The following is a 57,671-nucleotide window of genomic DNA, read 5'->3' on the forward strand; positions in this document are numbered from 1 at the left end:
CAGCACGCAGAAACTCCATGCCCGGGGACCGATGGGACTGGAAGCGCTGGTCAGCTATAAATATCTGATCCACGGTAAGGGACAGATCCGCCAATGATGCGATGCCTGCGCGGATACGTGCGGACGCTGCGTCAGTATGCGTCCTCGCCGAAGACGCAATATGAGTATAAACATTACGCCATTTTTTTGCTATTATATATAATAGTAGTGGCTATTATCTGGGGAGGTATGTATATCTATTATGGAAATCACTAGATTGGGTGTTATGGGCGGAACTTTCAATCCGATCCACCTGGGACACCTGATGATAGCCGAAGAAGCACGGGAAGCGTATTCGCTGGACCGCGTCCTCTTTATTCCTTCATACATTACCCCTCATAAAGAAGTACACGGCGCTACGGCACAACAGCGGCTGGAAATGACGCGCCTGGCGACGGCCGATAATCCTTATTTTACGGTCAGCGACATGGAAATACGCCGGGGAGGACCGTCGTATACGTTGGATACACTGCGTTTTTTAAAGAAATTGTACGGCCCCAGTCATGAATTGTATTTCATTTCCGGTACGGACACCATACAGGACCTTCCGAACTGGAATCATCCGGAAGATATATTACGTCTGTGCCATTTCATCGGCGCAACCCGTCCGGACGGTACAGAAGCCATTATGCCCGTCATCCGGCATTTCGGCAGTCTGGGACATCACATCCTGAAGCTGTCCGTACCGACCATGGAACTCTCTTCGACGGAACTGCGCCGGCGCATCCGGGAAGGCCGCAGCATCCGCTATATGATTCCCCGGGCCGTTGCAGACTATATCAGGAAGAATGGGATATATCAATGTACAGCACAACGTTAAAAGAAGAAATAAAAAGTGATTTAAAAAGCATATTATCTGCCCACCGGTATAAGCATGTCCTGGGCGTAGCCAAAGCAGCCCGTCAGCTGGCTTTGCGCAATGACTATGATCCCGATAAAGCTGAAACGGCTGGTCTTCTGCACGATGCGGCCAAGCAGCTGCCTCTGGAGGAAATGCAGGAACTGGCCCGGCAGTCTTTCGGCGACCGTCTCGATGATGCCATCATGACAAACGGCGGCCTGCTCCATGGGTATGCGGCCGTTACCGTTGCCCGTACGAAGTATCACCTGACAGACGAGGAATTTCTTGCAGCCCTGGCCCATCATACGACTGGGGCAGAAGTTATGGGGACACTGGAAAAGATTATCTTTGTTGCCGATTACATCGAAGAAAACCGTGATTTCGACGGCGTAGAACACCTTCGCGAATTGGCCGCTGCAGACCTGGACCAGGCGGTCCTTGCCGGATACGATTCGACCATTTCCCATCTGCTGGAACAGGACAAGCTTATTTTTGCCGGCACGGTCATCAACCGCAATGCCCAGATTCTGGCGATGCAGAAGAAGGGGAGACAGAAAAATGGGTGAAACGCAAAAGAAAGGGAAGACGCGGAACAAGCGTCGCCGGACCGTCAGCCCGGATGAACGGAAACGCCGGTTCTGGCACAGATTGGGAATGGCAATCCTCATCGGGCTGGCTATCATTGCCGGTGTACTGGCCTGGTTTCATTTCCGTCCGTCACCGGCAAACGAAGAATTTGCCCAACAGAGTCCGGATATACCTCTCTATGTGCTGGTTATCGGTGTCGATGAAGAAGCGGCGCCTAGGACGAATTTCGTCGGACTGGCAGCCGTCAATAAAGAAAAGAAGACCGTTGATTTCATCATGCTGCCCAATAACACCAAGATTGAAGGACGGAAGGGAAAAGGAGTACAGGCACTGCAGGATATTTACACCGAAGGCGGGATGAGCCTTACCCGGGCTGTCGTAGAAGATATCTTCCACATCCGCATTCCGTATTATATTTCTTTTACGCCTGAATCGTTTGCCCGGATGATCGATATCAATGACGGCCTGCCACTGTATGTAGAAAAACCGATGTACGGGGAAACCAGCGATGGGGCGGTTGATTTTAATCTCGGCCAGGGATACCAGCTGCTTACGGGGCGGGAATCTGCCGGCTATATGAGTTATAGTGACAAGGAAGGCCCGCTTTTCCAGGCACTGCGGCAGGAACGATTCCTCAAGGCATTTTATGAAGACCGGGAAACCCATTTTGGCATAACGAATGCGGTAAACGCATACCGCGTCTGGCACGACGTAGATTCCAACATATCGGCCAAAGACATGGCACGACTTGTCTGGACATTCCGCAATGTGCCCGTGTCGGACATTCACTTTTACATGCTGCCCGGCGAAATTGCCAAGAGTGGAGAAACGAAAACGGCTACATCGGATACGTTATGGAATTTTGATCCCGTAGAAGTACAAAAGATTATCGGGACGAGCAGCCATGCCATAGCCAATGAATAGTACGGCGTGGATGGGATAAAAAAGGAGAAGATAGAAAGAAATGCCATTAGTAATGAAAGAACAGACACACGACACAAAGGAAAAGACTTGTTATGAAATCGCAGCCCAGGCTGCATATGACAAAAAAGGCTGGGATATCATCATCCTCGATATGATGACGGCATCGATCATGGCCGATTATTTTGTCATCTGTAGCGCCCGCAATACCCGTCAGGCCCAGAGTATTGCCGACAACGTGGAAGAAGAACTGGAAAAGAACGGATACACGGTCCGTCATGTCGAAGGCTACCGTTCCGGCCGCTGGATCCTCATCGATGCCGGCGATGTGGTGACCCACGTTTTTGTCGATCAGGACCGCAGCTATTATGAACTGGAAAATCTCTGGTGCGATGCACCGCGGATTCCCTTTGAAGGAGAATAAGATGAATCAACTTTTGCAGGAAAACAGTATCGCTGCCCTGAAAGTGCTCCGTCTCGGCGAGATGGGCGCCTTCCTCGATGGCGGTACGGGCAATACGAATGATGATATCCTGCTGCACAAAAATCAGCAGACTCATCCTGTTGCTGTCGGGGATACGGTGACCGTATTCCTGTATCATGACCCGTCAGGCCGGCTGACTGCCAGCATGCGCCTGCCAAAAATCAAAATCGGTCAGATTGGCTATGCCCCTATCATCAACACGACCCGTTTCGGCGCCTTTGTCGATGTCGGGACAGAGCGGGGGATTTTCATGCCCTTTGCCGAAATGAAGGGACGGCCGAAAGAAGGGGAATATGTATGGGTCCGTCTCTATGAGGATAAATCCCATCGTCTGGCCGTTTCAATGGAAGTAGAAGACGAAATGCGCCGCGCTTCCCGGCCGGCGACCGATGCCAGGATTGGCGACTGGGTAGAAGGTGCCGTCTATAATATGAACGACCAGGGTGCCTATATCATGACCCGGGAACGGTGGATTGCGTTCCTGCACCGCAGCGAGTTCCATGGCCCTATCCTGATTGGCCAGATGATCAAAGGGCGCATTACCTACCTGCGGGAAGATGGCCGTATCAATATTTCTCTGCGACCGGTCAAGGAAAAGGCGATGGATGAAGACTGTGCCCAGATTGTAACATTTCTGCAGAGCCGTAAGGGGAAGATGCCCTACAGTGATTCGACGGCACCGGCTGTCATCAAGGCAAAATTTGGCCTGAGCAAATCGGCGTTCAAGCGTGCGCTGGGGCATCTCATGAAAGAAGGGAAAGTCCATCAGGAAGATGGCTGGACCTATCTCGATGAGCAACAGTCCTGAGTGCCATGTGATTTCTTTGCAAAAAATGCATATATGAGGCGATTTAACTTTTAAAGTGCTTTTCTGATGAGCAACAGAGTTTGTCCGATGGACAAACTCTGTTTTTTTATGTGGTATGTCCCGGGGAGCAGGAAAATCCTTGTGTATGGTTCATACATATTGTATACAAAATTCAATTCATACTAAAAATATAGATTAAATAGGCAATTTTATAAAAATATAATCATTTATTTTAAAAATTTAAATTGTTTTTCCAAAATACCCTTGAAAAAAAATTAATAAATGTTCTATACTTTAATCATTCAGCGAACTGAATTCTTCAGGAAATAAAAAATAAAATGAATATTTTAATTTTGCAAAAGAATATTCATGCGAACTATGTCCTGAAGGAATACCAACTGGAAAGGAGAGAGGTATATGCGAGTATTGATTACAGCCATACCATTCATCTGGTCCATCTTCTGTCTTCCCTTTGTCAATGTGGCTCATCCTTACGTGCTGGGGCTTCCCTTTGTCGCCTTCTGGGAACTGGCAGGAATCATCATTTCCGTAATCGCATTGCAGCTTTTGTGGAATGTGGACCACAAACCTGGCGGTATTGCCTCAAAGGATCATTTGTACATGGATCCGAACGTCAGTCGTGATGACATCAAATAAGTGCAAGAGGGGATGTGAACTGGATGGATAATTTCGGTGCATTAATCATTTTATTTGCTTTTATTATCGGTATCTCTATTCTCGGTGCTATTCCGGGCCTGAAGGATAGAAAAATGAGTGCTGAAAACTGGGCTGTCGGCGGCCGTAATTTCGGGCGCTGGCTGAATTGGTTCATTATGTGCGGGGAAGTATACACCGCCTTTGCTTTCTTAGGTGCCAGTGGCTGGGCATATGCCCGTGGGGGCCCTACCTTCTATATCCTGGCTTATGGCGGTCTGGCATATCTCGTCGGTTACCACGTATTGCCCCGTGTCTGTGCGCTCGGCCATCGTCATAAATTAGTTACCCAGGCAGACATGGTAGAATATCTCTACAGCAGCCGTCCCCTTGGGATTTTCATTTCCTGTGTCGGCGTCGCTTTCCTCCTGCCGTATCTGCAGCTGCAGCTTACTGCTCTGGGTCTTATCGTGGAAGTCGCTTCTCTCGGAGCCATCGGCCGCGTCCAGGCCATGCTCATCGCCTTCGTCATGGTTGCGGCATTCGTCTTCCTGAGCGGCCTGAAAGGTGTTGCTTCTACGGCAGTATTTAAGGACGTCAGCATGATCGCTGCTATGCTGATTTTTGGTATTTATCTTCCGTATCATTACTGCGGCGGTTTCTCTGAAATGTTTACAGCCGTAGAATCGATTAAACCCGATTTCCTGACTTTCCCTGGCGGCACGAAGAACCTCGATGTGACCTGGGGGATGTCTACCATCGCACTGACTGCCCTGGGTTTTTATATGTGGCCCCATTTTTCAACCAATACGTTCAGTGCCAAAGACCCGGACGTACCGCGTCATAATGCCATTTATCTGCCCTTTGCCCAGCTAGCACTGATTTTCCCAATGCTCGTCGGCTTTACGGCAGTCATCGTCTACGCCAGCAATCCGCTGCCGCGGACCGATATGGCATTCCTGTTCCTCGTAAAGGATACATTCCCGACATGGGTACTGGGAATCCTCGGCGGTGCCGGCGCTCTGGCCTGCATGATTCCCGCAGCGGATCTGCTCCTTTCTACGTCGCTGCTCATTTCCCGCAACATTTATGTACGCGGCTTCCGTCATAACGATGAACACGTTACACCGGAACACATGAAGAACGTAGCCCGGTATCTCATCCTCATCCTGACGGCTGTTGCTCTTTACCTTTCCATTTTCCATGCCAACCTGCTGGTCAATCTGCTGCTCACGGGCTATGCCGGCGTTACTCAGTTCTTCCCGATTATCGTACTCGGCCTGTTCTGGAAAAAAGCCAGCAAGCTCGGCGCCGTCTGTGGCCTTATTGTCGGAGAATTCCTGGTATTCTTCCTCATCCTGAGCAAAATGGATCCCGTTGCCCTCGGTTCGGTCCATATCAATGCCGGATTCTTTGCCCTGTGCATCAACACGCTTGTCTTCGTCATCGTCAGCATGATTACTTCGTCGGGCAAGACGAAGATGATTTAACGGTCTCTATCCTCATGATTGACAACTCCCACAAGATTTGCTATGATTAGTGGCATGAAAGCCGATGAAAGAAAGTAGTATGCAGTCCGCCACAGCGAGGCAGGGAAGGTGTGAGCCTGCCAGAAGGAGTGCAGAAGGCATTCTGAAGGCGGCAGCCGGAAGCCGTTACGGTGTGTATGGCTGCATAAAGTGAGCGGGTCAATCGACCAATCAGGGTGGAACCGCGGGTGTTAACTCGTCCCTGTAACATCAAGAGATGTTACAGGGACTTTTTTTGTACAGGAGGGAAAAGCAACATGAACTTTCAGGAAATGAGCTTCGCTTTGAAGAAATTTTGGTCCTCCCAAGGCTGCATCATCCAGGAACCGTATGATGTAGAAAAAGGGGCAGGTACAATGAATCCGGCGACGTTCCTGCGTACGCTGGGACCGGAACCGTGGCACGTCGCATACGTCGAACCGTCCCGCCGTCCGGCTGATGGCCGTTATGGCGATAATCCGAACCGGCTGTATCAGCATCATCAGTTCCAGGTCATCTGCAAACCGAGCCCGGACAATATCCAGGAACTGTATCTGCAGAGTCTGGAAGTACTGGGCATCAACCCGAGAGAACACGATATCCGCTTTGTCGAAGACAACTGGGAATCGCCGACACTGGGTGCCTGGGGTCTCGGCTGGGAAGTCTGGCTCGACGGCATGGAAGTCACACAGTTTACTTATTTCCAGCAGGTGGGCGGCATAGACGTTCATCCTGTATCATCGGAAATCACATATGGCATGGAACGACTGGCCATGTACATTCAGGGTGTAGACAACGTATACGACCTGGAATGGACGGACGGCGTGACTTATGGGGATATTTTCCATCAGAACGAATTCGAACAGTCGTCCTATGCCTTTGAAGTCAGCGATGCCAAGCTGCTGTTCCATCTCTTTGACCTCTATGAAGCCGAAGCCATGCGGACCATCGAAGCCGGCTTTGTCCTGCCTGCCTATGACTATGCGCTGAAATGCTCTCATACGTTCAACCTGCTCGATGCGCGGGGCGCTATCAGCGTCAGTGAACGGGCTGCTTTTATCGGCCGTGTCCGCAACTTGTCCCGGGCCTGCGCCAAAGCCTATCTCGAACAGCGTAAAAAACTGGGGTTCCCTATGTTGAAGGAGGAAAAATAAATGAGCAAAGATTTACTGCTTGAAATTGGTACGGAAGAAATCCCGGCTCATTATATGCCGAGTATCCTCAGTCAGATTAAGGATCTGGCCCATAAAAAACTGGATGAAGCTAACATATCCTATGAATCCATCCGCTCGCTGGGCACGCCGCGCCGTGTAGCTCTTCTGATCGCTGGTGTGGCAGAAAAGCAGTCCGATGTATCGGCCAAGAACAAAGGGCCGTCCGTCAAGATTGCCTATGACAGTGAAGGCAAACCGACGAAAGCTGCTATGGGGTTTGCCCGGGGCCAGAAGATAGCCGTAGAAGACCTGGTCGTAGAAGACGGGTATGTCTATGCCAACGTTACGACAATCGGCAAGGATACAGCCAGTCTGCTGCCGGATATCCTGAAAGATATCATCCTGTCCCTGAGTTTCCCCAAGAGCATGATCTGGGGTGACCAGACGGTTCATTTCGTACGGCCTCTGCGCTGGTTCGTAGCGCTCTTTGGCACGGATGTCGTTCCCTTTGAAATTGCCAAAGTAAAATCCGGGCGCATCAGCCGCGGCCACCGTTTCCTCGGTACGGGCGATTTTGAAATCCCGTCTATGAAAGACTATGAAGCCGTAACGAGAGAACATTTCCTCATCGTCGATCCGGAAGAACGCAAACAGATGATTCTCCAGGGCATGCAGAAACTGGCGGACGAAAAGGGCGGTACGATCATCATGGATGAAGACCTCCTGGAAGAAGTCGTATTCCTCGTCGAATATCCTACGGCCCTGTGCGGCGAATTCGATACGGAATTCCTCCAGCTCCCGGAAGCGGCCATCATTACGCCGATGAAAGACCATCAGCGGTATTTCCCCATGCGCGATAAAGACGGCAAGCTCATGAACCTGTTCCTCACCGTCCGCAATGGCGATGACTATCATCTGGAAACGGTCCAGCACGGCAATGAACGGGTACTGCGCGCCCGCCTGGATGATGCCAAGTTCTTCTTTGAAGAAGATAAGAAAAAGAAACTTATCGACCGCGTCGATGACCTGCAGCGCATCGTATTCCAGGACGGCCTGGGTACACTCAAAGATAAGGCACAGCGTCTGGAACAGATTACGACATTCCTCAATCACAAACTGGATCTGGGCCTCGATGATGGCGACCTTACCCGCCTGTCCGACTTGGCCAAGACTGACCTCCTGACCCAGATGGTAGCTGAATTTACGGAACTTCAGGGCGTCATGGGACGAGAATATGCCATGATTGACGGCGAAAAGCAGGAAATTGCCGATGCCATCAACGAACAGTATCTGCCGCGTTTTGCCGGCGACGAACTGCCTCAGACTACGATGGGTAAAGTCCTCGGCATTGCCGATAAATTCGATACCATTACCGGCTCGTTCAGTTTGGGCCTCATTCCGACAGGGTCGCAGGATCCCTTTGCCCTGCGCCGCCAGACTATCGGTATCCTGAATATCCTCATGGATGCCGGTTGGAACCTCAACTGTGACGAAGTCTTTGCTTTCATTCTCAATCTTCTTCACGTGGAAGAAGATAAGCAGGCCGAAGTCATGAGCCAGCTCAATGAATACTTCACCCTGCGTCTGAAAAATATCTTCCAGGATAAAGGGATGGATTATCATATCATCGACTGCGTACTGGCATCGGATACGCTCAATGCATCGGAAGCGGCCAGGAGAGCCGATGCGCTCATCCGGGCCGACCTCATGAGCCAGACCGAACTGCTCCAGGCTTATACCCGTGTAGGGAACATGGTCAAAGACGCTGACGATACTCAGGTTAATCCGGACCTCTTTGAAACAGAAGAAGAACGGGCCCTTTATGGAGCCGTCGTAGCCATGCAGGCCAATCTGCCGCAAAAATACGCCGTATACGACTATGCCGGCGCTGCCGAAGTCCTGGCGGAAGGCATCGGGGCCATCAATGCCTTCCTCGACAACGTCCTGGTCATGCATAAAGACGAAGCGGTCAAACAGAACCGTCTCAATCTCCTGACGCTGACCTTCAGCCTGATCCAGCCTATCGGCGATATCAAGAAATTGAGCTGATACAGCAGATGGGTGTGTCACAATCTTCTTACAGTCTGTAGTATTCGGCTGACGATATGACAAATTCATGATATAATAGAAGCAAAAATAGATGTGGATCCGCTCCACATCTATTTTTAAATGATGTATACGAAGGGAATGATATGGATGAAAGGAAAGAAAATCGCGCTGCTTCTGGCTGGTCTGGCTCTCGTTTCCTCCACAGCCCTGGCAGCTAATACACCGTATGGACTGCTGGACAGCTCCGATAAAGACAGCTATGCCAAAATCATGGTCTATCAGGCTAACGATATGAATTATTACCGCTACATCAACAGCAACTATCATTATGCGCTGGATATTCCGACAGAAGTCAATAAAGCCGACGAAAATGAAGGGGGAGATGGCTGCTATTTCCAGGACCTCAAAAATAAAGTCGTCGTCACGACCTATGCCGTTAAGAATCAGATGAATTTTTCCCTGGATGAATTGTACAACATGGATATCGGCATGAATGGATCTCCAAAACTGACGACAGACAATAAGACGGTCAATCACTATGCCATCGCCTGGACGAAAGACGGCAGGAATTTCTATAAAGAACTGTATCTCCTGAATGATACGAATACCTATGTCTGCTTTTCCGTCGTCTATCCGACTAAGCTGGAAAAGAAATACCAGAAGTATATTTTCCACATGAGCCAGAGCTTTATGCCAAGCGGAGCCGTTATCTAAAAAAAAGCTTGCAATACTGTTTCTCCTATGGTATAATATCGCTGTTAATTTAGGCAGTCCTCTGCCCGTAAGGCGATTGTCACAGCTGGGTGATGACGCGGGCACGAATGTCTTATAGGAGGAAAATAAACATGAACATCATCAGCGTACTTGAACAAGAACAGCTTCGTAAGGACATCCCCGATTTCCGCCCTGGCGATACCGTCAAGGTACACGTAAAGGTTGTCGAAGGCAACCGCGAACGTATCCAGGTATTTGAAGGCGTCGTTATCGGCCGTCAGAACGGCGGTGTTCGTGAAACATTCACGGTTCGTCGTGTTTCCTACGGTGTCGGCGTTGAACGTACTTTCCTGGTACATTCCCCGCGTCTGGCCAAAATCGAAGTTGTACGTCATGGTATCGTTCGTCGTGCAAAGCTGAACTATCTGCGCGGTCTTACAGGCAAAGCTGCCCGTATCCGCGAACGCCGCTAATTTGCAGGCAAGAACACTGGAAAAAAGACTGTCTGATGGCAGTCTTTTTTTTATCCATATTGGTGCCCTCCTATGGCAGGGGGCCGTGACGTATGGTATAATAAACAACAGGATTAATTAAATTACAAGTATTTAATGAGGTGATTTATTGTGGCAAAACCAATTTTTGTTACAGGGCATAAAAGCCCCGATACAGATTCTATCTGTTCCTCCCTTGCATTCGCGAAATTAAAACAGCTCCAGGGCATCGACGCCGTCGCTATCCGGGCTGGTGAAATGAATAAGGAAACGGCCTTTGCGCTAGATTATTTCCACGTCGAACCACAGCCGATCGTCAAAGATTTTTATATCAAAGTGGGCGATGCTGTCCATACAGAAGTTGAAGCACTGAAAATCAGCGCCAGCCTCAAAGACGCAGCCAAATGGTTTGCAGCTCATCCGTCTCCCATCGCTCCCGTTGCCGACAATGGCACATTCGTAGGTGTCATCGACCGGGCCGCCCTGGCAGAAGAATTCATCAAGACCGTTACCGGGGAAGAACTGAGCATGGTCAAAGACCTGGTACATGATCCGGACCGCTTCTTCCAGACGACGGATAAAGGTTGTGATATCCCGCAAGACGGCAAATATGTCGTCGTCGATGATGGCAAATACGTCGGCATGGTATGTGCCGAATGCGTAGCTGCTGCAGAAAAACAGCAGGTCATCCTCGTCGACCACAACGAAAAGAAACAGATCATCGACGGTTCTGAAGATGCCGACATCGTCGGTGTCGTAGACCACCACCGCATCGGCGGCACCCTTTCGACAGAAGGCCCGATTTTCATTCTCTTCCGTCCGGTAGGCTGCACGGCGACGATCGTAACCGGTCTGTACAAACAGGCAGGCATCGCTATTCCTAAGGATATAGCCGGCCTTCTCCTTTCGGCCGTAATCTCCGACACGGTCCTGTTCCGCAGCCCTACCTGCACGGAAGAAGATAAGAAGACCGCCGCTGAACTGGCTGCTATTGCCGGCGTCGATGTCGAAAAATATGGCATGGAAATGCTGAAAGCCGGCGCCAATGTATCGGATCTTACACCGGAAGAAATTGCTGCCAACGACATGAAAGAATTTTCTGACAGCGGCAAGACCTTTACGATTTCTCAGGTTCAGGTCATGGACACATCGGATCTTCTGCAGCAGAAAGACGTATTGCTCAATGCGCTGGAAAAAATGCGCGCTGCCCACAGTTACGATGCCGCATTCCTCATGATTACCAGCATCATCGACGAATCGACCAACCTGATCTTTGCCGGCAACATGGATGACGTAGTCACCAAGGCCTTTGCCAAAGACGTCGTCGATAAGGAAGTCTATCTCCCGGGCGTCATGAGCCGTAAGAAACAGATCGTTCCGCCCATCCTGACGGCTCTGAAATAAGTTTTGCTATACCTGTAATCCAACAAGGGACTGTCGTCGAGCGGCAGTCCCATTTTATACGTATGCCGTCTCATAAAGGAGTTTGAATGAATCCTATTTTTGCTACTCTTAACGAACGCCAGTTCGAAGCTGTCCAGCATACAGAAGGGCCGCTGCTCATCACGGCCGGTGCCGGCTCGGGTAAAACAAAGGTACTGACCTGCCGGATTGCCCATTTACTGGAGCTAGGCATTGCGCCATATCGCATCCTGGCCATCACCTTTACCAATAAAGCTGCCAGGGAAATGCGGGAACGTGTAGAAAATCTTGTCGGTGCCGAAGCAGAACGCATCTGGCTCAGTACGTTCCATTCCTTTTGTGCCAAACTGCTGCGTTTTGAAATCGACGGATTTCAAGGGTATACCCGGAATTTCACGATTTACGATGCGACGGACCAGCAGACACTCGTCAAGGACTGCCTGAAAGAACTGAATCTGGACGATAAGCAATTTCCCCCGCGATCCGTTCTGGGAACTATCTCCGGAGCCAAGAATGCGCTCATGGATTCCCAGGCGTTCGCTCGCCGGGCCGGTGATTTCTATGAACAAAAAGTAGCCGATGTCTACGACCTGTATGAAAAGAAACTGAAAGCCAATAATGCCCTCGACTTCGACGATTTGCTGCTCCTGGCCGTGCGCCTGCTGCAGGAAAACGAAGAGGTCCGGGAAAAATATCAGGACCGGTTCCAGTATATTCTCGTCGATGAATATCAGGATACGAACCATGCCCAGTACATGCTGACCCACATCCTGGCGGCCAAATGGAAGAACATCTGCGTCGTCGGCGATGCCGATCAGAGCATCTACGCCTGGCGTGGTGCCGATATCCGCAATATCATGGATTTCAACCGCGACTACCCTCAGGCTGCGTCCATCAAGCTGGAGCAGAATTACCGTTCTACCAAAACAATCCTCAAAGCAGCCAATGCCGTCATCGACAACAATATGGACCGGCCGCAGAAGAATCTGTGGACGGAAAATCCGGAAGGCCATAAAATCATACATTATCACGCTCAGACGGAACACGATGAAGCCGATTATGTAGCGGGTGTCATCTATAACCGTCATACCATTGAAAATGAGCCGTACGGTGATATGGCCATCCTGTTCCGCACCAATTCCCAGTCCCGTGTGCTGGAAGAAAAACTGATGCGCTATTCGATTCCCTATACCATGGTAGGCGGTACGAAATTCTATGACCGCAAGGAAATCAAGGATATTATCGCCTATCTGCGCCTTTTGTATAATCCGGAAGACAGCCTGAGCCTGATGCGCATCATCAATGTACCGAAGCGCAACCTCGGCGCTACTACGCTGGAACATCTGGCAGAATATGCCGAAAAGAAGGGCATTTCCTTATTTGAAGCCCTTTCGTCTACGGAAGAAATCCCCGTCACCAAACGGGCCAAGGCCTCACTGGAACAGTTTTCCATCATGATTTTCGATTTACTGGGCCACGTCGATGAATGGGATGTCCAGACCCTGATGGAAGAAGTCATCCGCCAGACCGGATATGGCGATATGCTCGATAAAGAAGCTGCCCATGATCCGCAGGGGGAAAGCCGGAAGGATAATGTCGGCGAATTTCTTTCCGTTGCCAAAGATTATGTCGATTCCAATCCGGAAGGGAGCCTGCAGGATTTCCTGGAAAATGTCGCTTTGGTCAGCGATGTCGATGAATTTGAAAGCAGCGATTCCAAGGTTACGCTCATGACGCTTCACGCCGCGAAAGGCCTGGAATTCCCTGTCGTATTTCTGGTCGGCATGGATGAAGGATTGTTCCCTCACAGCCGGACTCTCATGGACGAATCCCAAATAGAAGAAGAACGGCGCCTGGCCTATGTCGGCATTACCCGGGCGGAACGCCAGCTGTATGTGACCAATGCTTCGACGCGCACCATGTACGGCCGTATTTCCGCCTATCTTCCCAGCCGCTTCCTCGACGAAATCCCGGAATCGCTGGTTGAAGAGTACCACCGCCGCACGGCCATGCCCCAGAATCACGCCGGGGATGTGCCAGCACGGCAGCGCGTGTCTATCCTGACCAAGCCGGTCACGACGAGTCTGCCCAAAAAGCACGCTGTCGATCATACTTGGCAGAAGGGCGATACGGTGCGCCATAAAATATGGGGAACCGGCAAGGTTCTGGAAGTCATAGGCAGTGGTGAAAATCTGCAGTTGAAATTAGAATTTCCCACTAAGGGTGTGCGCCAGGTCATGGCAAAATTTGCACCCATAGAAAAAGTGTAGCCGCACAGGCTCACCGAGGAGGTCTGAATGGAAAAAGAAAAAGCGCGCCTGCTGGAATTGCGCAAGACGATCGATGAACTCAGCTATCAGTACTATACACTCGATAAGCCGACGATGACCGATTATGAATACGATATGCTGTACCGGGAACTGGAAACGATAGAAAAGAATCATCCGGACTGGGTGACGCCTGACTCGCCGACCCAGCGCGTCGGCTCGAAAATTTCCGGCGGCTTTGAAAAATATACCCACGACAGACCCATGCTCAGTATGGGAGATGTCTTCAACGACCAGGAACTGATGGAGTTTGATCAGCGTGTCCGCAGTGATCTGGGGGGAGAAGACCTGGAATATGTGGTCGAATTGAAAATCGACGGGCTGGCAGTCAATCTGATTTATGAAAATGGCCAGTTCATCCGTGGCGTTACCCGCGGAGACGGGCGGGTCGGTGAAGATGTCACCAATAATGTCCGTACTATCCGTACGATACCCCTTCATATCGACAGCACTTCCCCCCACATGGAAATCCGTGGCGAAGTCTATATGCCGATACAGGCCTTTGAACAGCTCAATGCCCAGCGCCGCGATGACGAGCTGGAACCTTTCGCCAATCCCCGCAATGCCGCGGCCGGATCGCTGCGGCAACTTGACCCGCAGATTACGGCCCAGCGCAAACTCGCCTTTTTCGCCTATGCCATAGGGGGAACGGTAGGCATTGACATTCCCAGCCAGGAAGCACTGCTGGAAGATCTGAAAGCATTTCACTTCCAGGTCAACAAGGAATACCGGAAGTTTAAGACGATGGCCGATGTCATTACTTTCATCCATAGCTGGGATGACCGGCGGGACAAGCTGCCATATGCGACAGACGGCATGGTCGTCAAAGTCAATTCCTTCGCCCAGCAGGCCCGTCTGGGGAACACGGTCAAGATTCCCCGCTGGGCCATCGCCTATAAATTCCCGCCGGAACAGGCCCGTACGAAGGTGCTGAATATTTCTGTCAGCCTGGGCCGGACGGGAGTCCTGACACCGGCTGCCGACCTCAAACCGGTCCGTCTCGCCGGGACCATAGTCAAACGGGCCACGTTGCACAACGAAGACTATATCCGCGAAAAGGATATCCGCATCGGCGATACGGTAATCATCCAGAAGGCAGGAGAAATCATCCCTGAGGTGGTCCGCGCTGTTACAGCTGACCGGAATGGCAGCGAACAGGTATTTTCCATGCCGGCCCGCTGCCCGAGTTGTGGCGGACCGGTCGTACGCCGCGAAGGGGAAGCGGCTACGCGCTGTATCAATCCCGACTGTCCGGCCGTCATCCTCGAACGGGTCGCCCATTTCGTTTCCCGCAATGCCATGAATATAGACGGCCTCGGTGATGCCATCGTCAGCCAGCTCCTGGATCATCATCTGATCCATACCGTAGCCGATATTTATGGCCTGAAAAAGGAAGATTTACTGGACCTCGACGGATTTGCCGATAAATCGGCAGATAATCTGCTGAAAGCTATCGAAACGAGCAAACACGTAGGCCTGGCACGGGTCTTGTTTGCCCTGGGAATCCGCTTTGTCGGTGCCAAAGCCGGTCGGATCCTGGCCGAATGTTTCGGATCCATCGATGCCATCATGGAAGCTAAGGCAGATGAGCTGACCGTCATCGACGAAATCGGACCGCGTATTGCCGAAAGTGTCGTTTCTTACTTTGCCGATGACAAAAACCGGGCCCTTATCGAAGAACTGCGCCAGTACGGTGTCGATATGACTTGCGAAAAACGGCAGCTCATCAATGCTTCCTTTGATGGAGAAGTAGTCGTCCTCACAGGAAAACTGGAATCCATGACCCGCCAGGAAGCGCAAAAAGCCGTGGAAGACCGCGGTGGCCGGTGTACTTCGTCAGTTACGAAAAAGACGACTCTCGTCATAGCCGGTGCCGATCCGGGAAGTAAGTATGTAAAAGCACAGCAGCTGGGCACACATATCATCTCAGAAGCGGAATTCCGTGAATGGCTGGAACGGGAATGATAACGCATTAGAAGAGTCATGACGCTGTCCGTGGCAGTGTCATAGTCAGGGGACTGCAGCAAAATGGGAAAACAAGGCCCGTTCTGTTACAGTCCTCTTTTTCTCTGTGACTTTAGTATGAAAAGTCTTGATTTATTTCATTAATAATGAAATAATATACATAACAAATATCCTATGTTGAAGGACTGATGCAACATGAAAAATAACAAGCTGACGATTGGACAAATGGCAAAAATGAATCATACGACAATCAGTACGCTTCGCTTGTATGATAAACTGGGCATTTTAAAGCCAATCTATGTCAATCCAAACAGCAATTACCGGTATTATGACATCCGTCAGTGCATCACTTTCCGTGCCATACAATTTCACAAAAATATCGGATTAAGCTTAAAAGAAGTTGAAAATATATCCAAAACAGATACATTTTCTTATGTCGAAGAATTATACTATCGCCGTCTTGATGAACTATCCAAACAAATCGAAGCCCTTAATGCCCAGCAGCGGGCTATCATCCGATCTCTCCATGCAATCCGCCATATCGTCGATCTGCCTCCCGTCGGGACAACCAGCCTGACGTACTTCGATACAGAATATGCGTATACCAAACCAGCAGAGCGCGATTACTTAAAAGAAGATTCCGGCAGCGTAGAACTGGGGATTTCTCATCTTTTGGAGGACATGGAAAAAAACAACTATTCTTATGAATATGCCTTCTTTATTGGCCTGACGGTCCGACGTGAAGATTTTCTTTCTAATAGTGCGAGAAGTGATATGTTATGCCTGTATGTTGACCGGTCATATGCGGACAAACGCCATATCCAGGAGCAGCCTCAGGGTCTCTACGCCTGCATATATTTTGACACGTTCAGCAGAATTGGTGAATACATGGATAAACTGTACCAGTTTTGCCAGGAAAAAAACTGTACGATTACAGGAGATGTCATTTGCCGTTGGATGGGAACGATGAATCTGCAGCGGTTCATTAATCATGAAGAATTTTTACGCCTGCAAGTGCCGGTCACCCTTCCTGAATCGCAGGACATAAACGTTTAACTATTTCTTAAAACCGGGTTTGAAATCATATGGTTTTAGATAATTTGTCTATATGCCAACGTAAAATAAGATGAAAACTATTATGCTAAATCAATATGATTTTAAAATAAAAAATATATCATCTATGAGTGGAAGTAGTCCTTATTTTTCTTCTAAAAATTAACATAATATAAAAAATAATTAAACAAATACATGATATATTCTTATTACACCATAAAAAACAATTTGTTTGACTCTCACCTCTATATATGAGTTATAATTATATATATAATTTTTAATCTTTTGTTCATCATAACATGTATCCATATAACATTTTTGAATCAGGCAGGGGAATAAACAGTCAGGGGAGAGAAATAATTATGGTGCAGTATACAGATCGATTGAAATATTTGCGAATCAGTAATAACCTTTCACAGAAAGATGTTGCCAATTTGTTGGGATGTTCTCAGGTCGCCTATGGCATGTATGAGCTGGGAAAACGCCGCATTTCTCTCGAGAAACTCATCATTCTTGCAAAATATTATAATACGACGCTGGATTACATTGCCGGTTTATCAGACAAAAAATAAGATGATTGTACGGCCACATTACCTTCTTGGGAATGTGGCATTTTTTCTTTTGTTGTTTTTGCAACAGAAAAAAACGGCTTTTCCGTCTATACTGATAACGTAATAAGAGACGCCAGAGGAGGCGGAAACGATATGGATAAAACAATTGATGATATCTGGTCTATTGTGCCGGATTATTTTAACAGAAAAGAATGTGAAGGCTGCGGCTGCTGTATCAGCATTTGCCCGGCCCATGCGATTACCATGATAGAGCGAATGGATGGCAGTGAACGGCCTGTCGTCGATATGAGCAAGTGCATCCGTTGCACCCGCTGCATGGATGCCTGTGAAATTTACAAGTGCTATCATGCCTGAACGGCGTACCGATCCGTTATTATCAGGATTGCTATTCAAAACAGGAAGAAGTTCTATGTCAAAGGGCATCTTCCTGTTTTTATTTTGTCCTCATACAGCTGAACGTTTTTTTCAAAATTATGCAATATATTTTTGAAAATTCCATCAACTTTCATTGCAATATATAATACATAAGCTTATAATAAAATCCGTCATAAGAAAAATATAATACTCCAGTGCATAGCTTAAGGGGAGGAATTAAAACATGAATGCATGGATCAATAACGTTTGTGAAAGGCGGTTTCATCTCAGCCGGTTTCATTCATCTGTCAGTACAGAAATTATAGCCGGGCTGACTACTTTTGCCACGATGGGTTACGTACTAGCTGTCGTGCCCCATATGATGGGGGAAGCCGGATTGCCTGGCGGGGCCGTTCTGACAGCTATGGTACTCATGATTTTTCTGACTACGATGGCCATGGGCCTGTATACAAACCGGCCCTTTGTCCTGGCTCCGGGAATGGGCAGCGTTGCCATATTTTCTATTACCTTGGTGCAGTTACAGCATGTATCGGTCAGTATTGCCAGTGCTATCGTATTTTTAAGCGGTATTTTATTCATTCTCGTCACGGTTCTCGGTATCCGCAAAGCCATCGTTATGGTCATTCCTAAGGGCATCAAGATTTCCATCAGTGCCGGTGTCGGCATGTTCCTTGCCGTAATTGGCCTGCGCAATGCTAAATTACTGGCAGCTAATGCCAAGAAAGTTGCCCTGTCTTTCGGTGACCTGACACAGCCTGTCGTCATTCTGGCTATGATTACCTTCATCATTCTGCTGGCACTGCAGGCGCGCCGTGTCAAAGGGGCAGCTCTGATCAGTATCATTGCCGGTACTATCATTGGTATCCCCATGGGTATTACCAAAATCCCGGCTACGCTGTTTACCATGCCGGACAGCTTGGCACCGGTATTTTTTAATTTTGACCTGTTCGGGGCACTGGACGTCAAATACTTGCCGTATTTATTCGTATTTTTCCTGCCGGATTTCTTTTCTAGTTTTGGAACAGCTATTGGTATCGGCGGCAAAGCGGGATTCCTCGATAAAAACGGGGATCTTCCTGACATAGATAAAGTGTTCCAGGTCGATTCGGTAGCAGCTACGCTGGGTTCCTTCTTTACCATTCCTGTACTCATTACCTATCTGGAATCGGGTGCCGGTGTCGAAGCCGGTGGCCGTACGGGGCTGACTGCAATTACTACGGCTATTATGTTTCTCCTTATCCTGGCCGTGACTCCACTGGCTCTCATGATTCCGGCAGCGGCTACAGCTCCTGTCCTGGTCTATGTCGGTGTGAGTATGATGGGAGGCATGAGAAATCTGGATTACACTGATATGTGTGAATATATACCGGCTTTCCTTTGTATTGCCTTTACGGCTTTTACTTTTAATATTGCTAACGGTATCTCCGTTGCGTTCATTGCCTATGTCATCATGAAAGTCGCTTCCGGCAGAGCATCGGAACTTAATAAAGGACATTTTCTGCTGGCACTGCTTCTGGCGTATTATTTCTATGCCATTGCCGGCGTTAAATAAGGGAGTGATGGATGGTGAAAATCGATTGGCTGTTAAAAAATGGGAATATCTATAATGTCTATCTGAAAAAATTTATTCCCTGTAATCTGGCTATCAGTGGGAAACGATTTTGTTATATGGGAAATGACCCTCTGCCCATCAAGCCGGAACATGTGCGGAATCTTGATGGCCAGTACGTAATCCCCGGCTTCATCGATTGCCACATGCATATTGAAAGTACGATGGCAGCACCGCGTACCTTCATGAAAGGAGCTGTCCGCAATGGTGTAACGACACTCATTGCCGAACCTCATGAAATTGCCAACGTATTCGGCCTTGCAGGCATACAGGCCATGGCTAAAACAATGCAAGAGGGGCCATGTGACGTTTATATCGCCATTCCCAGTTCGGTCCCATCGACAAATGAAGAACTGGAAACGACCGGTGGCGTCATCGATAATGATGATGTAGAATCTCTGATGCATATGGACCACGTCATCTGTCTGGGCGAAGTCATGAACTGCCGCGACGTCATACGGGACAGCCATTCCAAGACCAGCCGCCTGATCCGGCAGATCCGGGCTGGCCGGCCCGATTTCTCTCTGGAAGGCCATTGCCCCCGGTTCAGTGGCTGGGAGCTGGCCCAGATTTTGATGAGCGGCGTGAATTCCGACCATACGGATCAGTCGCTGGAAGGCCTGAAGGAACGGCTCATGAATGGCATGTTCGTACAGTTGCAGGAAAAATCACTGAAACCGGAATTTATCTCTTATATTAAAGAAAATAATCTGTTGGAACACATGGCCATCGTAACGGACGATACCATGCCCGACGCCTTCATGGAACGGGGCCATCTCAATTATCTGGTAAAAAAGGCCATGCACAATGGCCTGACACCGGAAGAAGCTATCTATACAGCGACGTATACACCTGCCCGGCGCATGGGCTTGCGCGATAAAGGGAGCATTGCACCTGGCAAAATCGCTGATTTCGTCATTTTGTCTGACCTGGCTGACCTGACCGTTGAAAGTACCTGGTGTGCCGGGCAGGAAGTCTATACAAAAGGAGATTCCTGGCAGGAAGCAGAACGGGATACGTCTTTCCCGAAAGCCTTTTATCATAGTGTCCACGTCGCGCCGCGCACGTCCGCTGATTTTACTTTGAAAGCTCCTATAGAAGAAGGGGAGGTTACCTGCCGCATCCTGGAGGTGCAGGAACATACGACCTTTGTCAAAGAAGGACGGGCCGTGCTGCCAGTCCATCATGGAGAAGTTGATTGGGAACATAGTCCTTATAATCTGGCAATCGTCTGGGAACGCCATGGAAAGAACGGTGGTCATGGGACAGCTCTCGTCGGGGGAACGGCCATGACCAGGGGTGCTGCAGCTACGACCTATGCCCATGACCATCATAATCTCCTTGTCATAGGTCAGACAAAAGAAGATATGATGGCGGCTGCTAATACGGTCATCGCCAATCAGGGAGGCTATGCCGTAGCTTGTGACGGCGTCACAAAAGCCTTTGCACCGCTTCCCATTGCCGGGATTTTGTCCGACCGGCCGCTACCTGTATTGGGAAAACAAATACAAGAGGTGCATCGCGTCCTGACAGATTGTGGATATCGCCATGATAATGTCATCATGTCCCTCAGTACCTTGTCACTTCCCGTAAGCCCATTCTTTAAATTGACCGATAAGGGGATCATTGATGTCCGTAATGCGAAAATCGTCCCACTTATTACGGAAGCACGGGAAAAGCCGTAGAATACGAATAAGTAAATAGATAAACGAAACAGACGTGCTGTCTGGAGCTCTATACACCAGACGGCACGTCTGTTTTACTACATCCGGACGTTAAAAGGATTGAAGTGGAACGGAGATTGGGTATAATGAATGTAAAAGGAAGTGATACGTGTGAATATAGCCATTGTAACAGGAGCTTCCAGTGGTCTCGGCAGGGAATATGTACGGCTTCTTGATGAACAGTCTGTCGATGAAATCTGGCTCATCAGCCGCCGTCAGGAAAAACTGGAAGGGACGGCACATGCATTGAAAACAAAATCCCGCATTTTACCGCTGGACTTGCAAGATCCGGCATCGTATACGTCTTTTGCTACAGCTCTCAGGCAGGAAAAGCCCGTCGTTTCGTATTTCATCCATGCTGCCGGATATGGCCGTATGGGCCGGGCTGCTGCTATGACAGAAGCAGATACATCCGGTATGATTGCCGTACACTGCCAGGCCGCTGTCTCCCTGACGAAGGCGGTCATTCCCTATTGCCATCAGGGCAGTCACATTGTTGAAATCTGTTCCTGTGCCGCTTTCCAGCCATTTCCATATCTGGCCGTATACGCTGCCTGCAAGGCCTTTCTTCTCCGGTACAGCCGGGCATTGGCAGAAGAACTGAAACCATCGGGGATTCTGGTCTCGGCAGTCTGCCCATACTGGGTCAAAGATACGGCTTTTATTGCGACGGCAAAGAAGACCGACCAAGAAAACCGGTTTACGCACTACCTATTTGCCGGAGACAAGAAGACTATCGCCCGCCGTTCTTTCCGTCAAATCCGTCAGGGACGTGTCGTCATTACTCCTGACCTGATTTCTACACTTCATCGCATCAGCTCCGGTATCCTGCCGCAATCCTTTTTCATCTGGATCAGCCGCTTTTTCCGCTGAAAATAGATATCCTGTGTGTCTGTAAAGCCGGATATTGTCAGGTTTTATTGCGTATGGCAGAGGGGATGATGCCAATGGCGCAGAGAATGGTAAAAATCAAAAATGCCAGCTGGATATGGGCTGTAAGCCATGATACCGTACCATTCTGGTTCTGCGAAAGAATCAGTGTAATAATGGCAACACTCAGGACCTGCCCGATGAGCCGGACCGTTCCGACGACGGATGAGGCAGCACCGTAATACTGGGGTGTAACGGAACCCATGATGGCATTGTTATTGGGGGCCGTGAAGAGGGAAAAACCGATACCGATGATAACCAGGGCGGCAATAATACAGATAAACAACGGATGGGTGACAGTATAGGTCAGTGTGGCAAGACCAGCTGTGATGAACACCATGCCGGATGAAGCCAGAACAGACGGGCTGATTTTATCGGACAGCGTCCCTGTCACCGGCGATAACACCGCCATGAATACGGGCTGCATCAATAAGATGAGGCCCGTATCGCGGGCATTCATGCCCATGACACGTTGCAGGTAAATGGACAAGAGAAAACTGATGCCAAAGGTTGCACAATAATTGAGCATGGCAGCCAGGCTGGAAAAGGAAAAGACACGGTTGCCGGAAAAAATACGTACAGGCAGAACCGGGCTGGCCGTATGCCATTCACGATACAGGAATACGCCGAATGCCAATAGTCCTGCTGTCAGCAGATATTTCCCAACGTCCCAGACGGCTAGTTCAGAAAGGCCGGTCATGACGGCTACCATAGCCAGTGCATACAAAAGACTGCCTGTACCGTCCAGACTGCCACCAGCGTTGACGATCCATTCTTCTTTCATATAGCGCAGCGATAAAAGATAGACAATGGCACATACGAGGGCAATAAAATAAAAAATAGCCTGCCAGTTCAAATAATACGAAAAAAAGCCGCCCAGGACAGGGCCAAAAGACAGGCCGCTATATACAGCCGCTATGGTAAATCCCATAGCACGGCCCCGGCGCTGAGGATTGGTAACGAGTGAAATGATTGCCATATTGGTAGCAAAAATACAGGCGCTGGCCAGCCCCTGCAGGACGCGTATGACGAGCAATGCCATAATGGATGAAACGAAAAATACCGATAGAGAAGAACAGCAGAAGAGAAGGACGCCGATTAAGAATATGCGCCGTTTGCCCCACCGGTCTGCCATTTTGCTGACGGGCATAATCGTGATAGTGGAGACGATGAGAAACGTTTCAATGACCCAGCTCAGGGCCATTTCACTGGCTCCGTATGCAGTTCCAATGTCAGGGAGGGCTGTCGTAAGAGCACTGCTGGTGAACGGATTGATGAACGAAACCATCATCATGAGAATTAAAATCTTATTTTCATAGGAAATGCGTTCCATGCCATTATCCTTTCTGTATTATAGATTACACGGCTAAGCCGGTTTGTTGACGTATTTTATCATACGCTTTATTCCATATTCTGACAAGAAAATTTCCCTATGTATCACTAAATATATGAAATAATTTACCAAAGACATCGCTGGTCTTGACAAATTGTTTACATCAGCCTGATATAGTGAATGCAGATATACAGGAGGTGTAATTTCATATGAATAAAAAATGGAAACGCTGGATAGCTCTGGGATTGGCCGTGTCTTGTCTGGGAAGTGCTGCCGTGCTGGCTGAGGGAGTCCAGACTAAATCGTATATTGTACATGCCGATTCCTATCAGCTGCCCTATAAAGGCAACGAAAAAGCCTTCAAGCATCACATTAATCCAGGATACGGGTCGGCATTGGCCCTGAAGGATATCAAAACCGATGGAACCATCGAATTTTATGCAATTACAGACCGGGGCCCTAATGGAGATATCCCGACATACATAAAAAATGGTAAAAAAGTAAGTGGAAAATTCTTCCCAACCCCCGATTTTGCCCCGTCTATCGGAGTCATTACCGTACGTCCCGGACAGAATCGTGCCGATATAACAGAATCTATCCCGCTGAAGGTACAGGGGAAAGCGATTACAGGCAAACCGGTACCGAAAGGAATGACTGGTTCTACAAAGGAAATCGCCCTCAATTTCAAAATGAAGGATTTGGGAACCGATATCAACGGTCTGGATACGGAAGGACTGGCCATAGATAAAGACGGTAATTTCTGGATCAGCGACGAATACGGCCCTTTTATCGTCAAAGCCGATAAAAATGGCAATATAGTGGAAAAATTTGCTCCTGGTGCCGGGCTGCCCAGCATCCTTGCCAGCCGCGTTCCCAATAGAGGCAGTGAAGGCCTGACTATTGATGAACAAGGACATATCTTTGCTTTGATTCAAAGTCCGCTAAATGTAGATGGCAAAACGGGTAAAACATCTAAATATACACGTATTGTAGAACTCGACCCGGTAACTAAAGAAACGAAAATGTACGCTTACCCTGTCGATTCAGGCTATAAAAACACAGGAGCCGCCAAATTAGGCGATATCACCTCCATCGGCCACGGCCAATTCCTGATGATTGAACAGGGAAAACAACACGGTGTCATGCAAAATCTGATTTATAAAGTAGATCTCAATGGTGCCACGCCCGTAGCAAATAATGGCGATCTAGAATATGGACGCCTCGACGGAAAACTGATACCAGCCAGGAAAGAACTCGTTTTAGACCTGCGTGCCAACGGCTGGAATATCGAAAAAGCCGAAGGCCTGGCACTATTGCCGGACCGCAGGACCATAGCCGTCGTAAACGACAATGACTTTGGTATGGACATTGCCGTACAGGACCCCAAAGCCCCGTCAGCCGATGTATCAGACTATACCTATGACAGCGACAAAAAAGTCATGATATATAATAAAGACAAAACAGTCCATAAAGTAAAACTCAGCCTTAAGAAAAATGCACCGTCTGAACAAGAAAGCCAGATTTGGTTTTTCACATTGCCCAAATCATTATAGAGAGAAGGTATTACTTCCGATAACGTTAATTTATCGGAAGTAATGAAATGAGTAATTTCCGGGAGTATCTTTAAGGTCTCGTAAACCGCGTATTTATGCCAACTATCAGGTATTACTGTACATTGGTAATACTCTTCAACGTTTGTCGAATCTCTTAAATTAGTATCTCATAGTGGGAAGGTTTGTGGGAAGGCTGATAAATATCGCTGTAAATTTATTATTCTGTTTTTTATTCTTGTTCTTAAAATCAAACATAATACGCTTACCATTTGTACTACGTACGTGATATAATACCTGTATACAGCAAGTTATTGTGATGCCCACGAAGGAGGGTGTATTTACTATGTTAGCAAAAAAAGTAGCTAAATTGATTAATGACCAGGTTACCTTAGAATTTTATTCTGCTTACCTCTATCTGGATTTTGCAAATTATTATATTGATGAAGGACTCGATGGCTTTGCTCATTGGTTCGAAATCCAGGCCCAGGAAGAACGGGATCATGCTATGCTCATGCGTACGTATCTACAAAATAATGATGTCCGCGTCGTTTTTGGCACGATAGACAAACCGGATCAAGAATACAAGGATTTGAAAGCTCCTCTTAAGGCTGCGCTGGAACATGAACAGTTTATCACCGGCTGCATTAATAAGATTTATGGAGCTGCCTCTGATGAAAAGGATTACCGTACCATGGAATGCTTCAACTGGTTCGTCAAAGAACAAGGCGAAGAAGAAAAGAATGTCGGCGATCTGCTTAAGAAATTTAAACTCTTTGGCAATGACCCGAAGGGACTCTATGCATTGAATCAGGAACTGCTGACCCGGGTTTATGCGGCTCCGACACTAGTCCTCTAATCCAACTTTGAATTTCTTATATGATATATGACAAATCTCCTTGGCCGAGCGTACTCGTCGTCGCTAACCAGGGAGATTTTTTTTACCAATATTGATGTATAATACGGGCCGTTTCATCATGGACCAGACCATTGGTAGCAATGATATGTTCATTGTGTAATACGTCAGGAACCTGTCCATCATATGTCGTGACTCTGCCGCCCGCTTCTTCGACAAGCAAAATACCGGCGGCCATATCCCACGGCTTCAGGTTGCGTTCGAAATAGATATCCGTCCGCCCGGCTGCTACATAGGCCAGGTCAAGACAAGCGCTGCCCGTACGGCGGATATCCAGGCATTGTGAATACATGGCCTGGAATAAAGGGAAATTCTTTTCTGTGTATTGCCGGTCATACGGAGACGTTCCAATGGCAACCAGACAGTGAGATAATGCTGAATTTCCAGTCACATGGATAGGTTTGCCATTTAAAAAGGCGCCGCCACCACGGGTTGCATGAAACAGTTCATCTGTAAACGGGTTATACACGACAGCCGCCTGTAAGGTGCCTTGTGCATAATAGGCCAGCGATACGGCACTCATATCGAAATGGCGGATAAAATTCTGGGTGCCGTCAATGGGATCAAGAATCCAGTATCGGCCATCGGGATCCATAACCTGACTATTGTCCTGCTCTTCTGACAAAAGTGTGACGTCTCTGTCTATTTCCTGCAGTTGAGTGCGCATATATTCCTGTACGGCAACATCCATCTGGGTGACGAAATTAGCCCTCCCTTTGGCCGTAATTTCTAAGTTTTTTTCTTCCGTCAGCATATCGTGGGTGCTGCGAACGAGCTCTATTATTTCTTTTTCAAACATGAATCGCTGGCCCCCTTGTTTCTAGTGTGTTGAACATTCGTTTGGCGAGCAAATTCCGGCTTCCAGGAACACATGTTCGGAAGCTTTTCAAAGCGCCATGTCCGTTGGCAGTCGGGATATTTCTGGTGATCCACTTCACTCATAAACATGTCCAGAGGCCGCAGATAATGGCCATACGAGCCATAAAGCGCCTGATACACCACATAGGATTCGCCGGTCTTAGCATCCTCCGCCATGGTAATAATGCGGTACTGTTTTTCTTTGAAATGGATCCAGATCTCTCCAGCTGATGGCAGTGCTCTATTCATGATGACCTCCTTATCCGCGTATTGATTGCGTATCGATATGAAAATACTACTTCAGATAATAAACTCTGTCTGCTTTTCTCGGTGCGGCTTTGGGGAGCGCTCCTGCCGGATAGCCTATGATGCAATGGCCAATGCCTTCCCATTCATCAGAAGACAGGCCAACCTGGTCCAATATCTTCTTTCCCAGAGGCGTATCCATTTCCTCTTTCGCCCGGTGAATCCAGCAGCTGCCAAGACCCAGGGAATAAGCGGCAAGCATCATGTTTCCCATGACCAGGCTGCCATCGTATTTTTCTTTTCCTTCTCCCGTTTTGCCTAATACGAGAATGACGACAGGCGCACCATAAAACGGGTCATTGCCAGCAGGCCAGCCGCCAATCTGATTGTTGAGTTCTGACAAATCGTGACGGAGTTCGTCGTTCGTAATCACAATAATTTTCGTATTCTGCCGCCCCATACTGCTGGCCGCATAGAGGCCGGCTTCGACGATTTCATGGATCAGCTCTTCAGGTACCGGTTTATCTTCATACGTACGGATGCTGCGCCGTTTTAACATGGCTTTTATGATTTCATTCATATCAATCACCCTTTCTTTTTTTACCTTTTTCCGTCACTTTTGACCTGTGTCGCAACGAGGAGCGTAAAGACGCCCGTACCGCCGATGATATTTCCCAGGCCCGTTGGCAGGAGAAAACGGAAGAAATAATCAAACATCGTGGAACCACCCATGAGTACATCATATGCCGCTTCGCACGACCCGACGACGACATGGGCGAAGTTTCCGATAGAAATGAAATAAGTAAACATAAAAATGATAAAAAAGGCAAAGCTCCGCGACATGGGCATCATCCAGACGATAGCTGCAATCAGCATGCCTGCCGGAATCCCCCGCATGATGTTATCTACCGGACCGGGGGCCATGATATGGTGGGACACGTTGTACAGGCACTGGGTAATTTCCGGTGTCGTGAAAATCGGGCTGGACATGAAAAGAGCCGCGATCGCAGTGCCGACAATATTGGAAAGGAAAACAATCCCCCAGAGCCGCAGGAGCAGGCGGAGATTCTTCCAGCAAGGATCACGGAAAACGGGGATGACCGTAGTAATCGTGTTCTCCGTAAAAAGCTGGAGCCGGCCTAAAATAACGATGAGGAAACCCGTCGTATATCCGACACCGGTGATGGCTTCTGCCCAGGAAGCGCTCCCAATATAGACATTGATAATGGAGCGGAAATAGAAAGAAAAAGAAATCATCAATCCCGCAGCCAGTGCCGATAAGACGAGGGGCCAGGCCTTGCGTTCCAGTTCCAATTCGCCGTCATGACGGATAATTTCAAAAATCAGATTCGGTGATAATTTTTCATATTCTTCCACAATGACGCGGGTCTTCTGCTCTTCTGACTGAGGGCAGGAAAAATCGCAATCGCAGGGATATTTCGTTGTCATACATCCTCCTGATAGATACTAAAATATTACTAATAACTGGGTTATTGTACCACATACAGCTTCATTTTGGAATAGAAATTATCCGGCTAAGAAAGCTTCTAATTGTTCAAACGACGAAAGAAAGGCGACTTGTCCGGCCCAATGATTATCAACAAACCCTTCTTCTGCCATATGCCGTATGAGTGATTTCATCGGCTGGTAATAGCCATTGAAATCGAGGAATGCAAATCGTCCCTGCAATAATCCCAATTTAATCTGGCTCATGACTTCACTGATTTCTTCCAGAGTTCCTATTCCTCCGGGAAATGCCAGGAACACATCGCCCAGTTCCATCATCTTTTCTTTGCGCGATGCCATATCGTTTGTCACAATGAGCTGGGTCAATCCTTCATGCTGCAATTCGTCGTCCATAAAAAACTGCGGTTCCACGCCAATGACGCGGCCGCCGTGCTCCAGAGCTCCATCGGCCAGCTTTCCCATGAGTCCGGTCCGGCTTCCCCCATAAATGAGCGTATGACCGTGACAGGCAATCCATGCTCCCAGTTCATAGGCATATGAACGATAGACTGCACTGTGTCCCGTCCTTGCTCCCAAATACACCGTAATATTCATGATATTCCCCCGGTTAATCGTCTTTAAGTGATGCATCAATGAAATGCAGATTTACTTCCTGTGTCCCTGCTCCGTATACGGTCGTAACCCACGCTCGCAGAAAACCTGGCACATCGCCTTCTCTGTCATCCCTGGCAGGGTATCCTGGTACCCCTTCCTGCCCCAGCGCAAACTGTACCAGAGACTGTACGAGGTCCTTTCGCGTCAATACGCAGGCATAAGAAGGCAACCCGGAAGGCACATCACCGTTTGTATCATACATACAGTGGATAGTGCCTTCCAGAGCCTTGCTGCCATCAAGTTGATTCCATTGCTCCTGATAATACCGTGCCATGGCAAAGCGCCGATTAACAGCCTTTTTATATGCTTCATACCGGGCACTGATTTTAGAAATCCGGTCCCGGTCCGCCGCCGACTGCATGCACATGCGGAACAGATTCCGTTTCTCTTCCTCCGTTACGACCAGAGGATGAACAGCAAACCGTGGGAAATCTCCCAACTCCTCCTTATCAACCTGTACCAATTGCTGCCAATGCTGCAGGATTGTTTTCTTTTCATCACGCGTACTCATGGACATCCCTCCCATTTATACAATCTGGAAATCTCTCTGTTTAATACCTTATTATATATTATAGCAAAAATCAGTTTGTCATTACAGACATTGCGAACCATCGTTAGTGTCTAGGAAATCCCGGTTATTCCCCATCAACCTCATAGAAGTCATGAATTTGTTACGACATATAGCATAGTTGAATATTCAACTATGCTGCCTGCGAACCGGCCCCTGCCAGTCAGAATCATGGGAATCTGGCGACAGGGGCTTTGGTTTATATTCAATATATGGTTGGAATGTTATGTGCCTATAGCTCTTTCAAATATTCGCGAAAAGACGGGCCCAGGTCTTGTCGTCTTAGGGCATATTCTACCGTTGCTTTTAGGTAGTCCAGTTTGTTAGCTGTGTCGTATCGCTTGCCTTTTATTGGGCAGGCGTATATAGTCTGTCGGTCCAGCATGAGGCGCAGGGCATCGTGCAAGTGGATTTCTCCATCGTCCCTGGGTTCTACCCGATTCAGGATTTCAAAGATATCCGGGGTGAAAACGTATCTTCCCAGGCAATTATAGTTTTGGCTACCTTTGGGTACTTTGTGCAGCTCTTGTATATTGTGAACGCGTATGAGTCCACTATCGGCACATTGGCTTCCTTCCAGGGCATCTACGGGCATCATTTGTTCTTCCGTCATTGGCTGACAGCCCATAATCGTTGTTCCTGTCTTTTCGTAGGCTTGCAATAGTTGCTGAAGTGCAGGATTCTGATTATTATACATCATATCATCGCCGAGAAGGACAGCAAAGGGATCATTGTCAATGAATGATTTAGCACAAAGAATGGCATCTCCCAAACCGCGGATATGTTTCTGATGGATATAATGAACGTTGATTGCCGAAATATCTTGTACCAGCTTCAACATCTGGGCTTTTCCTTTTTGATACAGGTCATACTCTAGTTCTACATTGGTGTCGAAATGGTCTTCAATAGCCCGTTTTCCATGACCGGTGATAATCAAAATTTCTTCGATGCCGCTTTGCAACGCTTCTTCTACAATGTATTGAATGACTGGCTTGTCTACGATAGGAATCATTTCTTTGGGAATAGATTTGGTGGCCGGTAGAAAACGGGTGCCAAATCCAGCTGCCGGGATGACGGCCTTGCGTATCGGTTTCATCATTATATCTCCTACTCTATTCTGCCATTACTTTCTTTACCATATCCATTGCACTGGCAATGACATCATCCATATCGTAATACTTATATTCAGCCAGACGACCGCCAAAGATGACATTTTTTTGTTCTGCTGCCAGAGCGGCATATTGACAGTATAATTTCTGGTTCCGTTCATTATTTACCGGATAGTATGCTTCTTCTCCGGGCTGCCAGTCAGCCGGATATTCCTTGGTTACATACGTGACAGGCTGTGTGCCAAATTCAAAATGCTTGTGTTCGATGCTGCGCGTGTACGGCGTTTCCCGGTCGGTGTAATTCATGACGGCTACGCCCTGGTGATTGACTTCTTCCAGCCGTTCCGTTTCAAAGCGGAGTCCCCGATATTCCAGTCGTCCTAATGTATAATCAAAGTATTCATCAATAGGTCCCGTATATACTACTGTTTTTGCCAAACCTTCATATTCCTGACGGACCTGATTATAATCGACGCCAGTACGCACTTCGATACCTTTGAGAAGCGCGTCAATCAAGACATTATAACCACCAATAGGAATGCCCTGATAGCGGTCATTGAAATAATTATTATCAAACGTATAGCGTACAGGCAGACGTTTGATAATGAAAGCAGGAAGTTCTGTACAGCTACGGCCCCACTGTTTTTCCGTATAGCCTTTGATCAGTTTCGTGTAGATATCCGTACCAATGAGGGAAATGGCCTGTTCTTCCAGATTCTTCGGTTCCGTAATCCCTGCTTCCTGACGCTGCTGGGCAATCTTGGCAGCAGCGTCTGCCGGTGTTACGACACCCCACATCTTGGAAAAGGTATTCATATTAAAGGGAAGATTGTACAATTCTCCCTTATAATTCGCAACAGGCGAATTGACATAATTATTGAATTCGACGAACTGATTCACATAATCCCAGACTTCTTTATTCGATGTATGAAAAATATGGGCACCATATTTATGAATATGGATACCTTCCTTTTCTTCACAATACACATTGCCGCCCACATGGTCACGGCGTTCCAGAACCAAACAATACTTACCAGCTTTCGTCATTTCATGAGCAAAGACAGAACCAAATAAACCGCTACCAACAATCAGATAATCGTATTTCATAAACAAACCCTCCATGCATAATTAAAATAATCGTCTTAATTTATTTTGCGTCTATGATATTCTTTTTTCACCAAATATAAATAAAGAATCAAACTAATACAACTTATGCTAATTCCTGGAATCAATCCAGGCAATGAGTACCTCATAGTGATTTTGTTCGTACCTTCTTGAAGTTTAATTCCCATCAGACAATCTGCAATAAGTATAGGTTTAACATTTTCTCCATTTACATAAATTTTCCACCCCTTATCAAATGGAATCGAAGTAAAAAGTGTTTGATTGTTTGTTGCATTAACATCCATCTCAACATAACCATTTCTAAATGCATGAATACGTGCTGGATTTGATTTTAATTTAGCAGTAACAGTTTCCAACGCATTTAGGTCTACATAATAAAATTGTACATTATTTTTAATTTTATTTATATCTTTTTTTAATTGAAAATCAACAGTATGATTTCTCATTCCATTCTTATGGGAAATATAAAAGACAGAAGGTGCTAACCAACGAGAATATCCTTGTTTAAATTTAGAATCAAGTGTTAAATTACCTTCTATATCTTCTTTTGTAGGTATGTTTCCATAAATCATAGTCGTTGGTAAATTATCTGTTTTTAATATGTATTTTATATGTTTTTCATTGATTTTCCTGCTTACAAATGGAATATTCTTATATATATGTACTTCATAACCAATTAAAGCCGAATACAGCTTATTTTGATATATAAAAGGATTTCCATCATAAATTAAATTTAGATTATTATTATTAACTACAAAGGCCATTGGTAAAGCATATTTATTATAATATGTATACTCCCGATTATATGAATTAATTTCAGGTACAATTTCCAAGCCATTGATAGGAATCGGGGATAGAATATATTTAACACCTAACAAAGTATCTGTTCCAATAACAGAATTTACCATAACACTTAAATTAACACTACCTTTACGATATCCCATTTTGTCCATAAAAGTAAGTTGAATATTGTCTGGGCTTGAAGTATAACTAGAAATCCCCTTGTATCCATAAGCAAGAGGCTCATTATAATTTGCTGTAATATTATTTGCACCAGTTAAAAATGGATGAACTTGGTTTACCCTATATAGTCCAGAATCCCTATGTTGAATATTTTTGATTTGTGTCTGGGCTTGTACCACATAATTATGATATTGGTTTACCCATGAATTATAATAGATGTGCATAATGTGTCCTGCATTAAATGTTAATTCACTGCAAACTATGATAAATAAAATAATGCCTCCATGACGTAACGAAACTTTCCATCCATGTCTTTTTTGATAATATAATATGCCAGTGATAATAATATAAATAAAAGCAGAAGCTATAACATATGGAAAAGATTGTAAGGGCCTGATAAATTCCAAAATCAGAAAAAAGCAAGGAATACATAACAAGATAAGCCATCTTTTTTTATGCAAATCTTCTATTTGATTAAATTGTGAAAAATAACGAGCTGCTAAAAAAATAATAGGAAAAATTGCTACAAAAGAATACCGATACCAATAACTATTGGCATTTTTTAGTAAAGAAAACAAAAAGAATAATGGTTTCCAGTAAAAGACAACAATAGGGAAAATAATCCATAGTAAAGCCCATATTTTCCTTCGTCTACTAATCCCTGGAAAAACGAAATAAGAGGCTGCGCCTATAAGAGAAAATGATCCTACAAATAAAGACACTTTTCCTTCTTGGCTAATAGTTCCCATCATTAACCCTTGAAGTAGTGCTTTTTTATCTCCAGAATAATGGAAATTTAAAAATTGCCAATCTATCCCTGCCCTTCCTGAAGCCATAGCTGAAAATGCAGGGATTAATACAACACTGCTTAATCCCATTGCTAATAAGACTGATAGAATAATTTTACATTCATACAGAATAAACGCTTGGGCTTTTAAGCCATTATCCATCCATTCATCAATATATTCCCAGGTAGCCCAGATAGTCGCAAACATGACTGCTATAAAACTCATATACCAATTGGACATAAAAGCTATGGCGGCTGTTATGATAAAAAACGTACAGCCTTTGTTTTTTTCTATTTTATATATACCTAGCAGGAGCAATGGCAATAAAAATATAGAGTCTAGCCACATTATATTTTTAGATTGTTCAAGATTATATTGCATTAAGCCAAAACTAATGGATAATAAAATGATTACTAATGAAGGTAGCCTTTTTTCAAATCTTTGATCCAGGTAAAAAGCCATTGTTCCACTGCATAATGATAATTTAATAATAACTAACAAATCATAAAAAGCATTTAGATTTTCTTGGTTAAAAAAGACTACTAATAAATTAAATGGAGACAATAAATAATAGGCAATAACAGCCCAAATATTACTCCCTAATCCTTTATTAAAAGAATATACAATATTTCCATCTCCCGACAGAATTTGTTTTAAATATGAAAAGTAATCGATATATTGTATACGAGCATCGGCATCCGACAACGCATTCGTTCCAAACGGTGCCATTTTTAAAATAATGTATAATACTGCAATAATAATGAAAGTAGTAATAAAAGCTACACAAGGATTATGCGTTTCCTCAGTAAGATAGCTCTTAATTCGTATCATGTCTCTGTATTCCTCTCTGCTCCACAACTCTTCTGCCATTGAAATCTTGAACTAAATACAAAGGTCTAAATTTACTTTCATTAAAAACTCGTCCTAAGTATTCTCCAATGACCCCTAGGAAAAAAAGCTGAACTCCTCCAATAAATAGGATAATAGAAATCAAAGATGGATACCCAGGAACATCACCCCCACAAATAAGTGTCCGCATGATAATGAACAACATATAAATAATGGCAATGAACGATAACATACACCCTACAAAAGAAGCCGCTCGCAGTGGTGCAATGGTAAAGCTGGTAATTCCTTCAATTGCAAGATTCAATAATTTCCAATAATTCCATTTTGTCTTGCCAGCTGCACGCGCATCACGATTAAAAAGAATCTCCTTCTTTTCAAAACCAATCCAACTAAATAATCCTTTAGTATACCGTTGCGATTCCCGCATCAATCGTAATGCATTAAGACATTGCTTATCGAGCAATCGGAAATCGCCAACATCGCGTTGCATAGGCACATTAGATAATTTTTGCAATATTGTATAAAATGCATGAGATGACCACTTTTTAAAAAAGGATTCTCCTGCCCGGCTCTGTCTTTTCGCACTGACATCTTGATACCCTTTTTCCCACCAAGAAATCATTTCCGGAATTAATTCTGGAGGATCTTGTAGATCAGCATCCATGATAATGGATGCATCTCCTGTTAAATAATCAATTCCCGCAATCATAGCAATCTCTTTACCGAAATTCCTCGATAAGTTGACATAAGAAACACGACTATCTTCTTTCCTCAACTCCCGCATTATATCCAATGTATGATCAGTACTGCCATCATTAACAAATATAAATTGAAAATCATATTGCGGGATATTAGTAATTACTTGAGATGTACGCTGGTAAAATTGGTTTAGTACTGCTTCTTCATTATAACAGGGAACTAGTATAGAAATTAATTGTTTGTTAGTATGTTCATATCCAGGTTTATTCATTAGTAGGACCCTTTCTATTTTTCAGTCTCTATCAAAAATATCTCTTGTATAAACTTTGTCTTGAACATCTCGTAATTCTTCATTCCATCGGTTAGCAATAATGACATCACTCTGTTGTTTGAATTCATGTAAATCACGAATGACACGGGAATGGAAAAACTGATTCTCTTTTAACGTCGGTTCATATACAATAACTTCGACACCCTTGGCTTTTACCCGTTTCATGACTCCCTGGATTGCGGAAGCCCGGAAGTTATCAGAATTACTTTTCATGGTAAGACGATATACACCAACGACCTTCGGATTTTTTTCTAAAATCATATCGGCAATATGATCTTTACGCGTTCGGTTTGCAGCAACAATAGCCGAAATAAGATTTTGTGGTACATCTTGGTAATTAGCTAACAACTGTTTTGTATCTTTCGGCAAACAATATCCCCCATAGCCAAAAGAAGGGTTATTGTAAAAGTCTCCAATCCGTGGATCTAAGCAAACACCCTCTATAATCTGATGAGCATTTAACTTTCTAATTTCAGCATAGGAATCCAGTTCATTAAAGTAAGCAACTCGTAAAGCCAAATACGTATTTGCAAAAAGTTTGATAGCTTCTGCTTCTGTTGCTCCCGTAAAGAGAATCGGAATATCCTTCTTCACAGCTCCTTCTGCTAATAAATCAGCAAAAACCTTTGCTCGTTCCGATTGTTCTCCTACAATGATTCGTGAAGGGTGCAAATTATCATATAAAGCTTTGCCTTCCCGCAAAAACTCTGGAGAAAAAATAATATTATTCGTATGGAATCGTTTCTTAACTTTTTCTGTGTACCCAACTGGCACCGTAGATTTAATCACCATAACAGCATGAGGCTCAATGGTACAAACTTCTTGAATAACAGCTTCTACAGAAGACGTATCAAAAAAATTCTTAGTCTCATCATAATTAGTAGGAGTCGATATGATAACATAATCTGCACCAGAAAAAGCATCTTTAGGATCTAAGGTAGCTCTAAAATTCAAATGTCGATCAGATAAAAACCGAGTGATTTCCTGGTCGACAATAGGAGATTCTCCCCTATTCAACATTTCTACTTTTTCTGGCACAATATCCAGTGCTACCACTTCATTATGCTGACTAAGCAGCATTCCATTAGCCAAACCAACATAGCCTGTACCTGCAATTGCAATTTTCATGATGTTCATTCCTTTTCTATTGATTCTTTTGATTCTTTCGGAAATCACCAGTTCCCATATCGATGCCAAAATGCTCGATGGTTCGTTTTATCGTATATAGCAAGCCATGATCCTGCAGACATTTCCAGCCTCCCTGGAACTTATTTGAAGAAGGTTGAGAATTTTCTTGCTTAGCACGGCCTGTCTGCAGAGATACATCGGCATCATTTAATTCTTGGACCAATGTATAGTTCCTTTCTCTGACGTTTTTCACACAATTAGTCGTAAAAAATCTGTCATCATACCCAGCTGCTAGTTGAGAAGCACAATTCCGGATTTTCTCTTTCAATTCAACAGGCGCTGATCGATAGGCAATACGCAGCTGGACAGAATAGCGGTGAGTTAAAAGAGATGCCCACTGTTCTGCCATATGGTATTTCACCATATGGTGATAAAGGCTGTCAAAAAGATACAAATAATCAATCGTATGGCAGAACGTACCCTGGGTCAGCTGATCCATCACTGAATGTGACCGTTGGATATAATGATAAAGATACCGATCCAAATAAAATCCCTTCCGGCAATGGACGAAATACATGAGGGTGAAATCATTGTCTTCAAAGTACCGGCCTTCCGTAAACCGTATGCCGAACTGGTCTAAAATTGATTTCTTCCACAGCTTATTCCATACGGTGACCGTAGAACGTTTGACAATATCATTGGTGATTGCTTTTTCACCAGTCAGTTGGATCTTATGGTACTTCTTTGCCTGGATGACACCTAAATGATCAGAAGGCAGGCCTTCTGCAATGATTTCCGCTCCCCAACATACAATATCCACTTCTCCCTTCATATGGGAAAGGGCAGTTTCTACGGTATCTGGTTCAATCCAATCATCTGAATCCACGAATAAAAGATAGTGTCCTTGGGCCATACCAAGGCCTAAGTTCCGAGCTGAAGAAATTCCCCCATTCTTTTTATGGATTACTTTAATCCGGGAATCCGCTTTTGCCCATTTTTCGAGGATTGCAGGAGAATGATCCGTAGAACCATCATCAATACATAAAATCTCAATTTCTGGAACTGTCTGTCCAACGACAGATTGCAGGCATCGATCCAGATAGTGTTCCACATTATACACAGGGATGATAATAGATACTTTGTCCATTTTCCTCCACATCACCGTATGAATGCATCTCTCAAATTCCGTGGCAGCCAAGTTAATTTTCTACCCAACCGAAACGAAAGAGATTGCTGTATAGCTGTAAAATCAGCCTTTAACATCTCCTGATGCTTTTCTAATGATTCAAGCTTCTTTTGCAGCCTCTGCTTATCCTCAGCTACCTTTTGGTATTGTTTGGCAAGGATTTCCTTTTTCTCGTTTAGGACTTTCAATTCACTTGCTTTTTTAATCATTTCAGTCCTATTTTTGACTGCCTGTTCGTTGTACCAGCAAAGATACAACATAGCTGCTCTTTCTTCTTCTGGTAAAGTTTGTATCTTCTCTTTCTCTGCTTCTGAAATATTACTATAGATTCCCTCCATATTTTTTAAGAGAGTCTGGCAGAAAATCTGAAGAGCAGAGCGGGTATCTCCTGAAATAGCGGGATAAAAAAAATACCTTTCCAGAGCCATGGCACAACGAAAGTATCCATAGGCATTAATAAAAGACTGGGGTCTTGTCATTATAGAATCTGAACGGACCCGGCGGATGTACAGAGCCTCATTTTCATGACATACCCGTCGGGCATGGAGCATGACTTCTGCCGTGAAGGCATTGTCTTCCTGGACAATGCCCGGTATAAATTTCACACCGCTTTGCAGCAGAAAGTCTCGACGGATCATTTGGAGGTTCCCATTGGGGCGGAATCCCCCGTCTTTGATCCATTCGGTAAAAAGCTGGCTGCCTGTCAGGACATCCTGATAATGATTTTCCCGGTGATAATACGTTTTATAGCTGCTTTTTTCCTTTTCCAACTGCGCTGATTCAAAAATAGCACGGGCATCATAAAAAAAAACATCCAATTGTTTTTCTTCCATTTGCTGAACAGCATACTCCAATGCCTCCGGTTCCAGCATATCATCACTGTCAAGAAATTGAATGTATTTTCCAGCAGCTGCGCCTATGCCTTCATTTCTGGCTACACTAACTCCCTGATTTTTTTGTGAAACAACTTGGATTCTGGAATCTTTTTCGGCATACGATTTTAGGATTTGCAAGCTCCCGTCCGTTGATCCATCATTAACACAGATGATCTCTATTCCTTGAACGGATTGTCGGCGTACACTGTCCAAACAATCTATAATGAATTTATCCGTATTGTAAACTGGAATAATAATTGAAACTTCAGCTCCCATATTTTATCTTCTAAAGTCCCCCGTCCCCATATCAATTCCAAGATGTTCAATAGTACGGCTTAAAGTATACTTTAAACCATGATCAATGAGACATCTAATACCACCACGGATTTTACGTGGCCCCCAAGTGAAACATCTGCCTATACGAAAAGAAACTGAATTTTGTATAGCATCTAAGTCAAAACGTAAATTTTCTGTTTGTTTAGATAATTCGACTTGATTTTTATAACGATTTATGATGTACTCCTCATATCCAAGTCGCAAGAAAACCTGTTCTGTATCCGGCAACGCCAGACTGATTTTTCTTTCTTTCCATGGGAGTGTTCTATAAATATTACGTCCATTAAAGTAAACGTTTTGAATGATTTCATATATATATGGTGTATATATGAAATCATTTCTTTTTTTTATAAAATTCATCATTTCCCAAAAACATGTATAATACCCATATGCATTATCCCAGGTTACGCCCTTAGTCATGGTCGAATTATTTCTAATTCTTCTTCTATAATACGATTTATGGGTGTATCCTACTCGTTTTGCTTTTAACATACTAATAAATGTGAATGCATTGTCTTCATGAATGATTCCCTCAGGAAAATGAAGTGTTTCCTTTTTGTAGAAAGCACGCCGTAAAACCTGTAAACAAGGAGAAACGCGATATTCACCATAACTTTGCATTAAACTCATTAATTCTATTCCAGTAAATATGCCATTGTAATTATGCTGTCGTTTATAATAATTATCATACTGATTTAATTGTATTTCATCATCATCTTGAAAGGAGTCTGCATCAAAATAAACAATATCCAGAGAATCATCATCCATTCGGGAAACTAATTCTGATAAGGCATGTGCGGAAAGAATATCATCACTATCCATAAAATAGATGTATTGTCCTTGTGCCACACTGACACCACGGTTCCGAGCTGTTCCTTGACCACAATTTTCTTGTGCATATACGGAAATTCTATGGTCCAATTCAGCATAATGACACAGTATTTCTAACGAATTATCTGTAGAACCATCGTCTATACAAATAATCTCTATATTCAACAATGATTGACTCATTATACTTTCAACACATTGCTTAATATAACTATCGGTATTAAACACAGGAATAATAACAGATACTATAGGAGAATAAACATCATTCGGAACAATGCACTTGAAATGACTATCTGCCAATTGATCTTGTTTTTTATAAAACAAGATCAATTTTTTCATAATGTCAATCTTATCACGAGCATCGATTGTATTGTGCTTACCATTTACGGCATGATATGCTCTGTAATCTTGGATAAGACAATCCAACTCTTCTAATTGAACTTGATTAAAATACTTTTTTCTCAAAAATCCATTATCTATATCTTGAGAAAATTCCTTTGCCATATGTTTCAAAAATTCTATTTTTTCCGGCATGGAAAGACGTTTGTAATTCCAAAGATATGCACCATATTTTAAACGGCAACGAATACCTTCTGCCCGTTTCTTTATTTGTGGCCGTTGGGTTTGTAGAAATCGTTCTTCCTCGTTATATTCATCTACAACACAATATACTTTCCCTCTGGAATTACTGGAAGATGCTTCATTATCGCGACGATAATGAAGCAGACATTTATCAATAAACCGAACTCGATCCGCACAGCACCAGACTTTAAAAGTAAATGCGGTATCTTGATATGAAGCTCCTGGAGTTTCAGTAAATAAAATATTTTTTTTCCGAATAAATGATGCTTTATACAGTCCTGTCCAGATAGAAGGAGACATGTTAAAAAATTGGGGAGATTCAATGAATTTACTAAATATTGGGCAGAAAACAGTTTGTGGAGCATTTACAGGAATATGGACAGGAATGTCTTTGCCACTGCCATCAAAATCCGTATAATGATTAAAGAACCCTGATTTGGCCAAATCCAAATTTTCTAATCTAGCGGCAGTGTATAGTGTTTCAAACATAGTAGGCTCTGCATAATCATCTGATTCAACAATACCAATATACTCTCCTCGGGCCGAATTAAAACCTAAGTTCATTTGAAATCCATAACTTTTTTTATTGGAATGGATGATCTTTATTCGATTGTCAACAGCTGCATATCCTTGTAATAGTTCTAGTGAACCATCAGTTGATCCGGCATCAACACAAATTATTTCAATTTCTGCCAGAGTTTGTTCGATTACACTTTCCAAACACTCCGGTAAGTACATCAACGAATTCAAGCACGGAATGACAATAGATACTTTGGGAGACTTCATTGTTTTATATTTTTCGTTTTTCTTCCATGTTTCTTCTAACAGTTCTTTTTGCTGATACTGTTGCTCATTGTAAAACTTATCTTTGTGTAAGGAATTAATTCCAAAATCATCAAACCATTCCCTGCAAAGCTTCTGGCGAAGTAAATACCGGGCTGGACTATGAAGAGTGTTGTAATGCCAAAGTGAAAACGCAAGACAATAGTTTACATAATCCTGTTCAAAACGTTCAAAAATATTTCGGGCGCACATAAAATCACGTACTTTACGCAATGCTTTGTAGAAACAATCCCATGATTTTGTGCGAGTATTTTCCAAAGAGTTACCTTCATGAATTCGATGATGTACCAAAATATTATCAATATATCCTATACGTTCAGCGACTAACACTGTTGAAACACAAAAGAACAAGTCATTGGTGGTGCGCAATGACTGAAATTCAATGCCAACATCATCCAAAAATGACTTCTTATATAATTTATCCCATGGCCACCAAACGAATACATTAAAAAAATCACGCTGGATATCTTTAGCAGAGAATACTTTTTTATCAGGCAATAACTCTTTTCTGATTGTCCAAGGAGTCTCTTTAATAGAACCAGACTGATTATCAAACTGATTTGATCTGCATACAGTTACATCCAGCTGGTTTACTAATGCAGCAGAATACATTTTCTCAAGCATATCTTTTTCAAAAACATCATCACTATCCAAAAAAATGATATACTCGCCCTTTGCTTTCTTCATGCCATTATTTCTGGCTACACCAGCAAATTGATTCGTTTGCCGAAGCACCTTTATTCTGGAATCTTTTTTGGCATAATCATATAGAATTTTTAATGAATCGTCAGTGCTACCATCATCTATACATATGATTTCAATGTCTGATAATGTCTGTTCTGTAATACTATCCAGATTTTCTTTCAAATATTTTGCAGTATTATATACAGGAACGACAATAGATATTTTACACATAAAAGTATCTCCTCCTAAAGGGCATTTATTATTTTCTATCAATTTTTTCTAAATAATTCCGGCTTTTTCTTTTTAATAATGGCTATTGCAGCTTGTAATGCAGCATCAGAATCACCTTCGTTTAATAAATCTTCTAATCGCTGCGCTTCTGTACGATTTGCTAAAGCGAGTTCTCGCTTCTTTCGGATATAGAAATTTTCTGCCAGAAGTTGAATTTCATCTATTGTATGAGGTGCTTTCTTGGTGATTAAAAATTCCTCATAAGCATCACAATATGTTTCCACTTGGTCAGAAAAGCCAATCTGATTTCCATGATCCAGCCAAAGTATCTTGTTACACATACTTCTGACTTGTGGAACAGAATGAGAAACTAAAATGCCGGTAACACCACTTTTTAGAATTTTCTGCATCCTATCTCCACTTTTGCGGGCAAAAGCTCCATCCCCTACACTCAATACTTCATCCAAAATCAGGATATCCGGATGAACCAGGCAAGCTATGGAAAAAGCTAACCGACTCTTCATACCACTAGACAATTGTTTAAACGGCCGGTCTTGGAAATCCTGTAGTTCCGCAAAATCTATGATTTCCTCGTATTTATCATTCATGAACTTTCGCGTATAGCCCAGCATAGCACCACGGAGATAGGTATTTTCTCGAACGGTCAATTCAGGATCAAAGCCACTAGCCAATTCTAAAAGGGCTGCAATGGTCCCATGGATTTCCATATGACCTTCTGTGGGAACCATGATTCCTGAAACGGCTTTCAACAAGGTGGATTTACCAGCACCATTGGTTCCTATGATACCGAGCATATCTCCCCGTTCCAAAGAAAAGTTTATATTGCGGTCGGCCCAAAACTGAGTTACATGATACTTTCCTTTTAATCTGCGCATGACGTACTCTTTGAGTCCAATATCCTTGAAGTCACCTGTCAGATAGAGGATAGACACACCTACGGCTTTGATAATACTCACTACGATTGCTCCTCTCCAAGTCAGGTTCAAATATAATATAAAAATTTATGGTTATACTTTTTATAGATAAAACCACCTATAATTAGGGCAAGCAAAGCATAAAATGCACATAATGCGTGATATTCTAAGCTAGGAATCTGGCTATCAATAACAATGTCCCTAAAATATTTAATATAAACATAAATCGGATTTCCTAAAAAAAGAGGCTGATACGGTGCAGGCAAAATATCAACACTATAAAAAATAGCCGACGCATACATCATCAACATCGTTAAAATGCTATATAAATAGCCAATATCTCTAAAAAAAACGAAAAGTGCTGATAAAATTAGTCCCATGCCAATATTAAAAATAATTAAACAGCCAATCGGATATAACAAGCATAAAAATTTTACTGTAAATGGCAAACCTTCTGCAAAAACGAATGCAAAAAAAATAATAAGTGTTAAACCGAAATTAATTAAAGATGATACATTCTTTGACAATAAAAAAATATATTTAGGCACATTCACTTTACTAAAAATTCCGGCATTTGCCATAAGGGAATTCATGCCACCATTTGTAGATTCGCTAAAGTAAGAGAAAAGGAGATTTCCGCAAAATAGATAAATCGTATAATGTGGGATACGTTGGCCAAAAAAATTAGAAAAAATGATATTCAAAACTAGTAACGTAATTAATGGTGATAAAATACTCCATGCCATTCCTAAAGAAGTACGCTTGTATTTTTGCTTAAAATCTCGTTTGACTAGCTCTTCAAATAGAAATTGATTCTTCTTTAATCTTAATATAATATTTTCTATCATGCTATTCCTCTATAATATATTTTAATATTTTATATTTTCAAATACTTTATCCAAAACGATTCACTTGTCATATCATAAAAAGTTGATTTATATTCTTTTTCCAATCGATTATAGTCAGCATTCAGTCGAAGGCTCACTTTGAGCCAACGAAGGAATAATCGAAATGCCTTTTTTCTTCGTATAGAGAGCACAATAGCACTCTCAAAATTAGAATCGCAAGCAATGACATTTTTTTTCAAAAAGTACATTTTACTATTATTTCCATACCCATATTCAGCAAATCCATTTGAATGGAAAAAAAATGAAGGAACCAGGTGTCCGTTCAAAGTTGCAAAACGAATCAATTTAGTGAGATGACTTTCTTTCGATTTATTCAAATCAACACAATACCGTTCATACAACATATCTATATCTGTTATTTCACCAATCGCTTTCATCTTGACTTGCTTAATGCTGTGTTTTTTTAAATCCTTGACAGTATCTACTGATTTAAAGAAGCCAGGCCCTTTGAGGAAACTTTCTACTCCGTCCAATAACAGTTCCGCTCCACTGTAATCATAACGAAAAATATCATGAGCAAAACGGCGTAAAAGGAATTTTAATGCCATTTTTTTATTGCCGGTGTGATGGATACAGTTGACCACAAGGTTATTACGAAACATAAAATAATTTTCCATCAAAGTAGAGTATTTTTTATCAAAAGCTTCATGCCACACGGCAATCCCATTTAGAGAAATACCTTGATGAATATTTCTGATAGAATATTCTATATCATCCATGCGAATGAAAAACGGATATGGTAGATTTTCCAATGTGGCTACGCTTTTGGGAATACAGCAATACCACCAAGCACAATAGGCATTTGTAATCGGCTCTTTTTTTTCATTAAATAGAACATTTTTATACTTATTCAAATCTAAGTTTTGTTTCAATCCAATCAAATGATTCCCCTTGAATCCAGCCAGATTTTCATGTTGTATATTCTTTTGATCCAACCGTAGCATAGCGCCACCAAGGAATTCATTTTTATAGTCATCTTTTAGCAAGGTTAAAAAATTATAAGTTTTTTCAAAAGCCTCTACTTGGACTAATACATCATCGTCCATAAATAAAATATGCGTCGAAGTATCATCATGCAATGATTCAATCATGCCACGACAAAAACCGCCAGATCCGCCAACATTGAGATTAGGAAATATCTGTACTATTCCTGGGATTTCCATTTTTTCAACGGGCAGTGTTTGTCCATTGTCCACAACTTTAATCTTGAAGTGACTGGAGCCGTTATAATTCTCAGATTTGATAAAATGATTTACAATCAAATTGATATTGCGTGCAACATATTTTTCACGCTTGAACGTGCACATGACTAAATCAATATCTACTGGATTTAATTCTTCTTCACCAATTTCGGTGGAATAATAGCTATTATATAAAACTCCAGGCCGATTAATTGCCTGTATTGTAAAGTAAATGGAATCGTTTTTAGAAATATCTACTGGAAATTGATAGTCCCTTTTTTGTTCAGTTTGGACTGTAAATCTGCCAATACATTCATGAATGGCTTTTTCATGAAACCAAGAAGCAGAATATAATTCAACGATAAATGTTCCTTGAAGAGAAAGAGTCAATGTTAAATTAGATAATTTGGTATATTCCAGCCACTTATTTAAAGAAAAAGAATTAAAATACGTAGAGAAATCACAACTAGCATATTTATCCAAATTCAAACTATCATTTTCTTGCACAACATGCCCATGTTTGCGGAAATACATCTGTTCTTCATCACAAACTTTACGATTAGAAAAAATGATATTCTGTACAATATAATTCATAAACGCTCCTTTATTACAAATGCAAGTAGTTCTCCCAAAACTGTTGAGTCTTTAAATTTTTGCAACGAAATTCTATGTATTGCTTATGTATAAGTCGATACTGCCAAAAAATTTGGGAAATAAGGATTAAATTTTTTATGAACGTCCAACAAATATTTTCATCAATATGGTATTGTTGTATTTGCTTTAATTTTTGATCTGCATCTATAGAAGTAATGTGTTCATATCCACTTTGGTAGTCTTGTAAAGCAACAGCGAACATCTGCACTCCTAGTTTATTTCGGCGCAATATATGTTTTCCGAGTCGGCCTAATGCCGTACCCAAAAAACTCCATCGCCCACAATGAAATGCATAATGATTTAATATAAGCATGTTCCGATCATTGAAGTAATTAACAACTGCATTTTCCTTTTTATTAAAAGTTTCATGCCATACTCCGATACCATTCATTGTTATAATATCCTGACGATTGCGAATGCCGTATTCCATATCATCACTTTTAATGAAAGCAGGCAAAGGATACCCATTTTTCTTAACAACAGCTATAGGGATACAGCAGAACCACCATGCAGCATATTTATTGATAACTTCAGGTATTGTATCATTCTGAAGTAAATACGCCATTCTTGTTAAATCAAATTTTTTTCCTAAAGCATGTAACCGTATTTTCCCCCAATAGGCTGTATTTTCATATTGGATAGTCGGCTCATCCATACTTATCATGGATCCGGCAATCATTTGCTGTGCATATTGATTTTTAATATGTTGGCATAAAGCATATACCCGTTCCAGGGACGATGTTTCAATAAGAATGTCATCATCCATCATCAGGACATAATTATTTGTACCCTGGTTCACTTGTTCAATCAAACCACGGGTAAATCCACCGGAACCACCATAATTACGATTGTGGATGACTTGCAATTGTTCATTGCATATCTCTGGTAATGTCTGTCCATTATCAATAACCATGACGTGGAAATGTGGGTTCTCTTGCATCAGACGCTGGAGAATTGTTAGGTTTCGTTTGACATATTCTTCTCTTTTAAACGTACAGATAATGATTCCTATATCTACATTTTGCGTATCTTCAAACTCTCCCCAATATGCACCATTCCAAACTTTTACGTCATCTTCTAATGCCTGAATCGCAAAGATAAGAAAATTACCGCTACAGTCAGAAAGAGAAATGATTTTCTCTAAATCATTCTGACACGTATCGGTAAAAAGAATCGTTTTATCAATTGGAGAGACATTGTATACTATCACCTTATATTTTCCAGATATACGTAATTGCAATTTTATCGATTGAATCGATGTGTAGGTTTTCCATTTCTTGACAGAAAACAGATTGAAATATGTGGAAAAATCTATAAACTGCCCTTTCTGTAAACAGATGTATTCAGGGTGTATGTCTACTGAATCGCCTTTTATGTATAATTCTTTTCTTGCCATGTCCATCGGCAATTTTATAGAATATAGTTTCTCAAACATGTATCTGTATCGCCCCAAAATTAAAGGAATAATGAATATATCTTCATCATTTTATCACATTCAATATTATTTGTCAGTATATAAAATATTAACATAGTGTTCTTAAATTAAGACTATAGTGCAGAATAGAAACGTGCTTATCTTCCAAATAACTTCCGCTTTAAAAACAAGCCGCCTTTTTTTATCCAGTTTTGCTTTTCTATGAATGAGACGTTTTGTTCTGCATAATTTATTTTATTATATTCCATCCATACGTCAAGTAACCGTTCTGCTACAAATCCATAGACCCGTGAATCGTAGGAATCCCAACTGCTGATATTTAATCTTTTTTCGAGTTCGAAAAGAATCGAAAAAAGCCATTCCATATAGGATTGGAAGTAATCGTTGCGCATGACGAACATGTTAAACATATGAGCCCATGTACGATTCATTACTTTTTCAAAAGCTGGCAAATATTTCGGATATGCTTCTTTAATGATTTGTTCAGTTATATCCAGGCCTTCTGAATGATGGGCATGGTTATAATGGGAACGGTTGGTTTCAATATAATAGTTCCGTTTATCTGGTACGACGACGGGGTGTTGGGCTAATAATGCAGTCCATTCAGTTTCAGTAAGAATCTGCTTCTTTTTACTCTCAATGGAGTGCACTTCTTTACGGGTAAAATAACGACGATAATGGACAAGTCCAAAATAATCAGCGTTCAGATTTTTCCAAGCCCAGTAAAGACCAGTGAGTTCACAGAAATTAGGATTTTTAATACTGATATTCTCGCCCGTATTATCCGGTGTATAGCCTATGTCCTTTTTTCCTTCTGCTCCTACATGGACTGGAAGATACACCGGATCTGATGGCATCCAGTATGGTTTATGTGCAGCTATAATGATTTTAATTGACAATGTGTCTTATCCTTTCAATGGTAGATTATGGGGTTGTAAATGGACTCATGATATGGACTCTGTTCGCGAGAAAGAACCCTTCCGCCCTAACGGGCACCTTCCCTTCGCAGGGACGGCTTCTAACGATGCAAGACGACTTCATCATTTATGCATCGCGATGCTTCTTCAAATGCGATGCTCTGACTAAGTTGGCCTATTGCTCCAGTTTCATCTCTGCTGTCCGTTTTGGCAACCAGCCTGCATCTTCCTTTGGTCGATACCTGCTGGGCCAAAAAGGCCCCTCACGGTGACGACATTTAGCAGGGCGAATCCCGATTTAATATGCACCCTTGTGCTTTAGTACGACTCCTATGGTACGCCAGATGAGTACGATGTCGAACCAGACATTCCAGTTGCGGACGTACCAGGTGTCCATCTGGACCCGTTCGTCGTAGGTAGTGTCACTGCGGCCGCTGGTCTGCCACATGCCGGTGACGCCGGGGCGGACCATATAGAAGTCTTCGATGTATTTACCGTATTTAGGAACTTCGGCCTGTATGATGGGGCGTGGGCCGACGAGGCTCATTTCTCCTTTTAGGACGTTGAATAATTGGGGCAGTTCGTCCAGGCTGGTTTTGCGCAGGAATGCACCGCTGCGGGTAATCCGCGGGTCATCTTTGAGTTTGAATTCTTTCTCCCATTCTTTACGGGCTTCCGGGTCCTTGGCCAGAAGTTCTTTGAGCCTGATATCGGCATCGACGCACATGCTGCGGAATTTATAGCAGTTGAATTCTTTTCCATGACGGCCGACGCGGCGGTGCTTGAATATGACAGGGCCAGGCGAGTTTTTGTATATCCACAGGGAAATAGCCAGGAATACGGGACTCAGACAGATAATGCCGATGCAGGTACAGACTATATCGAACAAGCGCTTGATGATACGGTTGTATCGCCGGCCCATGTTATTACGAATTTGAAAAGCTACGATATGTCCATCAATGAGGGTTTCCATATCGAGGGTGGCCAGTGGCATGGTGCCCATATCAGGAATAAAGGCGATATTTTTTACTTTGGGCTGCAACCGGTATATGATATCCTGTACTTTATCATTGCTGAGCCCCGGCGCGATGACCAGGACGTGCTGGACGCCTGTCTGGTCGATGACGGCTTCGGCATCGGCAAAGGTCCCCAGATGTGGCATGAGTCTGGCGACTTCCGGTTCTGGTTTATGATCTTCCAGGAAACCGATGAAATCATAGGCAAGACCGGAATCGTCCTTGAAATATTTCAGCACAATAGCAGCCGTCTTTCCTGCCCCCATGATGAGGACCGGAAGCTGCAGCATATGGAGACGGTTCAATAGTTTGCGGCTGACAAAGCGGAATAATACAAGAAAGAAGAAGGCAAATATCCAGATAAATCCGATGAATAACCTCGATGTATGAGATGCCGTTTCCAGGACATACATGAGAAATATCATCATCACGACGGCATACAGATTGGCTTTGAAAATACGGGAAATGATGCGCCAGAACTGCATGCGTCGTGTATACAGAGACTGGACCTGCATAAAAAGGATAAAAATAGCTGGCCCAATTACGTGAAAACTGAGCCAGGAAATATGCAGGGCCGAATTGGTAATGAGCGCATTACGCAGGAAAAAAGACAGCTGTTCTGCCAGCAGGACAGCTAGATAATCGATTACGATCCACAACAGAGGCAGCACGATAGTGCTGTATTTATTTTTTATAGAAATGGATGTTTTCATGACGTCACTATGTCCGTTCATTCCCAAAATCCTCCTAGTTTGTAGCTTGTTTCATTTTAACATACCCGTCATAGTTTGTCAGCACGAGGAAACAATATGTTTTTTTGAATAGTTATGGTACCATCAGACCTGCTCTAGTACTTCGTAAACACAGAAAAGTCCGCAAGGCGATATACAATGCACTGTGCGGACTTATAGTTATTTCATGATCAGGATCGGTACGTGGCTGCGCAGGAGGACGTAGTTGCTGACGCTGCCAAGAAGTATTTTTTTCAGGCCTGACAGGCCCCGGTTGCCAATGATGATGAGGTCCACCGGGTGTTCTTCACTGTATGTTACGATGTTTTGTGCCGGGTCTCCTATCTGGACGACGGCTTCGGCATGGATAGTATCGGGAATGAGAGGCATAAGTTTCAAAAGCAGTTTGTATCCTTTTTCTTTCAGTTCTCCCGGTATATATCCGCCAGTGCTGACTTGTTCAAAAGAATTGATTTCTTTATTCATATCTACTACGGTCAGCAGTGTCAGGCTGCTGCTGCATTTTTGTGCCAGATAGACGGCTTTTTCCAGAGCCCGCCTCGATGGTTCGGATCCATCGACCGGTACCAGTATATGCTGTAATTCTTCGTTCATAACAATTCCTCCTTCTGATGTGCCAATTTCTTCTGTTTCGTTCCGTAAAAGACCAGGCAGAAGACGATGAGGATGCAGGCGAAATAAATCAGGAATCCTCCAAATTCCGGGGCAATATCCCAGAATCCGGCACCGCGGATTGTAATGTCTCTCGTAAATTCATACTCCCAGGTCAGGGGAAAGAAATGAGCAAAGTAGCGTACCCACAGACTTTGTTGCATAATCGGGCTGGTGGCACCGCCAAGAATAAATCCCATAGGTATAAAGAGTATCATGCGGCTGGCAGCTACGCCGGGATTGGCGGCATTCCATCCAAAGAGCAGACTCATCATTCCGACGGCCGGGATATAGAAGCACTGGGTCAGGAAAAACAGGAGCAGGCTGCCTGTGAAAGCCATGTCATTCAGGAAATGAAGGATGACCATGCCGACGGTAAGGGCCGTCATGAGGCAGATACAATACGGGATGAGACGGACGAGTATGGCAAACGGCGTTCCCTCCTGCTGTGTACGGGCTAGTTCCCCGGTCATGCGCAGCCTGGGTATCATACCGATGGTAGCAAAGGTAAAAAACATGGAAGAAAAGAAAAAGAGGAATCCCTGGACTTCCCCATTGTTGGCTGCGGAACCCTGTGGATTGAACAGGAGCCGGTCTCGCAGGGTAATGCCCCGTTCTGCCCGGGATGTTGTGGGAGCCGCCAGTTTTTCATTTTCTACCGCTACGATAGCATTGAGACCTTCTATGATATCTGCGTTCTGGGCAATGCTCGTATTGTCATAAAATACACCAATGGTTCCGGCAGCATCACTGTAGCGGTTCTTTTCCAGATCTTTTGGGAAATAGACGACGGCAGCAAACCGGTCCCGATAAAAAAGCGATTTCGGATTGACTGCTGTATGAAGGACCGTATCGATGCGGATATACGGGGAGGCATCCATCTCGTCGATGACCTGATGGCTGTATTTGGAGTTATCCAGATCGATGACGGCGACCGGGGCATCCTGTATATAGTTATTCCCCAGGAGCACTGTAAATAATACGGCGCAGACCACCGCTACGATCATCGCCACTTTTTCATAAGGCATGCCCATACCGGAAAATAGAAAAGCCAGCTCACGTTTCAGAGAGTTCATGATCGGTCACCTCGATTGTCTGACCCGGCAGGACTTTTTCTTCCGGATTGGTGTAGACGCGGATTTGGAAAGCCGTAAGGTCAGCCTGCCCTTTTTCTCTCGTACCCTTCAGGTCGGCAAAGCCCGGTGCCTGCGTGATAAACCGTATCGTACCACCTACGCGATGGCCATCCGTTATGGCCGTACCGGACAGATTCTGCCCTTCGTGAAGGCGGACAGCCTGTTTTTCACTGACATAGATATCATAATATTTCCGTTTGCTTTCCAGGAGGATGACCGGCGTGTCAGCCTGAATCATTTCTCCTTTCTTGGCCAGCAGTTTCAGTATTTTACCATCTTCCGGCGCTCTCAGAATCAGGCGGTCTTTTTGTACTTCCAGCTGCTGCAGTTGTACACGGAGCTGGTTGCGCTGCTGGACCAGGGATTCTCTGTCATGTCCCTTGTTGGCTACAGTCTGGCGCTGTTCTTCAATTTGTGGCAGTACCATGGTGTTCGTATTACCCGTATCCATGGCTCCACCCAGTAATTTAGCCAGGCCTTCCTGCTGCTGGTTCATAGCGGCCTGGGCTACAGAAAGAGCCGCTTCTGAGTCGTCCATATCGGATTTTGCGATGGCTCCCTGACTGTACAGGGCCATTTTACGGTCGTAATCCCTCTGGGCATTGACCAGTGTGGCAGCGGCCGAATCGATAGCTGCACGCTGCTGATCTATCTGGCGCCGGCTTTCCTGTTCTGTCGTATTGGTCTGGGCAAAGCCAATCTGTATAGAACCTTCCATCGATTGTATCTGTGCATCGAGCTGGGCAATCTGGGCCTGGGTTTTAGCAATATCGAGGTCTACATCGGTACTGTCCAGTTCCATCAGGATGTCGCCGGCTTTTACTTCCTGCGATTCCTGCACGGCTTCCCGGATCAGTTTGCCACTGACTGATTGAAAGGATACTTTTACCTGCTCTGCCGTGACGATACCATCTTTTTTAATAATGCCCTGCGCGACGGCATCATTTCCCTTATACAGCAGCAGAATTCCACCGGCAATGAGGACGATGATAAAGAATATCCCCATATGCATCGCTTTTCTGCGCCATATCATATTTTGTCCGTCCATACTAAACAGTCCTTCCATCTATATATTTAGCTAGCTAACTAATTATATCTAATATCACACAGGGACTGTCAGTCAGACTTATCCTGTCAGTTTCTTCAGCAGTCCGATGAGTTCATTTTGTTCCTGTTCCGTGAGTCGTCCCATGAGTTTCGTAATGCGCAGATAATGACCGGGCAGTACTTTTTCCGTATAGGCCTTCCCGGCCGGTGTCAGCAACAGTTTCTTTGCCCGCCGGTCTTCCTGGCTCGACCGGGCTTCTACTAATCCATCCCGTACTAGTCGCTGTGACATGACGCTGATTGTCGCTTTGGTCACTCCTGTCTTTTCTGCCAGGTAACTCGGTGCAATGCCTTCCGGATGCTGGTGCAGGACGATGAGGACCCGCAGTTTACCTTCGCTGAGTTGATATTTTTTTTCCAGGACGTCATTGATATCACAACGTATTTCTTCGGCAGCCTGCATGATGCGCAACATGGCCAGTACTGCCGGAGGATTGATTTCCGGAATCAGGCTGGCATGTTGTTCCAGTTCTTCCCGTGTCGGAAACGCTTCAATTTTCATCACTGTCATCCCTTTATAATTAGTTAGCTTATTAACTATAAGTATAGACACTTTTTCTGAATTTGTCCATACTTGAGCCTTTTTTCCTACAGGCCCTTTACTTCATCAGGGATGTTGCGCGGCATGCTCCAGTCCACGATAATACCAGCGGACGAAATACAATTGAAGCAGCTATACCAGAATTTCCATTTTTTCTTCCAGATTTTCATCAAATGGCCCGCCTGTAGACATATTTACAGAATCTGCCCAGCCCCATCGTATAAGTATATGACAGGGTCCGGGGAATAAAGGTTTTCAACCAGTTTCGGACTTTTATGGTATTCATACTTTTTTTGTTATTTTCGTATGCTTGCCTTTTCAGTACTACTTCCTGGACTGTTCTTACTGCCATATGGCATACCTCCTTTATTCATACACATGAAATTTTGAAATAGCTTCCGTCAGTGAGCCATCAAATAAACCGGCGGCTTCAACAGGCTGGTTCAACAGACCCATTTTTATAAAGGAATTGATAATATCTTGTTCAGATTGAATTGTTTTTTCATCAAGAGGTGCTATTCTCCCTTTGCGCTGTGCTTCCTGTTCTTCAAATTGTTTTTGATATTCATCAGCCTTCTGATTCGTTTCTTTGGCATAAAAAGCCGCCCATTCCTTCGGATGCTGACGTATCCATTCATCGGCTTCATTGATTCGTTCCAGATAATCGATGAGAGCCGCTTTTTTCTTGGGATCCGCCAGGGCAGTGGAAGCAGCATACCAATAATAGTCGCCGGAAAGAATGCTTTCTGCTGAAGCCAGCGTAACGGCGCCTTTATTTTTGGCCTGAATAATACTATTTCCATATCCGGCATAGGCATCGACATCACCAGTGAGTACGGCCGACAGACCGTCTGATGTAGACATAGGCAGTGCTTCGATATCATTCCAGGAAAGGCCGGCTTCTTCCAGCATTTTAAACAGGAAATACTGGGCTGTCGTAGATTTGACATAGGCTACTTTTTTCCCTTTCAGGTCGGCGACCGTATGGATAGATGCTTTGCTTTTTGGGCCCGTAATCAGTTCCTGGTCCAAAGTTGATCCTTTTCGTATAGCGACGATTTTGAAATTCCCGCCATTATTGCTTAGTGAAGCAAAGATAGGTGGTATCTGACTGCCACAGCCTGCATCCAGCTGGCCTGCCGCCATGGCTTCCAATACCAGATTTCCACCGCGGAGATTGTGGAAATGAACCGTATAGGGCGTATCATCAAGACCGGCGGCCTGCAATACTCCCTGGGCGTTTTGGATTCCTGCCGCGCCGATATCCAGTGTCACTCCCGACAAATCACCCTCATAGGGATTAGAAGCATGGAAAGAGGCTTTTTCGCTTTTTGCCGTACCTGTACCGCCACAGCCTGCCAATCCCAGAATAAGAAAACAGATTATAACAAGCAGAATAGATATTTTTTTCATAACATTTCCCCCTTTGGCAATAAAAAAAGCTGAATACACCCGGTACACCTGCCTTGATGGCATACGTACCAGATGATTCAGCCTTCAGCTTTTCTGATCAGCTTTTTCTCCGTCCGTTCAATACGGACAATTTCATGTTTTTTGATGACGACGACTAGTTTCCCGTATTGCAGATTCCCCAGTGATGAGCGGATCTGTTGTTCTATCTCTTTCCGGTCCGGTGGTTTCCGGCAAATTCCTTGTCCCTGACAAAGGACGATGCGTTCATTGCGCTCCAACTGAATCAGCCGGGAATCCTGGATGACCAGGGCAATCTCTCCGGAACAGGTCTGTTGTATTAAATCCAGCGCATAGGTCAGTGCATTTCCCTGATTCGATGCTCCCCCTCTGTTTTTCATGTATCCCTCCTAAAAAAAAATCAGCATCCTGAAAGATGCTGCTCCCCTAGCCAGTCTCATCTTCCAGGTTTAATCCTGCTGGAATTGGCACCTTACCTTCCAGCAGGTTGCCGCAGCTTCACCGGGCCAGTCCCTCCGCTGCTCTTGATGACGCGCATTCTGTTGTTTCAGATCCGCGCTATGAATTTGTACACATACAGTCTATTCTGTTCATATCCGGTACCTCCTGATTCGTCAGTTTTTAATGTATACCGAAATAATACACTATATTCTCCTGCCTGTCAAGAAATTTAGAATTTAATTCTATATTTTTTATGTATATGCAGAATAATTATATCCCTATGTACACTATGCATTTTTTATTGTGAATCCGTTGTTCTTTTTGTGTATTAATTGTGATATGATTGTGAAAAAGCATATGAAAGGAACTCCCCCATGAACCTGAAATGCGTGTTGCTCCTGTTTATCCTGACAGTCATTCCCATGTTCTACGGCTCCAGCCAGGCAGCCGGATTTTCCACTTTTCCTGTAATCTTTCCTGATGATGTACAATCGGAGCCATTAGAAGACGAAGAAATTCTGAGGACGCAGAAAAATACCTATCCCTATGTCGAAATGCACGGTGATTACCGTTGGCTTTGGGGGAAAGGACGGTTTTCCGCTCATACTGCCCAGCCTGACAGAGAAAGCAGCCGGCATGATGAAACGATATATATGGCGACGCGCCGGCTGCGGATTTTTCCTTTCATCCATCTGAACGAACATACAACCATACGGACCCAGTTGGAAGATAACCGGAATGATAAAGACCATGACGCAGACCATCATCTTTATCTGGGCAGACTGTATATCCAACATGAAACGGAGCAGACGAAAGTAGAAGCAGGCCGTTTCAATTATTATCTGCTCGATGGCAATGTTATTGACAAAAAGGTGGACGGCCTGCGGTTCCGTCTCGGTCAGAAAGGGATTTCTCCCGGCAGCATTACGCTCTTTGCCGGCCGCACGACAGGCCCTGATGATGAACATCGGAAAATAGGATGGAGTCTCCTACACAGCAGGCTTAACGGCCGCTTCCAGAGCGATACGGCCTTTCTGGATTTCCGCAATGCCAGCAGTCTCCCACCGACGTTTCCATCATTAGCGGCTTACGGAATCTATCCGGGGCAGGCCGGTACGAGGTATGACCGGCAGCGCATCTTCCTGTGGCGCGGATCTTATCAGATACGGCCGGATTTGTCGGCCCGGCTGGAATGGCTCCACGCTTGGGGACGTCATGAGGTGGACCGGTACAGCCAGTCTGAAACGGGATTTGTCGCCTCCCTTATCTACGGAGAGCTGGATGAACGAAAACAAGGCTCCTACGAAGCATGGATCCGCTATTATGACCAGCCTGCTTCTACCATCCTGTACCACACGATGGATGCCGATGCGACATTTTTCCGCCGCATGGGATTCCGTGGCTGGGGACTCCGTCTGGACTACGTTCTCCAACCGGGACTTATCTGGGCTGTCGAAGGCTTTTCCCTGAAAAACCGTCACGATACCACCTATATGGCTTCTTTCCATGAATATGTCATCGGCACCAGTCTGACAGCTTATTTTTAGGGAGCCGACGCATATCCTTTATCGGCAGCTTCGACAGCAAGACCTACGATGCTTTTATGACCGGTCTTACTGAGCATATTGCTGATATGAAAGCTGACGGTCCGCTTGCTGATTCCCAGTTCGTCGGCAATTTCCTGATAGGACAGATTACGGCAGATCAGCCGGAGGATATCCAGTTCCCGCTCAGTCAGGGTTACACCACAGACACCGAACGTCACATTCCCCTGTACATCGGGATATATCTGCTCGCCTGCTACAGTCCGCTTCATGCACTCGATAAAGGCGGCCGCCGAACTTTCTTTATAGATGAAACTGTCGGCTCCGGCATCACGGGACATTTCCAAAAAACTAATATCCTGAAACCCGGTCATGATGATGATTTTCTGACCGGGATTTTTTTCTTTTAACCGCTTTGTCAATTCAATGCCACTGTTTTTCCCCTCCATGCAGATATCCATGAAAATCACATCCGGCTTTGTCAGGGAGCAGGCGGATTCGACCATTTCCGAGAATGGAATTGTTCCAACAATTTCTACATCATCACATTGAGATAAAATGGCTGCCAGTCCTTCGAGTAGAATTTTTTGATCGTCAATGACGAGTACGCGAATCATAGTTATCCTCTCCTTCTACGGACAGAAC

General features: G+C 44.4%; 53 protein-coding genes and 1 riboswitch (1 of these 54 cut by a window edge). Of the genes, 23 read left to right on the forward strand and 30 right to left on the reverse strand.

What is annotated here, in order from left to right:
• Positions 1-241: 241 nt before the first annotated feature.
• The 20 genes from nadD (at position 242) to B2U90_RS03670 (ending at position 22,171) form a co-directional block, all read left to right on the forward strand.
• Positions 242-859, forward strand: a complete 618-nt coding sequence (gene nadD / locus B2U90_RS03575) for a nicotinate-nucleotide adenylyltransferase (RefSeq protein WP_292017117.1) — start codon at positions 242-244, stop codon at positions 857-859.
• Entirely contained in the window at positions 841-1,446 is a 606-nt protein-coding gene (gene yqeK, locus B2U90_RS03580; protein ID WP_059075830.1) for a bis(5'-nucleosyl)-tetraphosphatase (symmetrical) YqeK, read from the forward strand. Before nadD ends, yqeK begins: the two co-directional genes overlap by 19 nt.
• Entirely contained in the window at positions 1,439-2,392 is a 954-nt protein-coding gene (locus B2U90_RS03585) for an LCP family protein (RefSeq protein ID WP_083501444.1), read from the forward strand. Before yqeK ends, B2U90_RS03585 begins: the two co-directional genes overlap by 8 nt.
• A 40-nt stretch (positions 2,393-2,432) precedes the next feature.
• Positions 2,433-2,813, forward strand: coding sequence for a ribosome silencing factor (gene rsfS / locus B2U90_RS03590; RefSeq protein ID WP_059075831.1), 381 nt, complete (start codon positions 2,433-2,435; stop codon positions 2,811-2,813).
• 1 nt (position 2,814) lies between these two features.
• The gene (locus B2U90_RS03595; protein WP_075582368.1) at positions 2,815-3,681 is read left to right on the forward strand and encodes a CvfB family protein; all 867 of its coding nucleotides are present in this window, start codon (positions 2,815-2,817) and stop codon (positions 3,679-3,681) included.
• 417 nt (positions 3,682-4,098) lie between these two features.
• Positions 4,099-4,338 carry a DUF3311 domain-containing protein gene (locus B2U90_RS03600; RefSeq protein ID WP_059075833.1) on the forward strand — a complete coding sequence of 80 codons (240 nt, stop codon included), beginning with the start codon at positions 4,099-4,101 and terminating at the stop codon, positions 4,336-4,338.
• A gap of 23 nt (positions 4,339-4,361) precedes the next feature.
• Entirely contained in the window at positions 4,362-5,825 is a 1,464-nt protein-coding gene (locus B2U90_RS03605) for a sodium:solute symporter family protein (protein ID WP_113855865.1), read from the forward strand.
• A gap of 296 nt (positions 5,826-6,121) precedes the next feature.
• The gene (glyQ, locus tag B2U90_RS03610) at positions 6,122-6,997 is read left to right on the forward strand and encodes a glycine--tRNA ligase subunit alpha (RefSeq protein ID WP_059075835.1); all 876 of its coding nucleotides are present in this window, start codon (positions 6,122-6,124) and stop codon (positions 6,995-6,997) included.
• Positions 6,998-9,046 (forward strand): glycine--tRNA ligase subunit beta, encoded by a 2,049-nt coding sequence (gene glyS / locus B2U90_RS03615; RefSeq protein ID WP_292017119.1) that lies wholly within the window; start codon positions 6,998-7,000, stop codon positions 9,044-9,046.
• A gap of 147 nt (positions 9,047-9,193) precedes the next feature.
• Positions 9,194-9,760, forward strand: a complete 567-nt coding sequence (locus tag B2U90_RS03620) for a hypothetical protein (RefSeq protein ID WP_059075837.1) — start codon at positions 9,194-9,196, stop codon at positions 9,758-9,760.
• 131 nt (positions 9,761-9,891) lie between these two features.
• Positions 9,892-10,233 (forward strand): 50S ribosomal protein L19, encoded by a 342-nt coding sequence (gene rplS / locus B2U90_RS03625; RefSeq protein ID WP_059075838.1) that lies wholly within the window; start codon positions 9,892-9,894, stop codon positions 10,231-10,233.
• Between the two features lie 150 nt (positions 10,234-10,383).
• A complete protein-coding gene (locus tag B2U90_RS03630) occupies positions 10,384-11,655 on the forward strand; it encodes a manganese-dependent inorganic pyrophosphatase (protein ID WP_059075839.1) in 1,272 nt (423 codons plus the stop codon).
• Positions 11,656-11,741: 86 nt separating this feature from the next.
• On the forward strand, positions 11,742-13,943 hold the full coding sequence (gene pcrA / locus B2U90_RS03635; RefSeq protein ID WP_113855868.1) for a DNA helicase PcrA: 2,202 nt from the start codon (positions 11,742-11,744) through the stop codon (positions 13,941-13,943).
• A 27-nt stretch (positions 13,944-13,970) separates the two neighbouring features.
• Positions 13,971-15,965, forward strand: coding sequence for an NAD-dependent DNA ligase LigA (ligA, locus tag B2U90_RS03640; RefSeq protein WP_292017120.1), 1,995 nt, complete (start codon positions 13,971-13,973; stop codon positions 15,963-15,965).
• Between the two features lie 195 nt (positions 15,966-16,160).
• On the forward strand, positions 16,161-17,021 hold the full coding sequence (locus B2U90_RS03645) for a MerR family transcriptional regulator (RefSeq protein ID WP_075582363.1): 861 nt from the start codon (positions 16,161-16,163) through the stop codon (positions 17,019-17,021).
• Between the two features lie 359 nt (positions 17,022-17,380).
• A complete protein-coding gene (locus tag B2U90_RS03650; protein WP_206085051.1) occupies positions 17,381-17,590 on the forward strand; it encodes a helix-turn-helix domain-containing protein in 210 nt (69 codons plus the stop codon).
• A gap of 132 nt (positions 17,591-17,722) precedes the next feature.
• On the forward strand, positions 17,723-17,944 hold the full coding sequence (locus B2U90_RS03655) for a 4Fe-4S binding protein (RefSeq protein ID WP_113855871.1): 222 nt from the start codon (positions 17,723-17,725) through the stop codon (positions 17,942-17,944).
• A 244-nt stretch (positions 17,945-18,188) separates the two neighbouring features.
• Positions 18,189-19,517 (forward strand): NCS2 family permease, encoded by a 1,329-nt coding sequence (locus B2U90_RS03660; protein ID WP_172793329.1) that lies wholly within the window; start codon positions 18,189-18,191, stop codon positions 19,515-19,517.
• An 11-nt stretch (positions 19,518-19,528) separates the two neighbouring features.
• On the forward strand, positions 19,529-21,259 hold the full coding sequence (locus B2U90_RS03665) for an adenine deaminase C-terminal domain-containing protein (protein WP_292017121.1): 1,731 nt from the start codon (positions 19,529-19,531) through the stop codon (positions 21,257-21,259).
• 150 nt (positions 21,260-21,409) lie between these two features.
• Positions 21,410-22,171: an SDR family NAD(P)-dependent oxidoreductase gene (locus B2U90_RS03670; protein ID WP_292017122.1), complete on the forward strand. Its 762-nt coding sequence runs from the start codon at positions 21,410-21,412 to the stop codon at positions 22,169-22,171.
• Positions 22,172-22,208: 37 nt separating this feature from the next.
• Here B2U90_RS03670 and B2U90_RS03675 read toward each other — a convergent pair whose 3' ends face one another.
• Positions 22,209-23,561, reverse strand: coding sequence for an MFS transporter (locus tag B2U90_RS03675; protein ID WP_113855873.1), 1,353 nt, complete (start codon positions 23,559-23,561; stop codon positions 22,209-22,211).
• 209 nt (positions 23,562-23,770) lie between these two features.
• On the opposite strand from B2U90_RS03675, the gene B2U90_RS03680 reads away from it, so the two are divergent.
• A complete protein-coding gene (locus B2U90_RS03680) occupies positions 23,771-25,114 on the forward strand; it encodes an esterase-like activity of phytase family protein (RefSeq protein ID WP_075582361.1) in 1,344 nt (447 codons plus the stop codon).
• Between the two features lie 343 nt (positions 25,115-25,457).
• Positions 25,458-25,970 carry a ferritin gene (locus B2U90_RS03685; RefSeq protein ID WP_059075847.1) on the forward strand — a complete coding sequence of 171 codons (513 nt, stop codon included), beginning with the start codon at positions 25,458-25,460 and terminating at the stop codon, positions 25,968-25,970.
• A gap of 82 nt (positions 25,971-26,052) precedes the next feature.
• Here the strand turns inward: B2U90_RS03685 and B2U90_RS03690 are convergent, their stop codons facing one another.
• The 27 genes from B2U90_RS03690 to B2U90_RS03820 all read right to left on the reverse strand — a co-directional run bounded on the left by B2U90_RS03690 (position 26,053) and on the right by B2U90_RS03820 (position 55,421).
• Positions 26,053-26,826, reverse strand: a complete 774-nt coding sequence (locus tag B2U90_RS03690) for an inositol monophosphatase family protein (RefSeq protein ID WP_292017123.1) — start codon at positions 26,824-26,826, stop codon at positions 26,053-26,055.
• A complete protein-coding gene (locus tag B2U90_RS03695; protein ID WP_292017124.1) occupies positions 26,808-27,134 on the reverse strand; it encodes a DUF1653 domain-containing protein in 327 nt (108 codons plus the stop codon). The genes B2U90_RS03690 and B2U90_RS03695 overlap by 19 nt, the downstream gene beginning before the upstream one ends.
• Before the next feature lie 46 nt (positions 27,135-27,180).
• Positions 27,181-27,711, reverse strand: a complete 531-nt coding sequence (locus B2U90_RS03700) for a nitroreductase family protein (protein ID WP_292017125.1) — start codon at positions 27,709-27,711, stop codon at positions 27,181-27,183.
• Between the two features lie 20 nt (positions 27,712-27,731).
• Positions 27,732-28,580: a formate/nitrite transporter family protein gene (locus B2U90_RS03705; protein ID WP_072235717.1), complete on the reverse strand. Its 849-nt coding sequence runs from the start codon at positions 28,578-28,580 to the stop codon at positions 27,732-27,734.
• A gap of 78 nt (positions 28,581-28,658) precedes the next feature.
• Complete coding sequence (locus tag B2U90_RS03710) at positions 28,659-29,192, reverse strand: TIGR00730 family Rossman fold protein (RefSeq protein WP_075582357.1); 534 nt, start codon at positions 29,190-29,192, stop codon at positions 28,659-28,661.
• 13 nt (positions 29,193-29,205) lie between these two features.
• Positions 29,206-29,763: a hypothetical protein gene (locus tag B2U90_RS03715; protein WP_292017126.1), complete on the reverse strand. Its 558-nt coding sequence runs from the start codon at positions 29,761-29,763 to the stop codon at positions 29,206-29,208.
• A gap of 289 nt (positions 29,764-30,052) precedes the next feature.
• Positions 30,053-30,916: a UTP--glucose-1-phosphate uridylyltransferase gene (locus B2U90_RS03720; RefSeq protein ID WP_292017172.1), complete on the reverse strand. Its 864-nt coding sequence runs from the start codon at positions 30,914-30,916 to the stop codon at positions 30,053-30,055.
• 16 nt (positions 30,917-30,932) lie between these two features.
• Positions 30,933-32,036: a UDP-galactopyranose mutase gene (glf, locus tag B2U90_RS03725; protein ID WP_292017127.1), complete on the reverse strand. Its 1,104-nt coding sequence runs from the start codon at positions 32,034-32,036 to the stop codon at positions 30,933-30,935.
• A 35-nt stretch (positions 32,037-32,071) separates the two neighbouring features.
• Complete coding sequence (locus B2U90_RS03730) at positions 32,072-34,636, reverse strand: YfhO family protein (protein WP_292017128.1); 2,565 nt, start codon at positions 34,634-34,636, stop codon at positions 32,072-32,074.
• Positions 34,623-35,624: a glycosyltransferase family 2 protein gene (locus tag B2U90_RS03735; protein ID WP_292017129.1), complete on the reverse strand. Its 1,002-nt coding sequence runs from the start codon at positions 35,622-35,624 to the stop codon at positions 34,623-34,625. The genes B2U90_RS03730 and B2U90_RS03735 overlap by 14 nt, the downstream gene beginning before the upstream one ends.
• Positions 35,625-35,645: 21 nt before the next feature.
• Positions 35,646-36,812 carry a nucleotide sugar dehydrogenase gene (locus B2U90_RS03740; RefSeq protein ID WP_292017130.1) on the reverse strand — a complete coding sequence of 389 codons (1,167 nt, stop codon included), beginning with the start codon at positions 36,810-36,812 and terminating at the stop codon, positions 35,646-35,648.
• Positions 36,813-36,828: 16 nt separating this feature from the next.
• Entirely contained in the window at positions 36,829-37,959 is a 1,131-nt protein-coding gene (locus B2U90_RS03745; protein WP_292017131.1) for a glycosyltransferase family 2 protein, read from the reverse strand.
• Between the two features lie 11 nt (positions 37,960-37,970).
• A complete protein-coding gene (locus B2U90_RS03750; protein ID WP_292017132.1) occupies positions 37,971-39,149 on the reverse strand; it encodes a glycosyltransferase in 1,179 nt (392 codons plus the stop codon).
• 3 nt (positions 39,150-39,152) lie between these two features.
• Positions 39,153-42,377, reverse strand: a complete 3,225-nt coding sequence (locus tag B2U90_RS03755; protein ID WP_292017133.1) for a glycosyltransferase — start codon at positions 42,375-42,377, stop codon at positions 39,153-39,155.
• A gap of 38 nt (positions 42,378-42,415) precedes the next feature.
• Positions 42,416-43,354, reverse strand: coding sequence for an ABC transporter ATP-binding protein (locus B2U90_RS03760; protein WP_292017134.1), 939 nt, complete (start codon positions 43,352-43,354; stop codon positions 42,416-42,418).
• Between the two features lie 26 nt (positions 43,355-43,380).
• Positions 43,381-44,160 carry an ABC transporter permease gene (locus B2U90_RS03765; RefSeq protein ID WP_292017135.1) on the reverse strand — a complete coding sequence of 260 codons (780 nt, stop codon included), beginning with the start codon at positions 44,158-44,160 and terminating at the stop codon, positions 43,381-43,383.
• 29 nt (positions 44,161-44,189) lie between these two features.
• A complete protein-coding gene (locus B2U90_RS03770; protein ID WP_292017136.1) occupies positions 44,190-45,995 on the reverse strand; it encodes a glycosyltransferase in 1,806 nt (601 codons plus the stop codon).
• Positions 45,996-46,008: 13 nt separating this feature from the next.
• Positions 46,009-47,490 carry a glycosyltransferase gene (locus tag B2U90_RS03775; RefSeq protein ID WP_292017137.1) on the reverse strand — a complete coding sequence of 494 codons (1,482 nt, stop codon included), beginning with the start codon at positions 47,488-47,490 and terminating at the stop codon, positions 46,009-46,011.
• A gap of 137 nt (positions 47,491-47,627) precedes the next feature.
• A complete protein-coding gene (locus B2U90_RS03780; RefSeq protein WP_292017138.1) occupies positions 47,628-48,389 on the reverse strand; it encodes a DUF4422 domain-containing protein in 762 nt (253 codons plus the stop codon).
• Between the two features lie 316 nt (positions 48,390-48,705).
• Positions 48,706-50,157, reverse strand: a complete 1,452-nt coding sequence (gene wbaP, locus B2U90_RS03785; protein WP_292017139.1) for an undecaprenyl-phosphate galactose phosphotransferase WbaP — start codon at positions 50,155-50,157, stop codon at positions 48,706-48,708.
• A 177-nt stretch (positions 50,158-50,334) separates the two neighbouring features.
• Positions 50,335-50,769 (reverse strand): universal stress protein, encoded by a 435-nt coding sequence (locus B2U90_RS03790; protein ID WP_292017140.1) that lies wholly within the window; start codon positions 50,767-50,769, stop codon positions 50,335-50,337.
• Entirely contained in the window at positions 50,766-51,902 is a 1,137-nt protein-coding gene (locus B2U90_RS03795) for an ABC transporter permease (RefSeq protein ID WP_170087391.1), read from the reverse strand. Before B2U90_RS03795 ends, B2U90_RS03790 begins: the two co-directional genes overlap by 4 nt.
• Positions 51,883-53,010, reverse strand: coding sequence for an HlyD family secretion protein (locus tag B2U90_RS03800; RefSeq protein WP_292017141.1), 1,128 nt, complete (start codon positions 53,008-53,010; stop codon positions 51,883-51,885). The genes B2U90_RS03795 and B2U90_RS03800 overlap by 20 nt, the downstream gene beginning before the upstream one ends.
• 78 nt (positions 53,011-53,088) lie before the next feature.
• Positions 53,089-53,571, reverse strand: coding sequence for a MarR family winged helix-turn-helix transcriptional regulator (locus tag B2U90_RS03805; RefSeq protein WP_059077481.1), 483 nt, complete (start codon positions 53,569-53,571; stop codon positions 53,089-53,091).
• Positions 53,572-53,657: 86 nt separating this feature from the next.
• Positions 53,658-53,780, reverse strand: coding sequence for a hypothetical protein (locus B2U90_RS03810; protein ID WP_292017142.1), 123 nt, complete (start codon positions 53,778-53,780; stop codon positions 53,658-53,660).
• A 196-nt stretch (positions 53,781-53,976) separates the two neighbouring features.
• Positions 53,977-55,023, reverse strand: coding sequence for an ABC transporter substrate-binding protein (locus B2U90_RS03815; RefSeq protein WP_292017143.1), 1,047 nt, complete (start codon positions 55,021-55,023; stop codon positions 53,977-53,979).
• A 77-nt stretch (positions 55,024-55,100) separates the two neighbouring features.
• Positions 55,101-55,421 (reverse strand): DUF2292 domain-containing protein, encoded by a 321-nt coding sequence (locus tag B2U90_RS03820; RefSeq protein WP_292017144.1) that lies wholly within the window; start codon positions 55,419-55,421, stop codon positions 55,101-55,103.
• Between the two features lie 53 nt (positions 55,422-55,474).
• A riboswitch (SAM riboswitch) is annotated at positions 55,475-55,575 on the reverse strand.
• Between the two features lie 281 nt (positions 55,576-55,856).
• Between B2U90_RS03820 and B2U90_RS03825 the strand changes: the two genes are divergently transcribed.
• The gene (locus B2U90_RS03825) at positions 55,857-57,029 is read left to right on the forward strand and encodes a hypothetical protein (protein WP_292017145.1); all 1,173 of its coding nucleotides are present in this window, start codon (positions 55,857-55,859) and stop codon (positions 57,027-57,029) included.
• Here B2U90_RS03825 and B2U90_RS03830 read toward each other — a convergent pair.
• A complete protein-coding gene (locus B2U90_RS03830; protein WP_059077475.1) occupies positions 57,026-57,643 on the reverse strand; it encodes a response regulator in 618 nt (205 codons plus the stop codon). The two genes, B2U90_RS03825 and B2U90_RS03830, sit on opposite strands and share 4 nt — an antisense overlap.
• On the reverse strand, positions 57,621-57,671 hold the end of the coding sequence (locus B2U90_RS03835) for a histidine kinase (RefSeq protein WP_292017146.1). 1,368 nt of this gene lie beyond the right edge of the window; only the last 51 of its 1,419 coding nucleotides appear in the window; its start codon lies off the right edge, out of view — the gene reads right to left on this strand; its stop codon occupies positions 57,621-57,623. Before B2U90_RS03835 ends, B2U90_RS03830 begins: the two co-directional genes overlap by 23 nt.

This window comes from Megasphaera sp. UBA4233, assembly GCF_002395615.1.
GTDB lineage: Bacteria > Bacillota > Negativicutes > Veillonellales > Megasphaeraceae > Megasphaera > Megasphaera hexanoica.

Coding starts and splice junctions, on each gene's coding strand:
- B2U90_RS03600 (WP_059075833.1), top strand. CDS start 4,099: ATGCGAGTATTGATTACAGCCATACCATTCATCTGGTCCATCTTCTGT.
- B2U90_RS03765 (WP_292017135.1), bottom strand. CDS start 44,160: ATGATAGAAAATATTATATTAAGATTAAAGAAGAATCAATTTCTATTT.
- B2U90_RS03720 (WP_292017172.1), bottom strand. CDS start 30,916: ATGAAACCGATACGCAAGGCCGTCATCCCGGCAGCTGGATTTGGCACC.
- glf (WP_292017127.1), bottom strand. CDS start 32,036: ATGAAATACGATTATCTGATTGTTGGTAGCGGTTTATTTGGTTCTGTC.
- B2U90_RS03695 (WP_292017124.1), bottom strand. CDS start 27,134: ATGAATAGAGCACTGCCATCAGCTGGAGAGATCTGGATCCATTTCAAA.
- B2U90_RS03750 (WP_292017132.1), bottom strand. CDS start 39,149: ATGGGAGCTGAAGTTTCAATTATTATTCCAGTTTACAATACGGATAAA.
- glyS (WP_292017119.1), top strand. CDS start 6,998: ATGAGCAAAGATTTACTGCTTGAAATTGGTACGGAAGAAATCCCGGCT.
- B2U90_RS03585 (WP_083501444.1), top strand. CDS start 1,439: ATGGGTGAAACGCAAAAGAAAGGGAAGACGCGGAACAAGCGTCGCCGG.
- rplS (WP_059075838.1), top strand. CDS start 9,892: ATGAACATCATCAGCGTACTTGAACAAGAACAGCTTCGTAAGGACATC.
- glyQ (WP_059075835.1), top strand. CDS start 6,122: ATGAACTTTCAGGAAATGAGCTTCGCTTTGAAGAAATTTTGGTCCTCC.
- wbaP (WP_292017139.1), bottom strand. CDS start 50,157: ATGAACGGACATAGTGACGTCATGAAAACATCCATTTCTATAAAAAAT.
- yqeK (WP_059075830.1), top strand. CDS start 841: ATGTACAGCACAACGTTAAAAGAAGAAATAAAAAGTGATTTAAAAAGC.
- B2U90_RS03795 (WP_170087391.1), bottom strand. CDS start 51,902: ATGAACTCTCTGAAACGTGAGCTGGCTTTTCTATTTTCCGGTATGGGC.
- B2U90_RS03815 (WP_292017143.1), bottom strand. CDS start 55,023: ATGAAAAAAATATCTATTCTGCTTGTTATAATCTGTTTTCTTATTCTG.
- B2U90_RS03770 (WP_292017136.1), bottom strand. CDS start 45,995: ATGAATTATATTGTACAGAATATCATTTTTTCTAATCGTAAAGTTTGT.
- B2U90_RS03800 (WP_292017141.1), bottom strand. CDS start 53,010: ATGGACGGACAAAATATGATATGGCGCAGAAAAGCGATGCATATGGGG.
- B2U90_RS03825 (WP_292017145.1), top strand. CDS start 55,857: ATGAACCTGAAATGCGTGTTGCTCCTGTTTATCCTGACAGTCATTCCC.
- B2U90_RS03820 (WP_292017144.1), bottom strand. CDS start 55,421: ATGAAAAACAGAGGGGGAGCATCGAATCAGGGAAATGCACTGACCTAT.
- B2U90_RS03775 (WP_292017137.1), bottom strand. CDS start 47,490: ATGTTTGAGAAACTATATTCTATAAAATTGCCGATGGACATGGCAAGA.
- B2U90_RS03675 (WP_113855873.1), bottom strand. CDS start 23,561: ATGGAACGCATTTCCTATGAAAATAAGATTTTAATTCTCATGATGATG.
- B2U90_RS03710 (WP_075582357.1), bottom strand. CDS start 29,192: ATGAATATTACGGTGTATTTGGGAGCAAGGACGGGACACAGTGCAGTC.
- B2U90_RS03700 (WP_292017125.1), bottom strand. CDS start 27,711: ATGAATGAAATCATAAAAGCCATGTTAAAACGGCGCAGCATCCGTACG.
- B2U90_RS03685 (WP_059075847.1), top strand. CDS start 25,458: ATGTTAGCAAAAAAAGTAGCTAAATTGATTAATGACCAGGTTACCTTA.
- ligA (WP_292017120.1), top strand. CDS start 13,971: ATGGAAAAAGAAAAAGCGCGCCTGCTGGAATTGCGCAAGACGATCGAT.
- B2U90_RS03740 (WP_292017130.1), bottom strand. CDS start 36,812: ATGAAAATTGCAATTGCAGGTACAGGCTATGTTGGTTTGGCTAATGGA.
- B2U90_RS03745 (WP_292017131.1), bottom strand. CDS start 37,959: ATGGACAAAGTATCTATTATCATCCCTGTGTATAATGTGGAACACTAT.
- nadD (WP_292017117.1), top strand. CDS start 242: ATGGAAATCACTAGATTGGGTGTTATGGGCGGAACTTTCAATCCGATC.
- B2U90_RS03730 (WP_292017128.1), bottom strand. CDS start 34,636: ATGATACGAATTAAGAGCTATCTTACTGAGGAAACGCATAATCCTTGT.
- rsfS (WP_059075831.1), top strand. CDS start 2,433: ATGCCATTAGTAATGAAAGAACAGACACACGACACAAAGGAAAAGACT.
- B2U90_RS03645 (WP_075582363.1), top strand. CDS start 16,161: ATGAAAAATAACAAGCTGACGATTGGACAAATGGCAAAAATGAATCAT.
- B2U90_RS03650 (WP_206085051.1), top strand. CDS start 17,381: ATGGTGCAGTATACAGATCGATTGAAATATTTGCGAATCAGTAATAAC.
- B2U90_RS03655 (WP_113855871.1), top strand. CDS start 17,723: ATGGATAAAACAATTGATGATATCTGGTCTATTGTGCCGGATTATTTT.
- B2U90_RS03790 (WP_292017140.1), bottom strand. CDS start 50,769: ATGAACGAAGAATTACAGCATATACTGGTACCGGTCGATGGATCCGAA.
- B2U90_RS03690 (WP_292017123.1), bottom strand. CDS start 26,826: ATGTTTGAAAAAGAAATAATAGAGCTCGTTCGCAGCACCCACGATATG.
- B2U90_RS03810 (WP_292017142.1), bottom strand. CDS start 53,780: ATGAAAATCTGGAAGAAAAAATGGAAATTCTGGTATAGCTGCTTCAAT.
- B2U90_RS03715 (WP_292017126.1), bottom strand. CDS start 29,763: ATGAGTACGCGTGATGAAAAGAAAACAATCCTGCAGCATTGGCAGCAA.
- B2U90_RS03680 (WP_075582361.1), top strand. CDS start 23,771: ATGAATAAAAAATGGAAACGCTGGATAGCTCTGGGATTGGCCGTGTCT.
- B2U90_RS03665 (WP_292017121.1), top strand. CDS start 19,529: ATGGTGAAAATCGATTGGCTGTTAAAAAATGGGAATATCTATAATGTC.
- pcrA (WP_113855868.1), top strand. CDS start 11,742: ATGAATCCTATTTTTGCTACTCTTAACGAACGCCAGTTCGAAGCTGTC.
- B2U90_RS03805 (WP_059077481.1), bottom strand. CDS start 53,571: ATGAAAATTGAAGCGTTTCCGACACGGGAAGAACTGGAACAACATGCC.
- B2U90_RS03830 (WP_059077475.1), bottom strand. CDS start 57,643: ATGATTCGCGTACTCGTCATTGACGATCAAAAAATTCTACTCGAAGGA.
- B2U90_RS03660 (WP_172793329.1), top strand. CDS start 18,189: ATGAATGCATGGATCAATAACGTTTGTGAAAGGCGGTTTCATCTCAGC.
- B2U90_RS03735 (WP_292017129.1), bottom strand. CDS start 35,624: ATGAATAAACCTGGATATGAACATACTAACAAACAATTAATTTCTATA.
- B2U90_RS03705 (WP_072235717.1), bottom strand. CDS start 28,580: ATGACAACGAAATATCCCTGCGATTGCGATTTTTCCTGCCCTCAGTCA.
- B2U90_RS03755 (WP_292017133.1), bottom strand. CDS start 42,377: ATGTGTAAAATATCTATTGTCGTTCCTGTATATAATACTGCAAAATAT.
- B2U90_RS03620 (WP_059075837.1), top strand. CDS start 9,194: ATGAAAGGAAAGAAAATCGCGCTGCTTCTGGCTGGTCTGGCTCTCGTT.
- B2U90_RS03605 (WP_113855865.1), top strand. CDS start 4,362: ATGGATAATTTCGGTGCATTAATCATTTTATTTGCTTTTATTATCGGT.
- B2U90_RS03595 (WP_075582368.1), top strand. CDS start 2,815: ATGAATCAACTTTTGCAGGAAAACAGTATCGCTGCCCTGAAAGTGCTC.